Here is a 53055-nt window from a genome sequence, read left to right as displayed (position 1 = left end):
TAAGGACGAAGTATGTTACAATTTTCTCTTCTATCATCTTAATCCTCCCTATGGGTTTTCCATGGGGAGCTTTTTTTTACCATAATTTCTTATAACTTGCAACTCGGGTTAGGTTTTAATGATATTATCAACAAGGAAACCAAGGCAGAAGTAGAAAATATGGTGCTCAGGGCTGTAGCCAGCAGGATACTTGATAAGCCTTTATTTATCAGAATCCCCATCTCCAGAGAGCTCAGTTATCTACCAGCTTTAAGTAAAAACTTTGTTTTGCGCATACCATCGGATGTAAGCATGAAACAGCTTGGAGAAATAATGACAGTGGTAAGAAAAGGAGGGCTTAGAACTGCCCTTGACGACTACAGAACCACGGGATACGAGCTAAAGGAAATAAGGATTGGCTCTTTTGACTATGTGTTTTTTAATGAAGACTTTTATACGAATGCTAAAAGGTCAGATATTGAAAGAATAATAGCTAGCTTCAAACTATTTAAGACCAAGGTGGGTTTTAAAAACATAGACTCAGAAAAGAAACTTAAGCTTGCACAAAGTATAGATGTTGACCTTGCCACTGGTTATCTATTTGGTAGCGAGTCGCTTCCTGCAGGAAGGATAGAATGATTTTTCTGATACTCTTGCTGTTTTTGAGCTCCTGTGCCTCTGTGGTGATACTGAAGGACCCACTGACTTCTCAGGAGCATACAGACCTCGGATACATATACGAAAGGCAGGGAAAGTTAGAGTTAGCGGAGGAAGAATACAGGAAAGCCATAAGAAAGGATAGGAAGAACTGGCTTGCCTATTACAACCTTGGAAACATATATGCCCGAAGAGAGGACTGGAACAGGGCAGAGGAGTTCTATAAAAAGGCTCTTGAGCTAAGCAGAGACCCAGACCTTCTGAACAACCTCGCCTATGTTCTCAACAGAAAGGGAGAGAATTGTCAGGCTCTCAGGCTTGTAAAAGAGGCTATGGAAAAGGGGCAGAGGCAAGAATACTTTCAGACCATGAAGGGCATAGAAGAGGAGATTAGTAGAAAGAGGGTAGACTGTCTATCTTTTGAAGGGGAAAGGGAACTTTGGTAGCTGGGGCATGCCCTGCATGCCTTTTAGTTTTTTTATGAGTTTTTTCATTTCCTCGTATTCTTTAAGCACTCTGTTCACATCGGAAAGCGTTGTTCCACTGCCCCTTGCTATCCTCTGCTTTCTGCTCATGTTGATTATCTTCGGGTTTCTCCTTTCCTGCTTTGTCATCGAAAGTATTATGGCTTCTGTCTTTTTAAACTTTTTTTCTTCTATCTTGAGTCCCTTGAGCTGTGCACCTATGCCCGGGAGCATGCCAAGGAGTTTATCAAGAGGTCCCATGTTCTTTATAAACCTGAGCTGTTTGAGCATGTCCTCAAGGTCAAACTCGCCCTTAAGAACCTTGAAGGCAAGCGCCTGAGCCTCATCTTCTGGAATAACCTTCTGAACCTTTTCCGCAAGGGTCTGTATGTCACCAAGACCCAGTATCCTCTGAGCAATCCTGTCAGGGTAGAAGGGCTCTATGTCTTCAATCCTTTCTCCCACACCCATGAACTTTACGCCAACGCCAAGGGCTTCTTTCACGGAAAGGGCAACACCGCCCCTCGCATCCCCGTCCATCTTCGTTAAAACAACCCCAGTGAGCCCCACAACTTCATGGAAGGTCCTTGCAGCAGTAAGGGCAGACTGCCCCTGCATGGCATCGGCAACATATATGACCTCAGAGGGCCCGACCGCTTCCCTTATCTCCTTTAGCTCCTGCATGAGCTCTTCATCTATATGAAGTCTTCCAGCGGTATCCAGAAGCAGATAGTCCACGCCCTCCTTCTTGGCCCTCTCCAGTGCCCTTCTGGCTATCTCCACTGCGGTCAGTCCTTCCTCAAAGCCATAGTAGGGCACACCTATTTTTTCTGCAAGCCTCTGAAGCTGTAGCATGGCAGCTGGTCTTCTCACGTCCGTAGAGCTTACAGCTACCTTGAAGCCCTGCTCTTTCAGATGGTGGGCTATTTTTCCTATGCTCGTGGTTTTACCAGTTCCCTGAAGTCCTACAAAAAGCACCACACCCTTTCTAAGGTCCTGTTTTTCACCCCCGAGAGTCTGAACAAGCTCCTCGTATATGGTAAGCATGAAGCTATCCTGTGGTGATGGGCTTTTTGTAAGGTCTTCGCTCAGCGTCCTTTCTCTGACCCTTTTCAGAAAATTCTTCACCACATCATAGTCCACATCTGCCTCTATGAGGGCAGCCCTTACATCTCTGAGCACATCGTTTACCTGCTTTTCGGTGAGTTTTCTCGTGTCCCTTACCCTTCCCAGAGCCTTGCTGAACTTTTCAGTGAGCAGTTCCAACATAAGGTTTAGTATAATACACAGTATGCCCACTTTCAAGATAGCGGTATTAGAGGGAGACGGAATAGGTCCTGAGATAATATCCTCAACCCTCAGGGTTCTCAGAAGGCTTGGAGAGCTTGCAGGTCTGGACTTTATCTTTGAAAAGGCTCTGATAGGCGGTTCTGCCATAGACCAGAAGGGAACGCCGCTTCCACAGGAGACGGTGGAGCTGTGCCTGAGCTCTGATGCGGTGCTTCTGGGTGCAGTGGGTGGTCCAAAGTGGGATAACCTGCCAACGGAGAAAAGACCCGAGAAGGGGCTTCTTGGCATAAGAAAAGCCCTTGACCTGTATGCAAACCTCAGACCTGCAAAAGTATATGAATCGCTCATTTCCTCCTCACCACTCAAAGAAGAGGTAGCAAGAGGGACGGATTTTATAGTGGTGAGAGAGCTCACAGGGGATGTCTATTACGGGGAGCCAAGGGGGGTCTTTGTGCAGGATGGAAAGAGGATAGGTATAAACACCATGAAATACACGGAGGATGAGATAAGGCGGGTTGTCCGCAAGGCTTTTGAAATAGCCCGCCAGAGAAGAAAAAAGCTCACAAGCGTGGACAAGTCCAACGTGCTGGAGGTGAGCGGTCTGTGGAAGGCAGTGGTGGAAGAAGAAGCCAGGAACTATCCAGACGTGGAGCTTGAGCACCTGTATGTGGACAACTGTGCCATGCAGATAGTGAGAAGACCCTCTTCCTTTGATGTGATAGTCACGGGCAACATCTTTGGCGACATACTCTCTGACGAAGCGGCGGTTATAACGGGAAGCCTTGGCATGCTACCCTCCGCAAGTCTTGGGGACAGGTATGCCCTCTACGAGCCTGTTCATGGCTCCGCACCGGACATAGCAGGCAAGGGTATTGCAAATCCTGTAGCCACCATACTTTCTGCCGGCATGATGCTCAGATACTCCTTTGGATTGAAAAGAGAGGCAGAGCTGTTGGAAAGGGCGGTAGAGCTTGTGCTTGAGAGGGGCTACAGAACTCCAGACATATACTCAGATGGCTATGTAAAGGTAGGCACCGATGGCATGACAGATGCCATAATAAAGGCTATGGAGGAGCTATGGGAAGGTTTGCGTTAGCTCTTATAATGCTTCTTTCTGTAAGCATATGGGCTCAGGATGCTCTGCAGGGCATAAGGGACTTTTTCCAGAGAGAGGGTTATGTGGTCAAAGTAGAGGGAAATAGAGCGCTTGTAGACCTTGGCAGAGACAGGGTGAGGTCAGGTGAAGAGTTTACAGTCTTCAGAGAGGGCAAGGAGATAGTCCATCCTGTCACCAAACAGGTAATAGGAAGGGAAAGGGAAAGGGTTGGAAGGCTTAGAATTGAAGAGGTTCAGGAAGCCTTTTCCTACGCAAGAATACTTGAGGGTTCTGCAAGAGAGGGGGACAGGATAAGGCTATGGGCGGAGGATGTGTGTTTTGATGGTTCGGAAGACTGGTTTTTTAAGCTCCGCTCAGTGCTTCCGGAGCTCAAGAGGGAAAAGACCTGCACCTACACCATAAAGGAGCTGAAGGAGGGCATAGGTGTGGAATACAGGGGTGCGCCAGTGGCCTTTTTCCAGGTTCAGCAGGCTGCGCCCGTGGGGATTGAGAGGGCAGGGCTGGAAGACATAAACCTGCTGGCCAGACCTAAGCTCCTGAGACCACTGCCTTCACTTCCACTTTCGGCAGACCTCTGCGACCTTACGGGAACTGGCAAAGAGTTTCTCGCGGTGCTCTTTTCTGGCAGGGTGGAAGTTTATGAACTTCTGAAGAACGACCTGGTAAAGAGGTTTGAATACAGCCTGCCGGCAGGCGTTCCGGTGGGCCTTCAGTGCGGAAAAATTACAGGTGAGGGCACAGACCTGGTGCTGGTAAATATGGTTACAGGCGACTCTGCAAACTCTATCATATTGAGGGCTGTTGGAGATAGCTTTGTCCCTGTGAGAAGAAACATACCATACATTATGGGTGTCCTTGACAGGAGAAGACCGAGAGAAACCTTTGTGGGTCAGAGGTTCAACTTCAGAGACAGGTTCGGACAGACGGTAAGGCTTTCCCTTGAAGGGGAAAACCTGAGGGAGACTGGAGCCTTCCTCGCCCCCAGAGGCTTCAGAATAGACAGCGCCTTTTATTTTGGTGACTACCTGGTATTTACAGACACCGCTGGAAGGGTGAGGGTCTTCAGAGGGGATTCAGAGGTCTTCTCCACAGAAGAGGGCTTTGGAGGTTCCTACACTCTTGTGGAGATTCCCTTTGAGCAGGGTAAGCTCAACTTTATCTTCAACCCTAAAGGAGCTTCTGTAAGATTTCTTAACTTCAACATGGCCCTTGTGGTGAAAAACCATACAGGCGTGGTGCAGAGGTTTTTAGACATAGTAAAATACAGCAGGGGTGAGCTTTTCATACTGGGCGAAAGGCGAAAGGACCTTGTCTTTATAAGACCTGTGAGAGGTGGAAACTTTGAAGAGTCAGTGCAGGCGGTGCTTACCACAAAGGACGGAAGAATACTGGTTCTCACGGGAAGGACAGGCACCCTCACCATACAGAACAGGGGAGAGGTTTACGAGCTGGAGTTAAGGGCTCTGTAGTTTTCTCTGCAAAAGCACTCTGAAGCGGTCTCCCATACTCACAAGCATGGTTTTAAGACGGGAGAGCCTTTCCAGGTCCTCGGGCTTTTCAGAGAGGCTCAGCTCTTCAAATTCACGCAAAAAGGCAGGACTTTCAAGAAGAAAATCTCTGAGTCTTTTGAGGAAGACCTTTTCCAGTCCAGAATCTTTCCCATATTCCTCCAGAAGGGAAAAGTTAACCTGGGCGGTTATGTCAACGGGCTTTTCGCTTTTCAACACATCCCTCTGGACACTGTGGGAGCTGTAGCCCAGGACCGTCCCCTCCGGAAACCTGTGGAGCTCCTCCGAGGTGTAGCCGTAGTCTATAACAAGGTGATACCCCCTTATGAGGTTTGAAGCCAGTTTCTTCAGAAACTCCACGCAGTCCACGCACACCTCCAGCACCTGAGATAGCCCCTCATAATCCATCCTCTTCAAAACCTCTTTTACCCGTGAGTCTTCAAGCTCAAGCCAGACCTCTTCTCCATCCCTTATAAAAAGTTCTCTTCTTTCCTTTACCACGTGCACCGGCAGACAGTCAAAAAACTCGTTAGAAAAGACCACACCCTCTAAGGGGAAAAGCTCCCGGCACCAGAAAACCTTGCCCTCAAAACCTTCAAGCCTTATTTTCTGGAGCTCGACCAGTGTGGGACTAAAGTCGTAGATGTAGTAGCTGGCTCTCTCAAAGAGCTCTGGTTCTCTTTGTTTAAGATAATAGAGAATGTCGTAAGCAAGGGCACCGCTACCACCACCAAGCTCAAGGAGAATGGGCTTTTCAAAGTCCCCTATAAGTTCAGAGATAAACTCCCCGAGGGCATACCCGAAGGCTCTGTCCAGCTCCGGTGCGGTAAAGAAGTCTTTCCTGAAGTCCCCCTGATAATATTCTCTTACTCTCTGGAACATCCAGTCTCTGAAAGATATCAACCCGGCGGCCAGGACATGCTCCTCCCTGCTATAAAGTGAAGATGAAGGTGAAAAACGCTCTGCCCTGCGTCCCTCCCCACATTAAAGATCAGTCTGTAACCACCATTAAGGTTTTCGTCCGGAGCATGACCAAGCTCCTCTCCCAGTTTCCTTGCCACATAGAACATATGTCCCACAAGAGATTCATCCTCGGGCTCAAGGCTCTGAACACCAAAAATGTGCTTCTTTGGAACTATAAGTATGTGCGTGGGTGCAACCGGGTTTATGTCGTGAAAGGCATAGACCAACTCATCCTCATAGACGCCCTTAGAGGGTATTTCCTTTCTCACTATCTTGCAGAAAATACAATCCTGCATGACCTGCCTCCTGCCTTCAGATTATAAATCAAGTTTAAACCTTTCTCTAAGAGTCTCAAGCACTTTCCCAAACAATTCTTCTTCCTGTTGTGTGCCGTCAAGCATCACAATTCTCTCTTTCTCCTGATGGGCTATGAGTATGTAGGCATCCCTTACCCTTCTGAGGAATTTTCCGTCCTCAAACCTTGTCTTCTTGTCAGATAATCTCTGGAGAGCAACCTCAAGGGGCACGTTGAGAAGAAAGGTTATGTCGGGCTTTCGCCCCCTTACAGCTATGTGGTTCAGAATGTTTACCGTCCCCAGGTTTATCTCCCTTCCATATCCCTGATAGGCGGTGGTGGAGTCTATAAAGCGGTCAATTATTACGATTTTCCCTTCCCTCAGGTCAGGAAATATTCTTTCCCACACAAGGCTTGACCTTGCCGCCTCAAAAAGTAAAAGCTCTGTGGTGGGGTCCATATGAAAATCCAGCAAAAGCCTCCTTATTTCTTCCGCAAGAGGGGTAGAGCCGGGGTCTCTGTATAGAGAAACCTTATAGCCCAGGCTTCTGAAGTGTTCATACAGCCTCTTAGCCTGCGTGCTCTTACCAGAGCCGTCTATGCCTTCAAAGGTTATGAGCATAGCTCTCTCCTTATCCTTCCTGAGAGGTTTGTCATTAGCTCGTAGGGTATTGTTCCTGCTAGCCTTGCCAGGTCCGTAAAGCTCTGATTCTCACCAACTATCTCCACCCAGTCCCCCACCTGTGCCTCTGTATCTGTGAGGTCTACCATGGTCATGTCCATGGTTATGTTTCCGAGAATTTTTACAGGCTTTCCCCTGAAAAAGAGGCTTGCCTTATTGGAAAGGCTCTTCATAAGTCCATCTGCGTAGCCGAAAGCAACAACACCCACCCTCGTGGGCTTCTGGGTTATAAAGGTCCTTGAATAGGATACGGGAAAACCCGCAGGAAGGTCTTTTACAGATATTATCCTCGCTCTGAGCTCAAGGGTGTGCTTTAGCTGCACCGGATAGTTCTGCATGGGCTTTTCTCCATAAAGGGCTAGCCCAACGCGTATATGAGTGGTAAAGGGAACACGGTAAACAACTCCCGCAGAGCTCTCCATATGCACATACCGGAGATTTCCATACTTCTTTACCACCTGAGCAAATCTCTCAATCTGGAGCCTTGAGAATTCTTCATCAAGGGGGCTTGAAAGGTGGCTCAGCACTCCTTCAACTCTACCGTCCCGGACAACCTCCTCAAGAAAACCAAGCCTTCCCATACCCGTGTCGTATTTTACCTGTATGGGCACATCTATGCCCTCAAGGGCTCTTAGGTGTTCCCTGTGGGACACCACAGGTGTTAAAGAGTAGTCCAGAAATGCCTTCTCCTCACCCTTCAGAACCCCGCCAAGCACGAGGATTTTTTTTCTGATGCCTGCCCTTCTTAGTTCTACACCCTCCTCAACACAGGCAACGGCAAGGGCTGAGACCCTCTCTAGCTTCTCAAGAACTGAACTCACCTGCAGTGCACCTATGCCGTAGGCATTGGCTTTCACAACCGCTATAAGAGGCTTATGGGAGAACTCAGACAGACTTTTGACATTTTCTGCAAGTTTTTTGCTGCTTATCTTCAGTTCTGCCCTCGGCATGCGGTTATTCTATTATCTCACAGCGTGCTATAATTTTTCTCATGGAACAGCCCTTCTACAATCCCTTTTTCTCTCTACTTAACTTTCTCTGGTTTTTCCTGCTTTTGGCCTTCCTTTTCATACCCTTCTGGAGGAGGTTTCTCCTTTCAAAGGCGAGGGAGGCTCTTATGAGGCAGCTTGAAGAGAAGAGGGGTAGCAGAGTTATAACCCTGATACACAGACAGGAAAGCCTGGGCTTTTTTGGCATTCCCATATTCAGATACATAAACATTGAAGACTCGGAGCAGGTCCTCAGGGCCATAAGGATGACTCCACCGGAAATGCCCATTGACCTTATAGTTCACACCCCTGGAGGTCTTGCCCTTGCGGCCACTCAGATTGCCAACGCCCTCGTAAGACACAGAGGTCCGGTAAGGGTTATAGTCCCCCACTACGCCATGTCAGGTGGGACCCTGCTGGCTCTTGCCTCAGATGAAATAATCATGGACCCAAACGCCGTGCTTGGACCTGTTGACCCTCAAATAGGTCAGATGCCTGCTGCGTCTATCCTTAAGGTCCTTCAGCAGAAGGAGCTAAAGGACATAGAAGACCAGACTCTTATAATGGCGGATATAGCTCAGAAGGCAATAGACCAGATGAAGTCATATCTGTTGTGGCTTCTTACTCAGAACGGCATGGAAGGAGAAAAGGCAAAGCGTATAGCTGAGGAGCTTGCCACGGGTAAATACACCCATGACTATCCTCTTACCGCCGAGTATCTGAAAAGCCTCGGTCTTAACGTGAGCACAGAAGTGCCAGAGGAAGTTTATGCCCTCATGGAGCTCTTTCCACAGCCCATGGGTTCTCAGGTGCCCTCTGTGCAGTATATACCCGTCCCATACAGGACAGGTCAGGGAGGAAGGCATTGAAAGTAAGGGTTGGAATAGTTGGCTGCGGTGTAGTGGGCACTGGAGTGGTAGAGCTTCTTCTGAAGAATTTAGAAACCATAAAGAAAAAGACAGGGATAGAACTTGAGCTTTCAAAGGTGGCAGACAGAGACTGGGAAAGACCAAGAGACTTTCATGTGCCAGAGAGGCTAAGGACAACTGATTACAGAGAAGTTCTTGAAAGCTCCCAGATAGTGGTGGAGCTTGTGGGTGGAAAGGGCTTTGCAAAGGAGCTTATAAAAGAATCTCTCATGGCGGGAAGGCATGTGGTTACTGCCAACAAGCACTTGCTGGCAGAAGAGGGAATTGAGCTTTTCAGACTTGCGGAGGAAAGAGGACTGCACATAGGCTTTGAAGCCTCTGTGGGTGGTGGCATACCCATAATAAAGGCGGTAAGGGAGTCCCTTGTAGGAAACAACATAAGGGCAATATACGGCATACTGAACGGAACCACCAACTACATCCTTACAAGAATGCTTCAGGAAGACGTGGACTTTGAAACAGCTCTGAAAGAAGCTCAGGAAAAGGGATACGCAGAGGCAAACCCTTCTCTTGACATAGACGGCTGGGACAGCGCCCACAAGATAGCCATACTCTCCTACATGGCCTTCGGTAGCTTTTTCCCCTTCTCAGAGGTATATGTGGAAGGTATCAGGCATGTGGACCTTCTGGACGTGGAGCTGGGCAGAGAGCTGGGATATACCCTGAAGCTCCTGGCCATAGCCAAAAGAAGGGAAGAAGGTCTTGAGGTAAGGGTTCACCCCACCTTCCTCCCAGAAGAGGAGCCCCTAGCAAAGGTCTCAGATGTTTTTAACGCCATAATGGTGGAAGGGGACTTTGTGGGCAAAACCATGTTTTATGGCAGGGGTGCAGGCTCGCATCCTACCGCGTCCGCGGTTGTTTCAGACATAGTGGACATTGCCTGCAGGCTTTCCCCGGGAATTAAATGCAGCTTCAGCATTGACTGGGAAAGGAGAAGCCTTCCGCTCACTGAAGATTTCTACAGCAGGTATTATCTCAGGTTTGATGTGCCAGATAGGCCCGGGGTTCTTGCAGGCATAGCAAGAGTGCTTGCAGACAACCATATAAGTATAGCCAGCGTCCTCCAGAAGGAAAAGGTCTGCAAACTGGCGGGAAGGGAAGGAGAGCACATAGTGCCTCTTGTAATACTGACGCACAAAGCCTACGAAAAGTCCATGCGCAGAGCCCTAAAGCAGGTGCAGGAACTTCCCGTGGTTATGGGCAAGCCAGTGCTCATAAGGGTTGAAGAGGAAGCAGAATGAGGCTCCTTGCACCATCCATACTCTCTGCAGATTTCTGGAGGCTTGGTGAGCAGGTAATGGCATGCGTGGAGGGTGGTGCGGACATAATACACTTTGATGTGATGGACGGGCACTTTGTGCCAAACATAACCTTTGGACCTGTGCTTTTAGAAAGCATAAAAAGGCACTGTCCTCTTCCTCTGGACGCTCATCTCATGATAGAAAATCCGGAGAGATACATACCCGACTTTGTAAAGGCTGGTGCTGACATGGTGAGTGTTCACGTGGAAAATACACCCCATATCCACAGAACCCTTGAGCTGATAAAGAGCCTTGGAGCAAAGGCGGGGGTGGTTATAAACCCGGGAACGCCCCTCTCTGCCCTGGAGGAGGTCCTTTATTACGTGGACTTTGTGCTTCTCATGTCCGTTAACCCAGGATTTGGAGGACAGAAGTTCATTCAGAGGTCCATACAGAGGCTAAGGAGGCTCAGAGCAATGGCGGAGGAAATAAATCCCTCTGTCCTCATTGAAATAGATGGAGGCATAAAGGAAGATAATATACTGGAGGTTGCACAAGCTGGTGCAGACATTCTAGTTGTTGGTTCTGGCATATTTCATACGGAAGACGTAAGGGTTCAGACGAGGAAATTAAAAGAGCTGCTCATCTCTTCAGAGGCACTGTAAACCTCTGCAGGTCAAAGACATTAAAGGTAAGAAAAACTTCCTTCAGATACTTTTGCCTTGTTCCGTCGTATATGTCTCTCAGGAGAAGGCCAAAGCTCCAGCATGCACCCCTGTATTCCATGCCTGCCTGCCTCTGAAGGTCTTTGTTTATCCTGTTATCCCTTATCAGCCCGAGTGTAATGTTTGCCTTTCTGTAAAGTGCAGAAGCAGACAGACTATACTGGTCGTTGACCCTGGTGCCATCATAATTTTTTTCAAGGGTTCTACCCAGAGTTATGCTCTTACCTTCACCGCTGAGGGTAAGGGAGCCTATAGTTTTTAGGAGACGTCCATGAACCGGGTCATAGACGCTGTCTGAAGAAAGCCTGAGCCAGTCTAAAGGATAAAGCCACAGGATTGCTCTTACAGGAAGAAGATTTTCCCTGACCTCCTGCCCTGCATATGTAAACCTGCCAAGGTGGTTATATCCTCCTTCAAGGAAGAGTGTGTAGAGAATCCTTTCCGCATAATAGCCATGACTCCTCAGAGTGTAGGACAGGAGGCTCTCCCTGTCTATGCTGTCCAGTCTGTCAAACCTTGGATTATTAAAGCTTTTAGGCCTGTAGGAATAGGAAAATTCAAGGATGTTCTTGAATTGGAAACCTCTCAAGTTAAAGTTGAAAAAGTAGGGTAGCCTTTCTCTGTAGCGTAGGGAGCCAACCACGCTCTTGTCTTTAAAATCCTCCCCCCTTACATCCAGGTAGAAGAGGTTTTCCAGAGTGAGAGTTGAAAGCAGGTTAAGACCCAGAAGCTCCTTGGGTATGGAAAGCTCCGGAAAGAGAAGAAGCCTGTGAGCCCTCATACCCTCCTCCCTGTAAAAGTTTGTGTAGGAGGCGCTCAGGTTGAAGTATATGTGAGGAAGTAATTGGCTTTCTTTAAGATAAAAGCCCATCTCCGGCAACCTCTGAAGAGTTTGTCTGTTGCTGGGTGAGGTAGTATCGTAAAACCTTTTCAAATCAAAGGTAAAGAGAAAGCTCTCCCACTCCCTTCTGTAGCTGATATAGGAAGTAAGGTAGGGAACCGTCCTCTCCCTTGTTGTAAAGTAAACATCTTGCATAAAGTAGGGGTCAGACAGGAGGTCAACTCCCGCCTTCAGGTTTCCCAGGTCAACTTCTCCCCTTATCCTGTATCGATTCTCTCTAAAGGTAGATAGGTCTCTGCCCTGCCACCATTTACCGGGAGGTGTTGGTTCTCTGTAGAAGGAAAGATTTGTATTAAGGTCAAGCTCTTTTCTGAGAGACTGGCGGTATTCAAGGGAAAGTCCCTTTGCCTGTCTGTTTCTGAAATCAAATGTCAGGGTCATATCTTTATTCTTTGATATAGCCCAGTATATAGGCTGCTGATATATGAAGGTGTTGTATGTATTTGAGCCTATGGTGGGGGGCAGAAGCCCTGACCTTCTATCTCCCACAGGAAACAAACTTACGGGAAGGTAGGCAATGGGAATTCTGAAAAGCCTGAGACTGTTGTTCTTGCTGAAAACATAGCGTGGTGATATGCTGGCCCTTGAAAAGCATAGGTTCATCTCTCTTCTGTCAGGAGGACATGTGGTTATTGAACCCTCTTCTACAGAATACAGCTCACCTTCCTTGTCCACCCTCTTTGCTGTGAAATTGAACTTTTCAAACCTGCCCTCTGCATCAAGAAAGTATCCCACATCTCTCTCAAGGTCAAGAAGCGCCTCCTTCCCTCTAACTTCAAGCCTCCCATCTGCAGACTTTATGTAGACATTATCCCTGGCGTAAACCACCCTCTTCTGAGGGTCGTAAGTCATGAAATCTGCCCTTATGTAGTATTCTCTGTAGTAAGCCTCCACATCCCCCGTTGCCCTGAAAGTTCCATCTGGCAATCTTTCAAGACTTTGAGAGAGAACTTCAAGAGAAAAGGAGTAGGAAAAGAAAAGGAAGAAGAGAAGGAAAAGGAGCATATAGATATTTTATTTTACTCTTTGAGCGCTTCCTCCGGAGACTTCGCCCTCTGCAGTATCTTTACCACAACCCATCTCTTGGTCTTTGAAAGAGGCCTCGTTTCCCTTATTACCACAAGGTCCCCTGTCCTGCACTGGTTATTGGGGTCATGGGCATGGTATTTCTTGCTTTTTATTATGTGCTTTTTGTAAAGAGGGTGAGCTTCTTTTCTGTCCACTTTGACTACCACAGTTTTATCCATCTTGTCGCTTACCACATAACCCACAAGCTCTTTTCTCTTCAGATGCCATGGCTTTTCCATCATGCTTCACCTCTCAGCTGTTTTTCCCTTATGAGGGTGAGGACCCTTGCAAGGTCCCTTCTGGTATTCCTTATCTGCATGGGGTTGGGAAGCCCCTCTATCTTTTTTTTGAACCTCAGTCTGAGAAGCTCTTTTCTGAGCTCCTCTTCTTTTTTCAGGAGGTCCTGAAGGCTTAGTTTCCTGAGCTCTTCCACCTTCATCACTTTATACCTCCAGCCCTTACAAGTCTTGTCTTTATAGGAAGCTTTGCATCCACAAGTCTGTGAGCTTCCTCCGCAACCTCTTCCGGAACTCCAGAAAATTCATACAGTATCCTCCCCGGTCTTACAACGGCCACAAAACCTTCAGGGTCACCCTTTCCACCACCCATACGAACCTCATTGGGTTTTTTGGTGTAGGGTTTGTCCGGGAATACCTGTATCCATACCTTTGCACCCTTTCTTAGAGCCCTCACGAGAGCTATCCTTCCAGCCTCTATCTGCCTCTGGGTGAGCCAGCAGGACTCAAGGGCCTGTATTCCATACTCACCAAAAGAGACCCTGTTGCCTCTCAGGGCCTTTCCTTTCAGCGTTCCTCTCTGTGTTTTTCTAAACTTTGTCTTCTTTGGAGCAAGAAAAGACATGTTTAAACCTCCTTCTCAGCCTTTTTCAGGTCCTCTTCTATCTTCTTTACTATTTCCTCTTTACCGCCCTTAAGCACATCTCCCTTGTATATCCACACCTTTATTCCAAGCACGCCATACTTTGTCTGAGCTACCGCATATCCGTAATCTATGTCTGCTCTGAGGGTCTGAAGGGGCATCCTTCCCACAAGGAACCATTCAGCCCTCGCCAGCTCAGCACCCCCAATACGACCTTTAACCTGTACCTTGACACCCTTTGCCCCAGCCTTGAAGGCGTTGTCTATTGCCCTCTTCATAGCCCTTCTGTGAGACACCCTTCTTTCTATCTGAAGTGCAATCTCTTCCGCCACAAGCTGGGCATCTAGCTCTGGCACCCGGACTTCATCCACCGTTATAACCACATCCTTACCCCTTGTTATATACTCTATGTCTTTTTTGAGCTGTTCTACCTCTGCCCCTTTCCTTCCTATTATGATACCTGGCCTTGAGGCGAGGACTCTCACCTTTACCTTGTCTGCCATCCTTTCCACAACCACCTTGGATATGCCGGCAGAGGCATATCTCTTCTTTATGTATTCCTTTATCCTTATGTCCTCATGTAGCAGCTGTGTGTAATCCCTTTTGCCTGCAAACCATTTGGAGTTCCAGTCCCTTATAACTCCCACTCTGAAGCCTATGGGATGAGTTTTTTGACCCATTATTCTTCCTCCTTTTCCTGAAGCACAAGGGTTATGTGAGAGGTTCTCTTTCTGAGCATGGTTGCCCTTCCATGAGCCCTTGGCATCCACTTTTTATACATGGGGCCCTCATCGGCAACCGCCTTTTGAATGTAAAGCTTTTCAAGGTCCATACCCTTCTGCTCAGCATTGGCCAGAGCACTCTTGAGAATTCCTTCCACTATCCTTGCAGACTTTTTTGGTATGAACCTGAGCTGATACAGAGCTTCTCCTGCCTTCATACCCTGAATGATTCTGAGCACCTGCCTCGCCTTTGTGGGTGAAACCCTGGCATACCTCAAAACTGCCCTTGCTTCCATCTTTTCACCTCACTTCTTCTTTGTAGCCTTTGCAGACTTTTCTGGATGGCCCTTAAAAGTTCTTGTGGGTGCAAACTCACCCAGCTTATGTCCCACCATATCAGAGGTTATGTAAACGGGCACAAAGGTCTTCCCATTGTGAACTGCTATGGTGTGTCCCACAAACTCAGGTATTATGGTGGTATCCCTGCTGTAGGTCTTTATAACTTTCCTGTCACCCGTCTGGTTCATCTTCCTTATTCTTGCCCAGAGCTTTGGGTCAACCCATGCCTTTTTGTTAACAAGCCTTCTGTATTCATTCCAGACCTGCTGATACTTTTCGAGGGCCTTCTGGTAAAGCTCGGGAGTGTGCTGAACAGCTCTCACCTTTTTGTATATCCTCTGGGTCTTCTTGTGGAGCTTGAGAAAGCTCTCAAGGTCCTCAATGAGCCTGTTCCTCTTGTTCCATGCACCCTTAAAACCCATTATTTCACACCTCCTCTGAGAGGCTTGCCCTTTCTTAAGACCAGTATGAAGTTGTCAGAATACTTCTTACCTCTTCTTGTCTTGTAGCCCTTTGTCTTCCAGCCCCAAGGTGATTCGGGGTGTTTACCCTTCGTTTTTCCTTCACCACCACCATGAGGATGGTCCACCGGGTTGGTGGCAGTTCCCCTCACTTTTGGCCTCCAGCCCAGCCATCTGTATCTTCCAGCCTTTCCGTATTTTACGAGCTCATGCTCCGCAAGACCTACCACACCAACGGTGGCCATGCATCTCTGATGAACAAGCCTTATCTCGCCAGAGGGCATTCTGAGCTGCACATAGTCCCCCACCTTACCCAGTATCTGGGCAGACATGCCGGCAGACCTTGCTATCTGACCACCCTTTCCGGGATGGAGCTCCACATTGTGAACAACCGTTCCCACAGGCATATACTTGAGAGGGAGTGCGTTGCCCACCTTTATCTCTGGAAGCTCCTTTCCGGCTTCCGCATCCTCGTAAGATATGGACAGGACGCTGTCGCCTACCCTGAGACCCTCAGGCCAGAGAATGTATCTCTTTTCACCGTCCGCATACTGGAGCAAGGCTATGCGTGCAGACCTGTTGGGATCGTATTCTATGGCAACCACCTTTGCAGGAACAAGGCTTTTATCCCTCTTGAAGTCGATGAGCCTGTATCTCCTCTTGTTGCCACCTCCCCTGCCCCTTGAAGTTATCTTGCCCTGCTGACGGGACCTTCCCTTAGCCCTGTGCCAGTGGACTATAAGGGACTTTTCCGGCTCTGATTTTGTGACCTCAGAAAAGTCGTAAAGAACCGCATGTCTCTGTCCATTGGTAACAGGTTTTAACTTCCTTACACCCATTTTTACACTCCTGTCAGGTCTATTTCCTTATCAGGCGGTATGGTAACTATGGCCTTCTTATAAGCCCTTGTATAACCATACCTCCTGAACTTTCCTATGACTCTTTTCTTCCTTGGCTTTACTATTATGGTGTTTACCTTAACAACTTTTACCCCAAAGAGCTTTTCTATGGCATGCCTTATTTCGTGCTTTGTGGCATCCATAGCCACTTCAAAGGTGTATTTTTTGTGGTCTTCCATGAGTCTGTTGCTTTTCTCCGTTATTATGGGTCTTATGATGACTTCCTCTGGCCTTTTCATGATGCCAACCTCTCATAAATCTTTTCCAGGGACTGAGCGGTAAGCAAAAGCTTGTCCGCCCAGAGCATGTCGTAAACATTCAGACCCTCAACGGGCAGAACCCTCACATAGGGCAGGTTTCTGAAGGATTTGTAAGCAACTTCCTCCTTCTGTGGCAGCACCACCAGCACCTTTTCTCCATCTATGCCGAGCTTTTTCAGAAGCTCTACCGCCTTTTTAGTCCTTGGCACATCTCCGAGGTCAAGGCTATCCACCACCAGCAGGTTGTTCTCCTTTGCCTTCAGACTGAGAGCCATTTTGAGCCCCAGTCTTCTCACCTTTTTGGGAAGAGCGTAGTAGTAATCTCTGGGCTTTGGTCCGTGGGCCACACCACCACCAACGAATATGTTTGCACCCCTGTCTCCGTGCCTCGCATTACCTGTGCCCTTCTGGGGAAGAAGTTTCCTCCCGCTGTAGGCCACTTCACCCCTTGTCTTCGTGCTGTGTGTTCCCTGTCTTCTGCTGGCAAGTTGCCACTTTACCACTTCCCACAGCACATGCCTGTTAACTTCCACACCAAAGACTTCAGGCTTTAGCTCCATCTGAAGCACCTTCATGAGACCTCTCCTTTCACAAGGCTTTCCGTCATACCCTTTATCCTGTTAAGCTTGAGCCTCTGAGACCTTCTGTTTGCTATGGTGCTTTTCTCCACAAAGACCACTCCTCCATTGGGTCCGGGCACCGAACCCTTTACCACAAGAGCGTTGTGCTCAGGCAGAACATCAAGCACCAGCAGGGACTGCACCCTTATGGGCTCGTTGCCCCAGTGTCCAGCCATCCTCTTACTCTTCCACACCCTACCAGGGTCTGACCTGTTTCCTATGGAACCAACTGCCCTGTGATATCTGTGTCCATGGGATTTGGGAAAACCGCCAAAGTCCCATCTTTTCATGGTGCCGGCAAAGCCTCTTCCTTTGCTCCTGCCAACCACATCCACAAGGTCCCCAGGTTGAAATACTTCCTCCACTCTTAACTCCTGACCCACCTGGTATTCTCCAACAGATTCAACCCTGAATTCTTTCAGTCTTCTCAGGATTTTGCCAGCCTTTTTGAGGTGTCCCAGCTCTGGCTTTGTAAGATGCTTTTCACCATCCTCAAAGGCACCCACCTGAAGGGCGCTGTATCCATCCTTCTCTTGAGTCTTTATGGCAGTGATGTAGTTGGGCTTTATCTCTATGACCGTGGCAGGCACGGCTGTGCCATCCTTGAGAAAAACTCTTGTCATTCCCGCCTTTTTACCTATAAGACCTATCGCCATGGCTATCTCCCTATTATTAGCTCCACATCAACCCCTGCCGGAAGGGTTAAATCTCTCAGAGACTCAATTGTCTGAGAGGTTGCCCTGGTTATGTCCAGTATCCTTCTGTGCTCTCTCATTTCAAAGTGCTCTCTTGACTGGTCAAACTTGTGAGGAGACCTGAGCACCACCCACCTTCTTTTTCTCACCGGAAGAGGTATGGGACCCTTCACCACACCACCTGTCCTCTTGACAGTATCTATTATCTGTTTCACATACTGGTCAAGAAGCCTGTGGTCATAGGACCTGAGTTTTATCCTTATAAGTTCCTGCTCCATAGCTTTCCCTCACTCAATAATCTTAGTGACCACACCAGCACCCACAGTCCTTCCACCCTCTCTTATGGCAAACCTGAGCTGCTCCTCCATAGCCACAGGCTTGACTAGCTCCACCTCTATCTCCACATTGTCACCCGGCATCACCATCTCCTGACCCTCAGGAAGTTTTACCACCGTCCCAGTCACATCAGCCGTCCTGAAGTAAAACTGTGGCCTGTAGTTGAGGAAAAAGGGTGTATGCCTTCCACCTTCCTCCTTGCTAAGCACGTATACCTGCGCCCTGAACTTCCTGTGAGGCTTGACTGTCCCAGGCTTCGCCAACACCTGCCCCCTCTCCACATCGTCCTTGCCCACTCCCCTCAGCAGCACTCCCACGTTGTCCCCCGGTAGCGCCTCATCAAGTATCTTCCTGAACATCTCTATGGATGTGGCCACTGTCTTGAGTGGCTCCTCTCTCAGCCCCACTATCTCCACTTCCTCTCCCGGCTTTAATACCCCTCTCTCCACTCTCCCAGTCACCACTGTTCCACGCCCTGATATGGTAAACACGTCCTCTATGGGCATGAGGAAGGGTTTGTCCGCTTCCCTCTGTGGCGTGGGTATATACTGGTCCAGTGCATTCATAAGTTCTACTATGGCGTTGCACCACTGGTCTGGTTTGCCCGCGTCAAGCTCCTGAAGTGCTCCAAGAGCTGAACCACGAATCACTGGCACTTCATCCCCAGGAAATTCATACTTGGAAAGAAGTTCCCTTACTTCAAGTTCTACAAGGTCAAGTAGCTCTGGGTCGTCTACCATGTCGCACTTGTTCATAAAGACTACTATGTATGGCACGTTCACCTGACGGGCTAGCAATACGTGTTCTCTTGTCTGGGGCATGGGTCCGTCTGCTGCTGATACCACCAGTATTGCCCCGTCCATCTGTGCTGCTCCTGTTATCATGTTCTTTATGTAGTCTGCGTGTCCAGGACAGTCCACGTGGGCATAGTGCCTCTTGGGTGTCTCGTATTCTACGTGTGTGATGTTTATGGTTATTCCCCTTTCCTTCTCTTCTGGTGCCTTGTCTATCTCCTCATACCTCATGCACTTTGCCTTTCCTCCTGGCATGACCCCTGCTGCAAGCACACAGGTTATGGCTGAGGTGAGTGTAGACTTTCCGTGGTCCACGTGCCCTATGGTGCCCACGTTCACATGCTCCTTTTCCCTTACAAACTTCTCCTTTGCCATCGCCTTACCTCCTTATTTTGCTGCTAAGGTTCTTTCCCCAACTATCTGCTCTGCTATGCTCTGGGGAACCTCATCGTAATGAGAAAATTTCATTATAAAGGTTCCTCTTCCCTGTGTCAAGCTCCTGAGTGTGGTGGCATAACCAAACATCTCCGCAAGGGGCACGTATGCCCTTATGGCGGTTATTATGCCCTTGTTTTCCATACCCATGATTTTGCCGCGTCTTGAGTTGAGGTCTCCTATCACATCACCCACATAATCCTCAGGTGTTTCCACTTCCACTTCCATTATGGGCTCAAGAAGAACAAGCCCCGCCTTCCTTGAAGCTTCTTTGAAGGCGAGAGAGCCAGCAATCTTGAAGGCCATCTCTGAAGAGTCCACCTCGTGGTAGGAACCATCAAAGAGTTTGACCTTTACGTCCACCACTGGATAACCAGCAAGCACACCGTTCTGCATGGCCTCTTTTACGCCTTCTTCTACCGCAGGAATAAACTCCTTGGGTATTATTCCACCCACTATGGCGTTTTCAAAGATAAAGCCCTGACCCCTTTCAAGGGGTTCTATTTCTATGACTGCATGTCCATACTGACCCCTACCACCCGTCTGACGTATGAACTTACCCTCCGCCACCGCCTTACCCTTTATGGTCTCCTTGTAGGCAACCTGAGGCTTGCCTACGTTTACCTCAATACCGTATTCTCTCTTCATTCTGTCCACTATTATCTCAAGGTGAAGCTCTCCCATACCATGTATGAGGGTCTGGCCAGTTTCCGGGTCTGCGCTTGCCTTGAAGGTGGGGTCTTCCTTCATAAACTTGTTTAGCACCTGAGACAGTTTTTCCTGGTCTTTCTTTGTTTTGGGCTCTATTGCCATAGATATAACAGGCTCTGGGAACTCTAACTTTTCAAGAAGTATGGGATGCTTTTCATCGCAGAGGGTGTCTCCAGTTGCCGCGTCCATTCCCACAGCAGCCACTATTTCACCAGCGGAGACTTCCTGCACATCTTCCCTTGAGTTGGCGTGCATGAGAAGAAGCCTTCCCACCCTTTCCTTCTTGTCCTTGGTGGCGTTGTAAACATAAGAACCTGCTGTGACCTTTCCAGAGAATACCCTGAAGTAGGTGAGCTGACCTGCGTATGGGTCGCTCATTACCTTGAAGGCATAGGCACAGAAAGGCTCTTCATCAAGAGGTTTTCTTTCCTCTTCCTCTGAGGTTTTTGGGTTTATTCCGCGCACAGGTGGAACATCAAGGGGAGAGGGCAGGTAATCCAGAACTGCGTCCAGAAGGGGCTGAACACCCTTGTTCTTGAAGGCTGAACCGCAGAGGACTGGAACGAGCTCCTTGTTTATGGTTGCCTTCCTGAGGACCCTCTTGAGGTCCTGTGTGGGTATTTCCTCTCCCTCAAGGTATCTCATCATGAGCTCATCGTCCTTTTCCACGATAGCCTCCACCATCTTTGCACGCCATTCCTGAGCCCTGTCAGCATACTCTGAAGGAATATCCACCACCTCATACTTTGCACCCAGGGTCTCCTCAAGCCAGATTATGGCCTTCATGTCCATGAGGTCCACCACGCCCTTAAACTGGTCCTCGGCACCTATGGGTATCTGGACTGCCACCGGCTTTATGCTGAGCTTTTTCTCTATCTCGTTGAAAACCCTGTAGAAGTCTGCACCCAGTCTGTCCAGCTTGTTTATAAAGGCGATTCTGGGAACACCAAACCTGTCTGCCCACCTCCAGTTTGCCTCCGACTGGGGCTGGACACCTTCCACCGCTGAGAAGATGAAGATTATGCCATCCAGCACCTTCATGGAACGGACCACTTCCACCGAGAAGTCTACGTGCCCTGGCGTGTCTATGATGTTTATCTGATGGTCCTTCCAGTAGCAGGCGGTGGTTGCGGCGGTTATGGTTATGCCCCTTTCCCTCTCCTGAGGCATCCAGTCCATTGTGGCAGCACCCTCGTGCACCTCACCTATCTTGTAAGTTTTGCCCGTGTAATAGAGTATCCTTTCCGTAGTTGTGGTTTTACCTGCGTCTATGTGAGCCACTATTCCTATGTTCCTGAGCCTTTCTATGGGAACAAGCCTTGCCATGGGAACCTCCTTACCATCTGAAATGTGCAAAGACCTTGTTGGCCTCTGCCATCTTGTGGGTGTCTTCCTTTTTCTTTATGGCGCCACCCTTTTCCTGAAGAGCATCAAGAAGCTCAGCTTTTAGCCTTTCCACCATTGTGTAGCTTCCCCTGTGTTTTGACCTCTCCCTTGCAGACTGAACGAGCCACTTGAGGGCAAGGCTTACCTGTCTGCGGGGTGGAACCTCCACGGGAACCTGGTAGGTGGCACCACCTACCCTTCTGGGACGCACTTCAAACTCTGGTTTTAACTTTTCCACCACCTTGTGAAGTAGCTCAACAGGATGCATGTTGACCTCTTTTGCTGCAGATTCAAGGGCGTTGTAGACTATCCACTCCGCCACAGACTTTTTGCCGCTTTCCATTACCTTGTTAATCAGCTTGTGGACTACAACATCCCCGTATTTGGGGTCTGGCGCTATCTCTCTTGCAGGAACTGGACCTTTCCTTGGCATTACTTCTTACCTCCCTTTGCCTGAGCCTGTTGACCGGGTTTTGGCCTCTTGGCTCCATACTTTGACCTTGATTGTCTCCTGTTTGCCACTCCGGCAGTATCCAGGGCACCTCTCACCACCTTGTATCTTACTCCGGGCAGGTCCTTTACCCTTCCACCCCTCACAAGAACAAGAGAGTGCTCCTGAAGGTTGTGTCCCTCACCCGGTATGTAGGCAGTAACCTCAATGCCGTTTGATAGTCTGACCCTGGTAACCTTTCTCAGGGCTGAGTTGGGCTTTTTGGGGGTTACCGTGTAAACCCTCACGCAGACTCCTCTCTTCTGAGGGTTGCCCTGAAGTGCGGGGGCCTTGCTCTTCTTTTTTCTCGCTTCCCTACCTTGCTTCACAAGCTGGTTTATGGTAGGCATACCTGAAACCTCCTAAGCCAATTATTATAGCACATCTTTCAAAACTTTTGCCTTCTCTTCTTCAAGCACCTCTACCTCTGCATATTCCCACAGACCTGTTCCTGCAGGTATGAGGTTTCCTATTATCACGTTTTCCTTTATACCTCTCAGGTCGTCCACCTTCCCTTCGCAGGCAGCATCTGTGAGGACCTTTGTGGTTTCCTGGAAGGAGGCTGAAGATATCCAGCTTCTGGAAGTAAGGGCTGCCTTTGATATGCCCACGAGGATGGGCTCCGCCTTTGGTATCTTGCCTCCTTCCTCCCTTATTCTCTCTATCTCTTGCTGAAGCTCTTCCACTTCCACTTCCTCGTTCATTAGAAATCTGCTGTCGCCCGGGTCCACTATGCGTCTGCGTCTGAGCATCTGGCGTATGATTATCTCAAAGTGCTTGTCGTTTATGTCCACTCCCTGAAGCCTGTAAACCATCTGAACCTCTTTCAGGAGAAACCTCTGAAGCTCCTCCACGCCCTTTATCCTGAGTATTTCCTCTGGGACAGGTGTTCCATCGGTAAGTGGGTCTCCGGCGTTTACAAGGTCTCCATTCTTCACGAGAAGATGTTTACCCTTGGGCACAAAGTATTCCTTCTGAAGACCAGTTTCCCTGTTATAAACCACAACCCTGTAACCCCTTCCCTTTATCCGGACCTGTCCTTCTATCTCTGCCTCTATGCGGTCTGTTATCTTCGTTCCCTTCTGCACATACTGTCCGTGGCTCACAAGGATGTATTCGTCCTTCTTTATGTCATACTTTCTTGTCTCGCCGGTTCTGGGGTTAAAGACTATAACCTCGTCTGCATCCTCAAAGATTCTCACAATGCCGTCAATCTCCGTCAGGATAGCGGGGTTTTTGGGCCTTCTTGCCTCAAAGAGCTCCTCAACTCTGGGAAGACCTCCCACTATGTCTCGCACCTTTGCCATTTCCTTTGGAATGCGTGCCAGCACATCTCCTGGCTGAACCATGTAGTCTTTAACCACATAATACTTGTGCTGTATCTCTGTTCCCTCAGACTCACTGCAGGTTGGACATACCACCCATTCAAAACTTACCCTCTCTGCAGGCACGTTGAGTATGGAGTTGACTGGAAGGTCGTAGGAAACCTCTCTTCCATCCTCTGTGTGGACCACTATCTTTGGCGTGTGGAGCATAGCATCTTTGGGTCTCGTGAAGGAGACTATGGTGGAGGTTTTGCCGGTAAGGGGGTCTCTCTCTTCCTTTACTGTTATGTCAAGGGCTATGTCCTTGAACTCAACCCTTCCAGGTTCCTCTGCGATTATGAAGGTGTTGAAGGGGTCCCACTCTGCAAGGAGGGTATTTTCTGAGACTTCTTTTCCTTCTTCCGCAAGTATGCTGGCTCCGTATGGCACCGCGTGACGCTCCACCATCCTTCCCTCGGAGTCCAGTATACCTATTGCACCATCCTTGGATATGTTTATCCTCTTTCCTTCTCTGTTGGTTATGAGCCTTATGTTGTAATATCTGACCACTCCTGCCTTCTCGTTGAAGAGTTCACCCTTCACCCTCTCAGCTACGGCGGCACCACCTATGTGGAAGGTTCTCATGGTAAGCTGTGTTCCTGGCTCTCCTATGGACTGGGCTGCTATTATTCCCACCGCCTCACCCACGTCCACCAGCTTCCTCTGGGAAAGGTCCCATCCGTAGCACATGGCACATATGCCATGCTGGGACTCACAGGTGAGGGAAGACCTGACCATAACCCTTTCTATTCCTGCATGCACTATCCTGTCCGCAAGCTCCTCGTCCACAATTTGGTTCCTCTGGGCTATCGCCTCACCCGTGTAAGGGTCAAACACATCCTCTGCAAGGGTCCTACCTATTATCCTGTCCTTGAGGGATACCTTTTCTTCACCCCCCTCCACTATGGGCTCCATAACTATGCCCCTGTATGTTCCACAGTCTTTCTCCACTATGGTTATGTCCTGTGCCACATCCACAAGCCTTCTTGTAAGGTATCCTGCAAAGGCGGTCTTGAGTGCAGTATCTGCAAGGCCCTTTCTGGCTCCGTAGGTGGAGATGAAGTATTCAAGCACGGAAAGGCCCTCTCTGAAGTTGGATACAATTGGTGTCTCTATGAACTCTCCCGTATGCTTTGCCATGAGGCCCCTCATGGCAGCAAGCTGTCTTATCTGGTCCCTGTTTCCACGGGCTCCAGAGTTTGCCATCATGTATATGGGGTTGAATATGCCCGTGTATACCTTTTCCCCCTCTCTTCTCGTGCTTTTTTCTATCTCCTCAAACATAGCCTTTGAGACCCTGTCCGTTATCTCAGACCAGAGGTCAATTATCCTGTTATAGCGCTCCTTTGCAGTTATTATGCCGTTCCTGTGAAGCTCTGCGATTTCGTCTGTCTGTTCAAAAGCCTGAGAGAGAACCTCCTTCTTTACACCCGGAATCTGAAGGTCTTCAACACCTATGGATACCGCAGCCCTCGTGGCAATGTTATAGCCGAGCTCTTTCAGATCATCGAGGAACCTGGCGGTTCTTTCAGTACCGTATCTGTTGTATATGCTTGCTATGAGCTTGGAGACCTTTTTCTTGTCCATGGGCTCGTTTACAAAGGGATGTCCTTCTGGTAGTATGCTGTTGAAGAGAACCCTACCAGGGGTTGTCTCGACAAGCTTTCCATCCTCAAGCCTGAGTTTTATGCGGGCGTGCATGTCCACTCTCTTGTTTTCAAGAGCAAGAAGCACCTCCTCTCTGCTGAAGAAAAGCTTGCCCTCACCCTTCACTCCAGATATCTCCTGAGTCATGTAGTAAACGCCCAGTATCATATCCTGAGAGGGCATGGTTATGGGCTTGCCATGTGCTGGGGAGAGTATGTTCTGGGTGGAGAGCATAAGAATGTAGGCTTCAAGCTGTGCTGTAATCCCCAGAGGAACATGCACCGCCATCTGGTCCCCATCAAAGTCCGCATTAAAGGGAGGACACACTAGAGGATGAAGTTGTATGGCTTTTCCATCCACAAGGACTGGCTCAAAGGCCTGTATGGACATTCTGTGAAGGGTTGGTGCACGGTTAAGGAGAACTGGATGCTGTTTTACCACTTCCTCCAGGCACTCCCAGACCTCTGGCGTCTTCTGGTCCACAAGCTTCTTGGCGTTCTTTATGGAAGTTGCGTAGCCCTTTTCCTCAAGCCTTCTGTAAACAAAGGGCTTGAAGAGCTCAAGGGCCATTATTCTGGGGAGACCGCACTGGTGCATCTTGAGCTCTGGACCTACCACTATGACGCTTCTTCCCGAGTAGTCAACCCTTTTACCAAGCAGGTTCTGCCTGAAGCGCCCCTGCTTACCCCTCAGGTAATCTGATAGGGACTTGAGAGCCCTTCCGTTCTGGGTAACGACCCTTCCACGCTTTCCGTTGTCAATGAGGGCGGAGACCACCTCCTGAAGCATCCTCTTTTCGTTCCTTATGATTATCTCGGGTGCATCAAGCTCTATGAGCCTCCTTAACCTGTTGTTGCGGTTTATGATTCTTCTGTAGAGGTCATTGAGGTCCGATGTGGCAAAACGCCCGCCATCAAGGGCAACCAGTGGTCTGAGCTCTGGTGGAAGAACAGGGAGCACCTCAAGTATCATCCACTCTGGCCTGCTACCGCTCTTTATAAAGTCCTCCACAAGCTTGAGGACCCTCAGTATCTTTTTTACCTTTGATTCTGAAACCTCTTTCAGGACCGCGCTCCTTATGTCACCCTTTATCTTCTCAAATACAGGGAGGTCCTTTTTCTTTTGACGGAGTTTTTCATAATAGGACTGAATAGCCTCTCTTCCCGTCATGAAGCCCTCTGCAGGCTCCTGAGAAAGGCTACCGCTTTCAGGGTCAAGGTAAAGCTTTTCGCATATGATATTATGCAGAACCTCATTGAGCGCCATACCCTCGGGAGCCTTGATGTCTGCACCATACAGGCTCAGGTCTTCCGCCAGCACCCTGACCATACGCTCGTAAAGCTTTCTGTACCTGTTAAAGAGCTCCTCTGAAAGGTCCTCATAACCCAGACTGTAGGGCCTTATCTCCTCCCTGAGCTTCTTTGCATAGGTTTCAAGGTCAAGGGAAGAAAGAATTTTCTTTATTATTTCAGCACCCATACCCCCTTCATACTTGTGCTCCAGGCTTGTTGCAAACTCGGCGTTGTAAGTATCCTCATCCACCACATGGAGCCGGACAAACCTCGTGTTGCCCATATCATCCTTTAGGGGAAGGGTATCTTCCTGCTGGGCAAAGGCCCTTTCTTCTTCCTCGTTCATGGGATACTCTATAACCAGATAGGACTCAAAGTAGATAACCCTTTCCACATCCCTTACAGAAAGACCCATTAGGGTGGCTATTTTTGAGGGTGTGCTTTTGAGAAACCATATGTGGGCTACAGGTGCAGCAAGGTCTATGTGTCCGAATCTCTTCCTCCTTACGTAGGATTTTGTAACCTCAACACCGCATCTGTCGCATATAGTGCCCTCAAAACGCTTGCCCCTGTATTTTCCACACAGGCACTCGTAATCCTTTATTGGACCGAATATCTTGGCACAGAATAGTCCATCCTTTTCAGGCTTGTGGGTTCTGTAGTTTATGGTTTCTGGCTTTTTCACCTCCCCATAGCTCCAGCTCCTTATCTCCTCAGGAGAGGCGAGCATGAGCTTTATTCTTTCAAAGGGGAGAAGTCCTTTCCTCATGGTTGTTCCTCCTCAACTTCTATCTGGTCACAGGGCATTACTGCCCCGTTCTCACACCTCACATCCAGCCCGAGGGCTTTCAGCTCACGCACAAGCACTCTGAAGGACTCCGGCACTCCTGGCTGGTATATGTATCTGCCCTTTACTATGGACTCGTAGACCTTTGTCCTTCCCTCTATATCGTCGGATTTGACGGTAAGCATCTCCTGGAGGGTATGTGCTGCACCGTGTGCCTCAAGAGCCCACACCTCCATCTCTCCAAGTCTCTGACCACCAAACTGGGCTCTACCACCGAGAGGCTGCTGGGTCACCAGCGAGTAGGGTCCCGTGCTTCTTGCATGTATCTTGTCGTCCACCATATGAATGAGCTTGAGCATGTGCATGTATCCAACGGTGACCCTCATGTCAAAAGGCTCTCCAGTCCTTCCATCGTAGAGCACTGTCTTGCCATCTTCAGGAAGACCTGCCATCCTGAGGAGCTCCCTTATGTGCTCCTCGCTTGCACCCTCAAAGGCGGAGGTTGCCATGGGCACGCCCCTTTCTGCATAGAGGTTAATAACCTCCTCAAAGCTCTCTTCCTCCAGACCTTGCAGAAATTCTTCCACATACTTCTGGTTTTCACCCTTCACATCACCCACTGCGTAAATCTCCTTGAGAAAGTCTATGAGCTCCTGTTTCTCTGCACCCTCTTCAACAAGCTCTCTGAGCCTTTTGCCCAGCTCTCTGGAGGCCCAGCCAAGATGAGTTTCCAGTATCTGTCCCACGTTCATACGGGAGGGAACACCAAGGGGATTTAGCACCACGTCAACCGGGGTTCCATCCTCAAGAAAGGGCATGTCCTCCACAGGAAGAACCACAGATATGACGCCCTTGTTCCCATGCCTTCCTGCCATCTTATCGCCAACTTTTATCTTCCTCTTCTGGGCTATGTATACCTTTACGAGGGTATTTACGCCTGGTGGTAGCTCACTTCTTTTGCCTATGGACTCCATCTTGTCCTCGTATAGTTTTGAAACCATATCCACCTGGAAGCGGGTTCTTTCCCTCAGGTCGTTTATCCTTCTGCACAGTTCCTCATCTTCAAAGAGGTTTTCCGGCTTGGTTATGATGTAGTTGAGCAGCGCTTCAAACACCTGTTCGTCCACCACAGTGCCCGGTCTGTATACCTTCTTCTTGACAGTTATCTCCTTATCAAGCTTTTTGCCCAGCACGAGGTCCTTTACTATTCGGTTTCTCCCCTCAACTATGAGCCTCTTTTTCTTCTCAAGCTCCCTTTCAAGCTCTTCCCTTTCAGCTCTCTCCACGTGCTCTGCAAGGTAGTTTCTTCTCTCTCCGGTCTTTCTTACAAAGACCTTCACATCAACCACCACACCTTCCACACCCGGAGGACATCTCAGCGAGGAGTCTTTCACATCCCTTGATTTCTCACCAAATATGGCCTGAAGGAGCTTCTCCTCTGGCGTTAGCTGAGCTTCTCCTTTTGGAGTTACCTTTCCAACCAGTATATCACCGGGCTTTACGTAGGTCCCCAGCTTTACTATTCCGAATTCGTCCAGGTGAGATAGCAACCTCTCAGGAATCCCCGGTATTTGACGGGTTATCTCCTCGTTTCCAATCTTTGTCTCCCTTGCTTCCACTTCCAGCTCCTCTATGTGTATGGAGGTGTAAACATCTTCTTTCACAAGCCTTTCTGATATGACTATGGCGTCTTCAAAGTTGTATCCCCTCCATGGCATAAAGGCAACAAGCACATCTTTGCCCAGAGCAAGCTCTCCCCTGAAAGTGGACTGACCATCCGCAAGGAGGTCTCCCTTCTGGACCTTCTGTCCCTTTACCACAAGAGGTCTCTGATTGACGCAAGTGTTCTGGTTTGTCCTTTCAAACTTCTTGAGCTCATAAAGGTCTATACCTATGTCAGTAGGGTCGGCAAAGTTTATCTCCTCAGGGTTTACCCTTATGATTATCCTTCTAGAGTCCACTTCCTCCACATGGCCGCCCCTCCTGGCCACAACCACTGCACCGCTGTCAAAGGCCACCTTCTTTTCCATACCGGTGCCTATAAGAGGAGAAGAGGTAAACATGAGAGGGACGGCCTGTCTCTGCATGTTGGAGCCCATGAGGGCTCTGTTGGCATCGTCGTGCTCAAGGAAGGGTATCAGAGAGGCGGACACGGATATGACCTGCCTTGGTGAGACATCCATGTAGTGAACCTGCTCAGGCTTTACTATCTGTATGTCATTTCTGTAGCGCACATAAACTCTATCGCTGAGGATTCTACCTTCGCTGTCTGTGGGTGTGTGCTGGGCTATGACAAAGTTTTCCTCCTCGTAGGCGGCCAGGTGTTCCACCTTATCGGTTACTATTCCCTTTTCCACCTTCCTGTAGGGAGTCACGATAAAGCCGTATTCGTTTGTCTGGGCATAAACGGTAAGGGAAGTCACCAGTCCTATGTTCTGACCCTCTGGAGTTTCAATGGGGCAAATCCTTCCGTAGTGGGATGGATGAACGTCTCTTATCTCAAACTTTGCACTCTCCCTTGTAAGTCCACCCGGTCCGAGGGCGGAGAGCCTCCTCTTGTGCGTAAGTGCTGAGAGGGGGTTTGTGTTGTCAAGATACTGAGAGAGCATACCACCCTTGAGAAACTCATAGAGAGAGCTTGTGAGATACCTGGGGTTGAGAAGGTCCTGAGGCTTGAGATTTGGGTCTTCTGGGTTTGCAACGGTGCACCTGTCCCTGAAGAACTTTTCCATGCGGGCTATGCCTATTCTTGCCTGATTTTCCAGCAGCTCGCCCACAGCCCTTATCCTTCTGTTTCCAAGGTAGGCTATGTCATCCTTTTTCTCCCTTCCGTATCTGAGGTTTATTAGATACTTTATGGTGTTCACAAGGTCAAGGGCATTCAGAAACCTTGCCTGTCCTTCTGTGTAATCCTTTACCTTTACACTGTCCTTTTGTTTGAAAATCTCGGAGAGTATTTCCTCAGTGAGCGGTGTGCCGGCCCTGAAATCGCCCACGTCTTCTGCAAGAGCAAGATGAGGAAGTTCTGAGAGCCTTTCAAGGTCTGCAGGCCTTAGCTCTTTGGGAACTCTGTAAACCTTTGCATTGAGCTTTACCCTTCCCACCTTTGAAAGGTCATACCTGGTGAGGTCTCTAAAATACAGGTCAAAGTGGGACCTTGCCCTGCTTATGAGGTGTTCAAGCTCCATCACCATGGGCTCCACAGCCCTGAGCTTTTTGTATATGTCCACAAGGGCGTAGTCTCTTAGGGTAAACCTTGCAGGTATCTTGAGGGGGCTTCTCTTGTCCTGGTCTTTGGGTGCAGTTTCTGCCACGAGGGTCTCTATAAGTATCTTTCCGTATGGGCTTTTGACAGCGCTTTCCCTAGGGACTGCCGAAATAAGGTCTATTTTTATTCTCTCATCCTTAAGAAGTCTTTCAAGCTGAGAGAGTTCCTCAATAAACCTCTCCTCAAGTATGTCCTCTTCCACGCCTCTATCTTCCACCTTTGCCCTGTAGCGCAGAATGGCAAAAAGGTAGAAGCCTTCAAGGTCTTCAAGCCTGAACTCCTCACCTGTATCTCTGTCAAATATTACACCATTCTGCACAAAGAAAGCCCTTGCATCCGGATAGAAGGGCTTCAGGATGTCATAGGCGGTTTCAAGACCAAGAGCCCTGAGAACAAAGGTTCCACCAACCTTCCTTCTGTCTATCCTTGAAGAGAGTATGTCGGTGGTGCTGGAAAGCTCAAACTCAACCCTTGGTCCCTTGTCGGGTATGATGCTTGCCCTGTATATCATCCGGATTATGGTTGTCTCCTTCTGACGCTCTTCTTTTTCCTCAAAGAAAACGCCAGGGGAGCGTATGAGCTGGCTTACCACGATTCTCTCACTGCCGTTTATAATAAATGAGCCCGTCTGCGTCATCATGGGCACTTCGCCGAAGTATACCTTCCTGGGCTCACCCACCCTCTCACCCTTCTTCGTCTTTGTCCTGAGTCTTACCATCACCCTGAGAGGTATGGAATAGGTAAAGCCCTTTACCTTACACTCTTCCTCCGTATACTTCTCCTTGTGCACCAGCAGAGTCCCACACTTTGGACAGTTAACCCCATAACCTCCCAGAAAGCTCTGGTCTGTGTAGGCCTTGTAGCCACACCTGTTGCACTCCCAGTCTCCCACCTCGTAGCCCAGATACTCAAGATTTATCTTCTCATCAGGGTCCTTAAAAGGGAAAGAGGTAGAAAACACATACTCAAGACCTTTCTGCTCCCTGCTGGTGGGAGGAGTGTAAAACTGGAGGAAGGTTTCAAAGGATTCCTTTGGAAGGAAAAGCAGGTTTGGCGGACTGACAAGCTCTTCCCTTCTACCAAAGAACTTTCTTGGTAAGGGCATATTTTTTCTCATCTTTCAACCCTCTAAGATAGGATAAACTTATAATTATACACCGGTATTCTAAAGCTGTCAACACAAAAACAAAATACCCCCTGCATACACAGGGGGTGAGCCTTATAAAACCCTCTCATAAGGATGAGTTCACTTTATCTCTACTTCAGCACCGGCCTCCTTCAGCTTTGCCGCAATCTTCTCCGCCTCCTCCTTCGGAACTCCCTCTTTGACAGGTTTGGGAGCGCCTTCCACAAGGTCCTTTGCCTCTTTGAGGCCGAGCCCCGTGAGCTCCCTGACCACCTTAATGACGTTTATCTTGTTGGCTCCAGGGGACTTCAGGATTACGTCAAACTCTGTTTTCTCCTCAGCCGCTGGTGCTCCAGCTGCAGGTGCTCCGGCTGCTGCCACAGGTGCTGCAGCCACCATTGCTGCAGACACGCCAAACTTCTCCTCAAGCTTTTTGACGAGCTCTGAAACCTCAAGCAGGGTCATGTTGCCTATGGCTTCAACGATCTCGTCAATGGTAAGTGTTGCCATGTCTATACCTCCTTATTAAGATTTCTTTTCTTCTAAAGCCTTAATGGTAAGCACAAGCTTCTGAGGTGCAGACTTGAGAGCCATGAGGAGGGCGTATATGGGTCCCTGAATGGCTCCCATGAGCTTTGAGACCAGCACCTCCTTGGGCGGAAGCTCTGCAAGTGCTTGCACATCTGCAGGTTTTAAAAACTTCCCCTGCATGTAAGCCCCCTTTATTTTAGAGAGGGGCTTTTCCTTGTCTATCTCCTTCACAAAATCATAGAGCATTTTGGCAACTCTGACCGGGTCACCATAGGCGAAGGCAAGGGCGGTAGGTCCCGTAAGAACCTCTCTGTGGTCCGCCATAACAGTGTTCATGAAGGCTCTGTAGAAAAGGGTGTTTTTACCCACAAGCACTTCTCCTTCAGCCTCCTTTACATCCGCCCTGAGCCTTGTGATAGCTTGAGCATCAATTCCCGTAAAGTCAAAAAAGATTACAAGGCTTGACCTGTCTATCCTCTCGCTATAGGAGTTAATAACTTGTTCCTTCTGTTCCCAACTCTTTCTCATGTTAGCCTCCTGTATTTCTTATCATGCTACGAGCTCCTGAAGCCTTTTCAGCGTTGTGGACACATCCAGCTTCACAGAAGGGCTCATGGTAAGAGCGAGAGCCATGCCCTTCACATACTGACCCTTCGCACCAGGGGGCTTTGCCTTCACCACCGCATCTATGGCGGTGTAAATGTTCTGAATGAGCTTCTGTTCTTCAAAGGATATCTTCCCCACGGGCATATGAAGATTTCCTGTTTTATCTACTCTGAATTCGACTCTTCCCTTCTTGGCCTCTTCTATTGCCTGTCTTATGTTGGTGGTGACTGTTCCAGTTTTGGGGTTGGGCATAAGACCCTTGGGACCGAGTATCTTACCCAGCCTTGCCACCTTTGGCATTATTTCAGGAGTGGCTATAACCACATCGTAGTCCACCCATTCTTCTTTGGCTATTTTGTTTATGAGGTCTTCACCACCCACATAGTCTGCACCAGCATCCTTTGCCACTTTCTGATACTCACCTTCTGCAAGCACAAGCACCTTCAGCTCTCTACCTAGCCCGTTGGGCAGAACAACAGAGCCTCTCACCATCTGGTCCGCATACTTGGGGTCAACCCCGAGCCTCATGGCAAGCTCCACCGTCTGGTCAAACTTCGGACCACACTCTGCGTGCAGTTTCTTGAGAACTTCCACAGCCCCTTCTACCGTGTAGAAGGAGTCCTTCTCATAAAGCTGTAGACATTTCTGGTATCTTTTTCCCTTTTTCATGGCTTTACTCCTTCCATCCTTCTACTTCTATGCCCATGCTTCTTGCTGTTCCAACGACCTGCCTCATGGCAGCCCTGAGGTCCTTCGTATTCATATCTTTAAGTTTAAGCTTTGCTATTTCCTCCACTTGCTGAAGGTTTACCCTACCCACCTTTTGCTTTTTGGGGTCTGAAGAACCTTTCTGGAGCTTTGCTGCTTTCTTGAGGAGGTAAGAAACCGGAGGAGTTTTGAGTATAAAGCTAAAGCTTCTATCCTGATAAATGGTTATCACCACGGGCACAACAGTTCCCGGCTCAAAGTCCTTGCTTGCAGCGTTGAACTGCTTTACAAACTCCATTATGTTCACACCATGCTGACCCAGGGCAGGACCCACAGGGGGTGCAGGCGTTGCCTGCTGGGCGGGCAGCATCAGTTCAACCTTTGCAGATACCTTTTTCATCCTCTTTCCTCCTTTTTCCTTTCCATATAAAGAGTAAGGAGCATGTTCATCAGAGTATCAAGCCTCTGGTTTATGTGCCTCAATTCTGCCCTCGTTTCCTCCTGATACTTTTCCTGTCTGTCTTCTACTCTGTTGAGACGTTCTGTGAATTCATCCCTGAGTGATTTTATATGCCCCAGCAATTCTTGTTTATCTTTCTCCTGCCTTTCTTCAATCCTTCTTATGTATGCCAGCAGTTCTTGCTTGTCTTTTTCATGCTTCTCCAGAAATTCCTGCTTGTCCCTTTCCTGCCTTTCCTCAATCCTTCTTATGTGCCCCAAAAGTTCCTGCTTATCCTTTTCCTGTTTTTCCTCAATCCTCCTTATGTATCCCAACAGTTCTTGTTTGTCTTTTTCCTGCTTGTCCAGAATAGCGGCTGTCCTTTCGTCCACTATGTTATAGATGAGCTCAAGAGTCACCTTCTTTATTGCACCACCTATCCATTCCTTCATAGCTTTTCCACCTGAGAATAATCTAATTCAACGGGCGTAAGCCTTCCAAATATGCTCACCAGAACAACCACCTTTTCTTTTTCTGGATGAACTTCTTCCACAGTGCCCGTGAAGTTCATGAAAGGACCTTCTATAACCCTCACCTGGTCACCCTTTTCAAAGAGCACTCGCACAGGTTTAACACCCTTCTTCACAAAGGCGATTATCCTTTCCACTTCCTTCTCGTCAAGGGGTGCAACCCTTCCCCCCACAAGAACGGGCTTGTAAACATGAGGCGTTTTCTCTATGGCCCTCATAAGGGCATCGTTCATAACAGCCTTGATAAGGAGATAGCCCGGGAACATCTTTGATTCAAGGATTACCTTTGCCTCGGTTTTATTCTCCTTGCAGGTTATCTTCTGACCGGGCTTTGATATGGGTGGTGCCTCCACGCATATGTCTCCTTCAACGCTCTCCACAACCCTCACTTCACCATTCTCTATTCTGAAAGTGGTAACTCCCTTTTTACCAAGCACACTTATATCTCTGTTGTTGCCAAGTAGAGACAGCCTGTATTTTTCCTTGCCCATAGTCTTTATGACCACCTTTTCCTCTGCAGGCACTATAACATCCTCTACCTGCTGGAGAAGTCCCTCAAGCTCAAGCACCTTCAGCAGGTTTTCCCTTGCCGTGGCCTCCTTGCCTGCCTCTACCTGCAACGCATACCATTTAAACTCATCCATCCTTAGCCCCTCAAAGAAAGCAAGAAGTGTATAAGCCTGGTAAACACAAGGTCAAAGACCCACAGGCTTATACCAAAAGCCAAAGAAAATATTATAACACTTATTGTGGCTTTCAGCACAAGATTCCTTGTGGGCCATGAAACCTTGTCAAGTTCCCTCTTTACACTTCTTATGAACTCTTTAAGTCTCTCCATGATTCTTTCCTGCGGGGCGCGGAGGACTCGAACCCCCAACCGCGGGATTTGGAGTCCCGCGCTCTGCCAGTTGAGCTAGCGCCCCTATTTTACCTCTCTGTGCAGTGTGTGCTTTTTGCACCACTTGCAGTATTTTTTAAGCTCCATCCTCTGGGGATGCTTCTGCTTGTTTTTTGTGGTGGAGTAGTTCCTCCTTTTGCACTCTGTGCAGGCAAGAACTATGATTTCTCTTACTGCAGCCATCTTTTACACCTCACTCAATAATCTTAGTGACCACACCAGCACCCACAGTCCTTCCACCCTCTCTTATGGCAAACCTGAGCTGCTCCTCCATAGCCACAGGCTTGACTAGCTCCACCTCTATCTCCACATTGTCACCCGGCATCACCATCTCCTGACCCTCAGGAAGTTTTACCACCGTCCCAGTCACATCAGCCGTCCTGAAGTAAAACTGTGGCCTGTAGTTGAGGAAAAAGGGTGTATGCCTTCCACCTTCCTCCTTGCTAAGCACGTATACCTGCGCCCTGAACTTCCTGTGAGGCTTGACTGTCCCAGGCTTCGCCAACACCTGCCCCCTCTCCACATCGTCCTTGCCCACTCCCCTCAGCAGCACTCCCACGTTGTCCCCCGGTAGCGCCTCATCAAGTATCTTCCTGAACATCTCTATGGATGTGGCCACTGTCTTGAGTGGCTCCTCTCTCAGCCCCACTATCTCCACTTCCTCTCCCGGCTTTAATACCCCTCTCTCCACTCTCCCAGTCACCACTGTTCCACGCCCTGATATGGTAAACACGTCCTCTATGGGCATGAGGAAGGGTTTGTCCGCTTCCCTCTGTGGCGTGGGTATATACTGGTCCAGTGCATTCATAAGTTCTACTATGGCGTTGCACCACTGGTCTGGTTTGCCCGCGTCAAGCTCCTGAAGTGCTCCAAGAGCTGAACCACGAATCACTGGCACTTCATCCCCAGGAAATTCATACTTGGAAAGAAGTTCCCTTACTTCAAGTTCTACAAGGTCAAGTAGCTCTGGGTCGTCTACCATGTCGCACTTGTTCATAAAGACTACTATGTATGGCACGTTCACCTGACGGGCTAGCAATACGTGTTCTCTTGTCTGGGGCATGGGTCCGTCTGCTGCTGATACCACCAGTATTGCCCCGTCCATCTGTGCTGCTCCTGTTATCATGTTCTTTATGTAGTCTGCGTGTCCAGGACAGTCCACGTGGGCATAGTGCCTCTTGGGTGTCTCGTATTCTACGTGTGTGATGTTTATGGTTATTCCCCTTTCCTTCTCTTCTGGTGCCTTGTCTATCTCCTCATACCTCATGCACTTTGCCTTTCCTCCTGGCATGACCCCTGCTGCAAGCACACAGGTTATGGCTGAGGTGAGTGTAGACTTTCCGTGGTCCACGTGCCCTATGGTGCCCACGTTCACATGCTCCTTTTCCCTTACAAACTTCTCCTTTGCCATCCTTTTACCTCCTTATTAAGCCCAGGACCGGACTTGAACCGGCGACCTCACCCTTACCAAGGGTGTGCTCTGCCTACTGAGCTACCTGGGCGAGTTTAATAAAAAGCGGGCGATGGGACTCGAACCCACGGCCTGCTGCTTGGAAGGCAGCTGCTCTACCACTGAGCTACGCCCGCTGGTGGAGGGGGCAGGATTCGAACCTGCGTAGGGCGGAGCCCGGGGGATTTACAGTCCCCTGCCTTTGGCCGCTCGGCCACCCCTCCTGACCTCAGAGCTGGCGGTGGGGGTCGAACCCACGCCCGCGGGATTACAAATCCCGCGCTCTGCCACTGAGCTACGCCAGCTTAAGGGCAATATTATATCATACTACCTTCGGGACTTTCAGTCAAGAGAAGTGTATAGGCACGGGCGGACTTGAACCGCCGACCTCCTCCTTGTAAGGGAGGCGCTCTGCCAGCTGAGCTACGCGCCTTGGAGGTAAATAGTATAGCACAATCCTGGCAACAAGACTATAATATAACCAATGGACCGGATGCAGGCAATCACCATAGTAGTTAGCATCCTTGGAGGGCACGCGGTGATTCCGGGGATGGTAGCAGCACTGCTAAACGAGTGTATTGACAAAGAATAAGCCATGGTCACCACAGAAAGACTTTATTATTCACTCAAGGATTACCTGAAGGAAAAATATGGTAGAAGAGTTCAGAAGATAACCGTTGCTCTTCCCTTTACCTGTCCAAATATAGATGGCACCAAGGCGAGGGGTGGCTGCACCTACTGTTTTTCAGGCACCCGACCTGCACATCTTGAGCCTTATATACCCCTGCGCCAGCAGATAGAAGAGGGCATAAGGAGGGCAAAAAACAGATACGGAGAAAAAATCCTGTTTTTTATCTACTATCAGTCTTATTCCAACACTTACGGAGAGTATGAATACCTCAAATCCATATACGATACGGCTCTTGAGTTTGAAGAAGTAGTAGGGATAGATGTGGGCACAAGACCTGACTGTGCTCCCGAATGGGTGCTTGACCTTCTGGAGAGCTATTCAAACAGGGGGCTTGAGGTATGGGTGGAGTACGGGCTTCAGAGCGCCAACTTCAGGACCCTCAGGTTCATAAACAGAGCACATGGAGTTTCAGACTTTGTGGACGCAGTGCTCAGAACAAAAAGAAGAAACCTGAAAGTATGCGCTCACATAATCCTCGGGCTTCCCGGGGAAGACAGGGAGGATATGTTGGAGACAGGCAAGCTCCTTGCCAGCCTTCCCATAGACGGCGTGAAGATACACCCTCTGCACGTAATAAAGAACACCAGAATGGCGGAGCAGTATATGAGAGGCGAGTTTGAAGTCCTGAGCCTGCAGGAATACGCAGAGCGTGCCGCAGACATAATAGAGATACTTCCCCCTTCTGTGGTCATTCACAGGCTCACCGGTGAGGTAGAACCAGACAGGCTTATAGCACCGGACTACTGCACCTACGCAAAAAAGCAGGAAGTTATAAAGGCTATTGAGGAAGAGCTGAGGAGGCGAGAGAGCCATCAGGGGTGTAAAATAGCCTTTAACCGATGAAAAAGCATCACTGGGCTCTGATTTCTCTTACGGTTAATCTGCTGCAGGCATTTCTGAAGCTGGTAGCAGGGCTCTTCACAGGGAGTCTTTCCCTCATTGGAGAAGCTGTGCATTCTCTGTCTGACTCCTTCGCATCAGTGGTAGCCTTTGTTACCATAAAGCTCTCCGATAAAAAAACCAGTAAGTTCCCCTATGGTCTTTACAGACTTGAAAACATAGGCTCCATAGTGATAGCCTTCTTTCTGCTCCTGACAGCCTACGAGATGATAAGGAGGGCTATAGGGAAGGAGGTGGTTGTAAGGGAGGAGTATTTAGGATTTGGTCTTGGCGTGGTAGTCTTTTCTCTTTTCAGCTCACTGGCTCTATCGGTGCTGGAAAGAAGGGCAGGTAAAAGGCTCAACTCACCAACGCTTATAGCAGACTCCTATCATACCCTTACAGATGCCTTCGGTTCTTCTCTGGTGCTCATGAGCTTCCTTGGAGTTTACATGGGCTATCAACTGGACAGATACTTTGCCCTTGGTGTTGCCCTGCTTATCAGCTACACCGCCTTTAACATACTCTGGAGGGAGGTCTCTGTGCTTTTAGATGTTTCCGTGGATGAAAGGACCCTTGATAGAATAAGGCATGTTCTTCTCTCTTTTCCTGAGGTTAAGGAAATAAAGGGGCTCTTTGTGAGAAGTTCTGGTGGGAGGCTCTTTGCGGACCTTGTGCTTGTGCTGGAGGGTAGAGATTTTATAAGGATGCATCAGCTTGTTGACCACATAGAGGAAAGGCTCAAGGAGGAAATAAAGGAGTTAGATATGGTGTTTATTCACTACGAACCCACAGATGGTGAAGACCTGAGGATTGGTGTGCTTGTAGACGAGGGGGGCAGTATAAGTCAGAAGTTTGAAAAAGCTAAGGAGCTTCTCATTTTTGGTGGCTCTCCCGAAAGGATACGGGAACTGCCGGAGGATGAAAAAGTTCTCTCAGAGCTTATAAGGAGTAAAGGTCTGCTCGTGGTGGTATGCGGACATCATCCTGAGTCATCAACTGCAAAGGGCATACTTAGTCAGGGGGGCGTTTTTGTGTGGGAAACGGATGAGAAGAACCCATACAAAGCCCTGAAGGAGGTGGTTTATAATCTTTGTAATGTCCAGAATCCTGATAAAGAAGGCAAGGCTTATAGACCCCTCTCAGAAACTGGACAGCATTAAAGATATACTTATAGAAAAGGGAAGGATAAGGGCAATAGGGGATGACCTCTTTGAGCTTGAGGCTCAGGTTATAGAGGCAAAAGGGCTCATCGCATGCCCCGCTTTTGTGGACCTTCATGTGCATCTGAGAGACCCTGGTCAGGAATACAAGGAAGATTTAGAGAGCGGGATGAGATGTGCGGTAGCAGGTGGATTCACCACTCTGGTATGCATGCCCAACACGAAACCACCCATAGACTCACCTGAGGTCGTGGAATATGTAAGGAGAAAGTCTGAGGACATAGGGCTCTGTAGAGTTCTGCCTGCGGGTGCCATAACAAAGGGCAGAAGGGGACAGGAACTTGTGGACTTTTATGCCCTGAAAAGGGCTGGCTGTGTTGCCTTTACCGACGATGGTGCACCCCTCATGGACTCAGCCCTGATGGAAAGGGCTCTAAAGCTCACCGCACAGCTCGGGTCTTTTGTGATGAACCACTGTGAGGATGACAGGCTTGCATACGGACACATTAACGATGGATACGTTAGCTCCGTGCTGGGTCTATATTCAAGACCTGCGAGCGCAGAAGATGTGCTTGTGGCAAGGGACTGCATCCTTGCCTATCATACAGGGGGACATGTGCACATCCAGCATCTGAGTAGCAGGCTGGGTGTTGAAATAATAAGGCTATTTAAGGAAAAGGGAGTGAGGGTTACATGTGAAGTAAACCCCTATCATCTTATGTTTACGGAGGAGGAGCTCCTCAGGTCTTCTTCATACGCAAAGGTAAACCCACCTCTGAGAAGGGAAGAAGACAGAAGTGCTCTGATTGAAGGTCTGAAGGATGGCACAGTAGATTGTATAGCAACAGACCATGCACCCCATGCGGTATGGGAAAAAGGACAGTTAGAAAGTGCCATGCCTGGCATTATAGGGCTTCAGACCGCATTGCCTATGATGCTTGAGCTTGTAAGACAGGAAATCATCAACCTTTCAAAGCTGGTAGAGCTAATGTCCTGCAGACCTGCAAGAATACTTGGTCTTGAGGATTGCGGAAGTCTGAAGGAAGGCTCAAGGGCAAACCTGGTGCTTTTTGACCCAGAGATAGAATGGGTGCTAAACGATGAGACAAACCTCTCAAAGTCCAGAAACACGCCCATCTGGGGCAAAACACTCAGAGGGAAAGTGATATACACAATTTTTGAGGGCAGGATAGTTCATCAGGATGTTTAAAAGGGTTATGATAATCGGTGTTGGCTTTATGGGAGGCTCTTTTGCTCTTGCCTGCAGAGAGGCAACAGGCTGTGAGGTCTTTGGAGTGGACATAAAGCCGGAGGCGATAGAAAAGGGCAAAGAGCTGAGAGTGTTAGATAATGGCTCTACAGAGCTGGAAGCCATAAAAACCTATGAGCCAGAACTGGTGGTGCTGGCGACCCCTGTTAGGACATTCCTGCCCATAGCCGAAAGGCTGAAGGACCTCATAACCCCAGACTGTATAGTTTCTGACCTTGGCTCGGTGAAAGGTTCTCTGGTCTACAGGCTTGAGGAGATTCTGGGCAACAGGTTTGTGGGAGGGCATCCCATAGCGGGCACTGAAAAGGCAGGAGTGGAAAATGCACTCAGAGACCTCTTTAGAGGAAAAAGGCTTATACTCACGCCTACAGAAAGGACAGACCTTGAAGCCAAGGAAAAGATAAGGAATTTATGGACAGATATAGGCTCGGTGGTGGAGGAGATGGACCCACAGCTTCACGACTTTGTCTTTGGTGCAGTGTCGCACCTTCCCCATGCGGTGGCCTTTGCCCTCATGAACACCATAGAGAGGCTCAGCACGGAAATAGACCTTTTCAAATACCCCGGGGGCGGCTTCAAAGATTTTACCCGCATAGCGGCTTCAGACCCAATAATGTGGAGAGACATATTTATGGAAAATTCGCAGGAGGTTATGAAGGCTATAGAAGCTTTCACTTCCTCACTTCAAGAGCTGAGGAAACTCATTGAGAAGGGGAAGGAAATGGAGCTCACACAATACCTTCAGAGGGCAAGCATAAGAAGGAGGTCTTTAGAAGAAGCTTAACAGAAGTTTAACAGTCTGTCTGTAGAATTAAGACTGTGCTCACGAGAAGAAGTTTTCTTGAAAGTTGTTTTGCAAGTGTCCTACTCTTTCACATAAACAACCTCAGCTTTGCACAGGATGCAGAGGAAGTATTTCCCCAGGGAATTGCCAGCGGAGACCCCACACAGACGGGAGCTATACTCTGGACACGGGTAAACCCCGCCGTCCACAAGAAGATGAATAGAGACCTTATACTGCAGATATCGGAAGAGCCAGACTTCAAAAGAGCCTTTACTGGCAGGATTCCTGCGGGCTCTATAAATGTCGGCGACGACTTTACGGTGCGTATAGACCTTGATGGTAAGCTCCAGCCCGGAAAGACCTATTACTACAGGTTTATTTACGCAGATGTGCCCTCCATGGTGGGCAGGTTCAGAACCCTTCCAGAAAGGGCTGAGGAGTTCTCCCTTGCTTTCGTGGTATGCCAGAATTATGCGGATGGATACTACACTGCCTACAGGCATCTGGCACAGGAAGACGTGCACTTTGTGGTTCACCTTGGGGACTTTATCTACGAAAAAATATACGGACCGGCAAGGGTGCCCGGAAGAGACCTTCGCATGCCCTCGGGTGAAGACATATGCGTAAACCTTGAGGACTACAGGTATCTATACAGGACCTACCTTTCCGACCCAGACTTCAGGCTCGCCCGTGCCATGCACCCCTTTATAGCCACCTGGGATGACCACGAGTTTCTCAACGACCACTACTTTGACTATCATAGGGGCACATGGGGGTATTTTACAAAGCACCCCTTCGGTGGTGACAGGGAAAAGATACTGCGCCTGAGGCAGGAAGCCCTCAAGGCATGGCTTGAATACGTGCCAGCGAGGGTAAAGACTGACTTTGGAAACAGAGACCCCCTCTCATGGATTACCATATACAGGGACTTTGACCTCGGAGGTCTGGGGCATCTTATTGTGACAGACCTGCGAAGCTACAAAGATAGGCCCCCATGCGAGGGAAGGTTTGGAGTAGAAGGTTGCAGAGAACAGTTCAGGACCTCCATGCTGGGTGCGGACCAGAAAAGGTGGTTCTTCTCAAAACTGGCAGAAGGCAGTTATCGCTGGAAGGTATGGGCAAGCAGTGTTCAGCTTTCAAGGTCCATGACAGATGGAAGGTTTGGCTCGCTGGATGCGTGGGACGGATACGCCGGCGAGCGTCAGCAAGTGCTGGACTTTCTGAAAGAGAAGGGCATGCAGAACCTCATCGCCATAACGGGCGACAGGCACGCAAGCCTTGTGGCAGAAATTCCAGACAGCTACGAAAAACCCGAAAGGGTCTTAGGTGCAGAGTTTATGACGCCGGCGGTTTCCTCCATCAACGCTAACGAAGGAGGCTGGTGGAGAAGGAGCTGGAGCTACCCCTCCCTTGAGGACTTCCAGAGGGCTGAAATGGCTCAAAACCAGTGGATAAAGCACATCAACTCCATAAACTGCTGGGGCTACAGCGTGCTGACGCTTGGCAGAGAAAAGGCAGAATGCACCATATACTCGGTAAACAAATACAGAAGGGACGCAGATAAGAAGATAGACGCAAGATTTTTCTATAGTGGGGGATTACTTGAAAGAGCCTGAGCCTTCCTGCTCCCACACAAGTATCTCACACCTCTCTCTGTCTTTGCCCAGTGCCTTGTGCCGGCCTTTACCTCAAGGAGGTCTCCGGCCTTTAGATGGTAGACTCCCTCCTCCGTGCCGATGGTTATCTCTCCCTCCAGCACATAACGGACTTCATCCTCAGGGTGCGTATGCCAGTCGTAGAAGGTGCCCGGCGGGTCATACCAGACATAAAAACCTTCATAGCCCATGTTTCTGAGCCTTTCCTCTGCGGTTTTTATGTCCATGGTTGAAGATTTTAACCCAGAAGTTGCTCTATGTGTTTTTTCAGGATGTGATTGTTCTTTCTGTCTGCAAGCTCTTTCATACATTCAAGAGCTCCCTGTGCACCTATGGCATGAAGGGCGTTGAATATGGTCACAAGCTCATAGGTATCTTCGCTGTCTCTGGCAAGCTGGCACAGATGTTCAACCGCCTTCTCTACGCGTCTCCTGCCTATGAGCTCTATTACAAACATCCTTGTCTGTGTGATGGGGTTTTTCAGCCCAAGAATTAGCTTGTCGTCAAAATCCATGCTGTGAAAGCTCTCAAGGTCTGCACCACAGTTTGGGCACTTAAGGTCCTTCTCTGTGACCTCATGCCAGCAATAGGGACAGAACCACTTCACACCTATTAAAATATCCTTATCATGCTTGATATGGAGCTTATAAGAAAAAACCCAGAGCTCGTCAGAGAAAGGCTTGCATTAAGAGATAAAGAGCTTGCGGGTCTTGTGGACAGAGTCCTCGAGCTTGATGCACAGAGGAGAAGCATTCTCAGGGAGCTTGAGGATCTGAGGGCTACAAGGAACGCAAAGAGCAAAGAAATAGGTATGCTGAAAAAACAGGGGCAGGATACTTCACCACTTGAGGAAGAGGTAAAGAGGCTAAGAGAGAATATAGAGAAGAGGGAAGAGGAGCTCTCTGCAGTTGAGAGCCAGCTAAAAGACCTTATGCTTCGCATTCCAAACCTGCCTCACGAGAGCGTGCCCTATGGGGAAGATGAGAGTCAGAATGTGGAGGTCCGAAGATGGGGAAAGCCCAGAGAATTTTCCTTTGAGCCAAAGCCTCACTGGGAGATAGGTGAGAGGCTGGGAATCCTTGATTTTGAAAGGGCAAGCAAACTCTCTGGCAGTCGTTTTGTGGTCCTCAAGGGCTGGGGTGCAAAGTTAGAGAGAGCTCTCATAAACTTCATGCTTGACCTCCATTCAAGGAAGGGATACAGGGAGGTATTGCCCCCTCACCTTGTAAGACCAGAGATTCTACTTGGAACAGGTCAGCTTCCCAAGTTTGAAGAAGAGCTCTACAGGTGCGAAAGGGATGACCTTTACCTGATACCCACTGCCGAGGTGCCCCTTACAAACCTTTTCAGGGAAGAGATTCTTTCTGAAGAGGACCTACCCATATACATGGTCTCTTACACGCCATGCTACAGAAGAGAGGCTGGTGCCTACGGAAAAGACATAAGGGGAATCATAAGGCAACATCAGTTCAACAAGGTGGAGCTGGTGAAAATCGTAAAACCGGAGCATTCTTACGAAGAGCTGGAAAGACTCACCTCTGATGCGGAGGATGTTCTGCAAGCACTGGGACTCCCTTACAGAGTGGTCCTTCTGTGCACAGGAGACATGGGCTTTGCCTCAGCAAAAACCTACGATATAGAGGTATGGCTGCCCTCTCAGGGACGATACAGGGAAATATCTTCCTGCTCAAACTGTGAGGACTTTCAGGCGAGGAGGATGAACACACGCTACAGGGATATCAGTGGCAGGCTTCACTTTGTTCACACACTCAACGGCTCTGGGCTTGCGGTGGGGAGGACGCTGGTGGCAATCTTAGAAAACTACCAGCAGGAAGATGGGTCCGTGGTGGTGCCAGAAGCACTCAGAGATTACCTGAAGGCTGATGTTATAAGGCTATAATATAACACCATGCGAAACTACGCAGAAACGCTAAACCTTCCAAAAACAGACTTCCCCATGAAGGCAAACCTGCCAGAGAGAGAGCCTCAGATACTTCAGAAGTGGCAGGGGCTATACAGAAAGCTCAGGGAAAGAAACAGGGTAAAGCCCCTCTTTGTCCTTCACGACGGACCGCCCTATGCCAATGGACACATACACATAGGACACGCCCTCAACAAGGTATTGAAGGATGTTATCGTAAAATACAGGCTCCTTACGGGGTATGATGTGGACTTTGTGCCCGGATGGGATTGCCATGGGCTTCCAATAGAGCAGCAGGTGGAAAAGGAGCTAAAGGCTAAAAAGCTCACAAAGGAGGATATTGGAAAGGTTCAGTTCAGAAGGCTCTGCAGGGAGTATGCAAAGAGGTTTATAGAAGTTCAAAAGGAGGAGTTTATCCGCCTTGGCGTGCTCGCAGACTGGGAGAACCCCTACATAACCATGGACCCAACCTATCAGGCTCAGGAAGTTAGAGAGCTGGGAAGGGTCTTCCAGAGGGGCTTTGTAGTGAGGAGCAAAAAGCCTGTCTACTGGTGCATATACGACAAAACCGCAGAGGCAGAGGCTGAGGTAGAATACTACGAGAAGGAAGACCCCAGCATATATGTGAAGTTTCCCCTAAAAGACCAGCCAGACACATACCTTTTAATCTGGACCACCACCCCGTGGACACTGCCGGCAAACCTTGGAGTTATGGTGGGCGAGGAATACGACTATGTGTTCTTCAGTGTTGGAGAGGAAACCTATGTGCTTGCAAAGGCTCTGCTTGAAAGCCTCAAAAGCCTAACGGGCGTTGAGGGGGAGGTCATAAGGGAGGTAAAGGGCTCAGAGATAGTGGGTCTTGAGTATATTGCCCCCTACGGGGAAAGAGTGAACAGAACATACCCCTCCGAGTTTGTGGAGCTCTCCACTGGAACGGGTCTTGTCCACATGGCACCGGGACATGGTAGGGAAGACTACATGGTGGGTCTCAGATACGGACTTGAGCCCTTTGCACCCCTTGACGATGAAGGAAGGTTTACTGAGGAGGCTCCAGAGTTTATAAGGGGCATGAGGGTCTTTGAAGCAAACCCCCTCATAGTGGAGGACCTGCGCTCCAGAGGGCTTTTGCTGCACGAGGGCAGGATAAGGCACTCCTATCCCCACTGCTGGAGGTGCAAAAACCCCGTCATCTTCAGGGCAACGCCCCAGTGGTTTATAAGCATGACAGGATTGAGGGAAAAGAGCCTTGAAGAGATAGAGAAGGTTCAGTGGATACCCTCTTATGGCAGAAACAGGATAGCGTCAATGGTGGAAAATAGACCCGACTGGTGCATATCCCGTCAGAGGTTCTGGGGAGTGCCCATAACGGTTTTCTACTGCAAAAACTGCGGTCATGTGGTGGCAGAAAAAGAGGTCTTTGAAAGAGTCTCCAGCCTGATAGAGGGCTCCCCAGAGGGTGCAGACCTCTGGTTTGAAAAATCCCCGCATGAGCTTCTGCCAGAGGGATACACCTGTCCAGCCTGCGGCTCTAAAGAGTTCATAAAAGAGGAAGACATACTGGATGTGTGGTTTGACTCTGGCTCTTCCCATGCCCATGTGCTCAGAAAAAGGGGAATAGACAGGGCAGACCTCTACCTTGAGGGCTCAGACCAGCACAGGGGGTGGTTTCAGGCATCGCTTTTGGAGTCCGTTGCCAGCTACGGACATGCACCCTACAGGGCGGTTCTGACCCACGGCTTTGTGGTGGACGAAAAGGGCAGAAAGATGTCCAAGTCGCTGGGTAATGTGGTCTCCCCTCAGGAGGTCATATCCCAGTATGGTGCAGATATCCTCAGGCTCTGGGTAGTTTCCGAAGACTACACTGAAGATGTCAGACTTGGAAAGGGTATAATTCAGAGGCTTGTGGAAGACTACAAAAAGATAAGAAACACTATAAGGTTTCTTCTGGGAAACCTCTACGATTTTGAATTGTCAAGGTCTATATCCTTTGATGAGCTCCACCACTTTGACCGCTGGATGCTCTCTTACCTGCAGAAGGTTCTTGAGGAAGTCCACAAGCACTACGAAAATTATGCCTTTCACAGGGTCTATCACCTCATAAGAAACTTCTGCTCTGTAGAGCTTTCCAGCCTCTACCTTGATGTGCTCAAAGACAGGCTTTATGTTTACGTACCCCAGAGCCCGGAAAGAAGGTCTGCCCAGACGGTGCTATACGCTCTGGCTGAAGCCCTGATAACTTCGGTGGCACCCTTCCTGAGCTTCACCGCAGAGGAGGTATGGGAGCATCTTAGAGGCATAAACCCGGAGCTTCCAGAAAGCGTCTTTATGCACCAGATACCCCAGCCAAGGAAAGAGCTGACCGATGAAAAACTCCTGAAAGACTACGAGTATCTCATAAAACTGAGGGAGGATGTGATGAAGACTATAGAGGTAGCCCGAAGGGAAAAGGCGGTGAACCATCCTTACGAGGCTCAGCTCTTTCTCTGGGGAGATGGGCTGGAAGTGGCAAGAGAGTATGAAGACTATCTCAAATACTTTTTCACAGTCAGCAGGGTTCACTTCTCCGAAGGTGGTCAGTATGTGCTGGAGGGCGAGTCCGTAAAAGGCGTAAAGGTGGGCGTGTCCCCTGCAGAAGGGAGGAAGTGCCCGAGGTGCTGGCTTTACTATCCTGAGGAGGAGTTTGAGGGAGAAGTATGCAGAAGATGTGCAGGGGTGCTTCAGGAGGTATAAATTTAGTATGTTTGGAGGTCTAATTATGATGAAGCAAAGCATACCTCTCATAGAGCTTTTAAAGGAAGAAGAGGGTCCAATCCTAATCGCAAGCCATGAAAATCCCGATGCGGATACTCTTGGCAGTGCTCTTGCTCTTTACATGTTTCTCAGGAAAAAGGGCAAAAGGGTTGTGGTAGGATGCAAGGATAGGGTGCCCCACTTCCTTGACTTTCTACCGGGTGCTGAGGAGGTGGTCAGGTTGCCGGTTAATGAGGTATTCAGTCTTGCTATAGTGGTGGATGCCAGCGGTTTCTACAGGGTTAACGCAGAAGTGAAGACTTTCAAAAGGGTAAGGATAGACCATCACGTGGGTGGAGAGTTCTATGGAGAGTATGATTACATAGACCCCGACGCACCATCCACCACAGCACTTATATACAGGTTAATCTGTGAATGGGACAGGTCTGCCATAGACAGAGATATGGCGGAAAACCTCTATGCCGGACTTGCAACAGATACTGGCTTTTTTAAATATTCCAACACAGACGCAGAAACCTTCCAGCTGGCTAAGGAGCTGGTGGAGCTGGGGGCTCAGCCCCACTGGACCTTTGTGAACTTTGCAGAAAGAGAAAGCTTAAACAAAATGAAACTTATATCAAAGGTGCTTGAAACTATGTCTCTTCACGAAGATGGGCTCGTGGCAGGCATAACCATCTTTGACAGGTTTTTCAGAGAAACGGGCTGTGAATACCCGGACAGTGAAGGGCTTGTAAACTATCCTAGGTCTCTGGAAGGGGTTGAAGTAGCCTACGCTATTATAGAAAAACCAGAGGAGGGCGTGTGGAAGGTGTCTCTCAGGTCAAAGGGTAGGGCAGATGTAGCAAAGATTGCGGAAGCCCTGGGCGGTGGAGGGCACAAATACGCCTCTGGATGCAAGATTCAGGCAGGTGGTTATCAGGAAGCTCTTGAGAAACTCCTGAAGGCTGTGAGAGAAGGCCTTGAGAGAGACGGTCTAATAAAACACGCTGTAAGCCAGACCGCCTAAGTGTTCCCTGAGAGCCTTGTAGCTGTCATTGAGAACACTCATGCGAGGGATGAAGCTGTAAAGATTATAAGTTTTATCTTGCTTGAAATCTGTAGGGTAGGGCACAACCTCCAGACCTGACCTTTTAAAAGTTTCAACAGCCCTCGGCATGTGATATGCGGATGTTATGAGGGCAACTCTTTCAAAACCTCTCCTCTTGCATATTTCCTTCACATACCTCGCATTTTCAAAGGTATCCCTGCTTCTGACTTCTGTGATTATGCTGTTTTTGTCCACTCCCAGCTCCTCAAGAACCTGTCTCATGACCTCCGCCTCAGGGAGCTTTCCTATGCTTGCACCACCTGAGAGTATGAGAGGGAGCCCATATTTTTTGTGAAGTATAAAGCCAGTTAGAAGCCTTTTCATGGAGTCCTCCTTGAGAATCCCCGTGTTATAGGCTCCGCCACCAAGAACTACCAGTGCATCAACCCTCAGACTCTCCGGAACAGGGTAGGCTTTCTCCAGAGGTCTGTAAAGCATATCTTTTACAGGCTCTACCGATAGCAAATACAGACTCAGAGCACCGAAGATTGCTATGAAATTCACAGATTTCCTCTTTGAAATCATGGCTATAAGAAAGAACATGAGAATAAATATGGCAGGTGGAAGAAGAAGAAAGCTCAGGAGCTTTTTCAGAAAAAAGCTCATCTCCCTGTCCGGACACCTATGAGCACATTTTCCACGCCAGCACCTTTACCCACATCCATGAGGGCAACCACAAACTTGTGTGGCACATCCTCATCAGCCTCCACCACAAGGGTCTTTGGCTTCTTTTCCTGAATATCCCTTTCTATATCTTTCAGGCTCATATCCCTCCCACCTACCTGATACCTGCCATCCCTGAGCACCTGAACCCTGAAAACCTCAAGGCTCAGCTTTTCACCCTCCTTTGCAAAGGGAAGCTTTACTGCAAGAAAGGTCACGGGCGACTGAAAGGCAATGACTGCAAGAAATAGAAAGACCGCAAGAAGCGTGTCCACAAGAGGGACAACATCTATGTATGCCCTTTCGTCGTAGCTCAGCCTTCTTCTTCTCATCTGAGTATCCTCAAAACCTCAAAGACTTCAGACTCAATCCTGTTAAGGATGCTGTTGCCCCATATCCTGAAGAGCCAGTAGGCAATCAATGCGGGTATGGCAACCGCAAGCCCTGTCGCCGCAGCCACAAGAGCCTCACTTATACCCTTTGAAAGCAAAACCATTGCCTGCTCGGGGTTTGCCGTGGCAAAGGCTGAAAAAACCTTTATGAGTCCAGTAATGGTCCCAAACAGACCTATCAGGGGGGCAACGCTTGCCACGGTGGACAGCAGAGGAAGATTCTTCTCCAGCTTTGGCACGAGCAGTGAGAGCTCAAGGTCAAGGCTTTTTATCATATCCTCCCTGCCAGCCTTGCCTTCTCTGTAATTCTGCAGCATTTCTTTGAGCATGCCTGCGGTATGGGAGCTGTCAGTGGAAAGCAGTTTTATGGCCCCCTCTATGTCCCCACTTGCGATAAGAGGCTTCAGGTCCCTTACAGTCCTGCTTATGTAGTTGGAGGCACGGAGATGAAATATGCGTTCCACTATCACAGCCCAGGAAAGCACTGAAAGAAATAGCAAAGGATACATGGCAAGTCCGCCTTTCTGCAATAGCTCAAAAAGTCCTTCCATATCACCTCACCTCACACTTTGGTAGACCCTGCCTCAGCCTGTTGTATAAGTTAACATCCTCGGGACTTGACCTGCTAAGGTCAAACCTCTCCAGCATACAGCTGGCATCTCTTCTTGCACCAAGCTCCAGAAGCACACGGGCACCCTCAAGCACTGCCTGATTGTAGTAGGGTTCCCCCCTATAGTTGAGAGATACTTCCACAAAGTTCTCAAGGGCTTTTTTCTTATCACCCTTTTTCAGGTTGTCAAAGCCCAGAAGAAGAATCGCTTCCCCTCTTAGGCTTCTATCTGGGCTTTTTACAACATAGTCCAGTAAAGCTGTATCCCCACTCTGCCTGTAAAGGTCTATGAGATACCTTTCAAACTCCTGACTTCTGTATCCCCCCTTTATGATATCACGGGAGAGGGAGAGGGCAGAGGAAGTATCTCTCAGAGCTAGGTAAAGACCCACAGCCCTCACCCTGTCGGGGTTTTCCCCTTCAGCAAGAAGGTCCGCAAGGCTCTTAGTATCACCCGCTGATGTGTAGAGCTTTATAAGCTCTTCCCTTGCCTGCCTTCTGTCTTCTTCAAGCTCTGCCTCCCTGTAAACTTTGTAATACAGGACAAGTTTTTTGGGAATCTCCTCTTCCAGTTGGGCAAGCTTAAGGATGGCCTTGAACTTCAGAGGCGTGTTAAGTAGTCTGAGAAGTTCCTGCTCAGCCCCCTTTCTATCTCCCCTCTTTGCCTGAAGCACTGCGTACTGATAGATTATTTCGGGTGGTGGGTTTTTCTCCCTTTCCATGTAGCCTTTTATAAGCCTCTCCATCTCCTCATCCCTTATATCCTTGCCAGAAAACTCAAGAAGGGAGAGGGTTGCCTGTTTTGCCTCCTCCCTGTCAGGAAACCTGCGCAAAACCTCATAGTAGCTTTCCTTTGCTTTTTCTCTGTTTCCCATATTGTAGTGAGCATCTCCCACCCTCAGCATAGCTCTCGCTTTGAGGGGGCTTTTTTCTGAAACTCTGTCAAAGAAGGATATGGCTCTCTGATAGTTACCCTCAAGAAAATAGGACATGCCCAGAAGGTAAACTTCCTCGTCGGACCTGTCTGTGAGAAAGCTCCTTGCCAGCCCCGTATCTCCCAACATCAGGGCGGAGCGGGCTTTGAGTAATTTTGACCTCTGGTCATTCCTTCCCTGGAGCAAACTAATGACCTCTCTGTATCTCTTAAGGTTGTAAAGGGCTATGGACCTGTAGTAAGGGTCTTGGAAGAACCCCAGAGCTCCTAGCCAGTCTCCTCTCCTGAACCTTTCCCATCCGCTGAACTCTCTGGCAAGCTCTGGATATAGCCCCGCCGCCTCAGAAAGCAAAGAGTTCATGTCCCCACCAGTCCAGTAGAGAGCCTCAAGAAGCCACATGTAATCTTCCCTGTCCTTACCTCTCTTGTTTTCTAAAAGACTTATAACCCTTTTGTAGTCTCCCACCCTGACTGCAGAGTATACCGCATACCTGAGATTTCCAGCCTCAAGAAAGCTCTTGAACGCAAGGGAGTAATCCCCTGCGTTGTAAGCTATGATGCCAGCGTTTTCTAAAAAGCGGGGATTTTTTGTCATAGCATATGTGAGCCTTGAAAGATAAAAGTCCTTCTCCGATATGAAGGCATAGAGCTCACCCGCAAGTCTTGGGCTGAGGCTTTCCAGCACTCCTGCATACCTGAAAGCCTGCTCTCCCTTCCCTTCCCTGTATTCAATCAGTGCAAGGTAATAAAGAGCTATGTCTCTGTATGGCTTTCCTGGGGTAGAATAGGAGGAGAGTATGCCTTTTGCCTCAGGCAGGCTTCCTGCAAAGTATTTTATGATAGCAGCCCTCAGCAATGTGCTGTCCCTGTATAGAGGGTTTTCCTTACCTTCCACAAAATCTGATACATACTGACAGTATTGGCTAAAGACCGCACTTTTACAATCTGGTTTTTCTGCCTTGCCTTCTTTTATATTCCTTACCACTTGCCAGAGCCCGTCCCTATTTTCAGGAACAGAGCCTTTCAGGACAAAGTGAAGGGCATAGTAAGCCTCACAGGCAGGTTTCTGATACATGTGGGAAAACTGACAGGAATTACTGAAAAGCTCAAGGGCTCTGCCTTTCTGGTCTTTTGAGTAGGCTATTATTCCAAGCACATACTCTGCCATAGGTTTGAAGGGTGAGTTGGGAATCACAATAACCTTCCCGAGCTCCTCCTCAGCCTGAGAGCTTCTGCCCTTCAGGTAGTAGTCAACACCAAGCCTGTAAGACAGGGCGTCCTTTGGCTCTCCGCAGCTTATACTGCTTGCTCTCTCCACCGGCTTGACCTGAGCGAATTCCATAACCCTTGGAGTTTCAAGCAGGGTAGGAGTCAGGTCGAGCTCTCTTGCGATAGGCATGGGAAGCTTCTCCGGAGGCATTAGCCTGGGCTTTTCCTCAAAAACCTTTCCGGTAAGCTCCACGCTTACGTCAAACTCCTTACTTATCTGCTGGGCAAAGGCAATAGCCAGAAGTAGTAATAGGCTAAAGAGCCTTATAGGCTTCCACATAAAGTTCCCCCAGATGACAGGTTATGTTAAGCCTCATTATAACATTCCTGTCCTTTTCCATGTGAACAAGAGAATAGCTGGCATTATCGCATCCAAAAGACCAGAACTTAGAAAGGTCCACCTTAAGAAGACCGCAATACATACACCTTATGGGAACGGTATGTGAGACAACAGCCACATTCTGACCCCAGTGCCTTTCCTTCAAGTATTCCATAAAGCTATTCA

Annotated in this window: 54 protein-coding genes and 6 tRNA genes (1 of these 60 cut by a window edge); 15 read left to right on the top strand and 45 right to left on the bottom strand. The window is 48.9% G+C overall.

Going from position 1 to position 53055, the window contains the following annotated elements; all coding sequences use genetic code 11:
- Nucleotides 1–291: 291 nt before the first annotated feature.
- Both ACKRDP_RS01545 and ACKRDP_RS01540 read left to right on the top strand, forming a co-directional pair.
- Nucleotides 292–618 carry a hypothetical protein gene (locus ACKRDP_RS01545; RefSeq protein WP_409152987.1) on the top strand — a complete coding sequence of 109 codons (327 nt, stop codon included), beginning with the start codon at nt 292–294 and terminating at the stop codon, nt 616–618.
- Nucleotides 615–1082: a tetratricopeptide repeat protein gene (locus ACKRDP_RS01540; RefSeq protein ID WP_409152986.1), complete on the top strand. Its 468-nt coding sequence runs from the start codon at nt 615–617 to the stop codon at nt 1080–1082. Before ACKRDP_RS01545 ends, ACKRDP_RS01540 begins: the two co-directional genes overlap by 4 nt.
- Here the strand turns inward: ACKRDP_RS01540 and ffh are convergent.
- On the bottom strand, nt 1050–2369 hold the full coding sequence (ffh, locus tag ACKRDP_RS01535; RefSeq protein ID WP_409152985.1) for a signal recognition particle protein: 1320 nt from the start codon (nt 2367–2369) through the stop codon (nt 1050–1052). The two genes, ACKRDP_RS01540 and ffh, sit on opposite strands and share 33 nt — an antisense overlap.
- A 22-nt stretch (nt 2370–2391) precedes the next feature.
- On the opposite strand from ffh, the gene leuB reads away from it, so the two are divergent.
- Both leuB and ACKRDP_RS01525 read left to right on the top strand, forming a co-directional pair.
- Nucleotides 2392–3486, top strand: coding sequence for a 3-isopropylmalate dehydrogenase (gene leuB, locus ACKRDP_RS01530; protein WP_409152984.1), 1095 nt, complete (start codon nt 2392–2394; stop codon nt 3484–3486).
- Nucleotides 3468–4976 carry a hypothetical protein gene (locus ACKRDP_RS01525; RefSeq protein ID WP_409152983.1) on the top strand — a complete coding sequence of 503 codons (1509 nt, stop codon included), beginning with the start codon at nt 3468–3470 and terminating at the stop codon, nt 4974–4976. The genes leuB and ACKRDP_RS01525 overlap by 19 nt, the downstream gene beginning before the upstream one ends.
- Here the strand turns inward: ACKRDP_RS01525 and ACKRDP_RS01520 are convergent.
- The 4 genes from ACKRDP_RS01520 to alr are packed head-to-tail and all read right to left on the bottom strand — an operon-like array spanning nt 4962 to nt 7905.
- The gene (locus ACKRDP_RS01520) at nt 4962–5897 is read right to left on the bottom strand and encodes an SAM-dependent methyltransferase (protein WP_409152982.1); all 936 of its coding nucleotides are present in this window, start codon (nt 5895–5897) and stop codon (nt 4962–4964) included. The genes ACKRDP_RS01525 and ACKRDP_RS01520 overlap by 15 nt on opposite strands.
- 17 nt (nt 5898–5914) lie before the next feature.
- Complete coding sequence (locus tag ACKRDP_RS01515) at nt 5915–6274, bottom strand: histidine triad nucleotide-binding protein (protein WP_409152981.1); 360 nt, start codon at nt 6272–6274, stop codon at nt 5915–5917.
- Between the two features lie 21 nt (nt 6275–6295).
- The gene (gene tmk / locus ACKRDP_RS01510; protein ID WP_409152980.1) at nt 6296–6895 is read right to left on the bottom strand and encodes a dTMP kinase; all 600 of its coding nucleotides are present in this window, start codon (nt 6893–6895) and stop codon (nt 6296–6298) included.
- Nucleotides 6886–7905 carry an alanine racemase gene (gene alr, locus ACKRDP_RS01505; RefSeq protein ID WP_409152979.1) on the bottom strand — a complete coding sequence of 340 codons (1020 nt, stop codon included), beginning with the start codon at nt 7903–7905 and terminating at the stop codon, nt 6886–6888. The genes tmk and alr overlap by 10 nt, the downstream gene beginning before the upstream one ends.
- A gap of 41 nt (nt 7906–7946) precedes the next feature.
- Between alr and ACKRDP_RS01500 the strand changes: the two genes are divergently transcribed.
- From ACKRDP_RS01500 to rpe, 3 genes are read left to right on the top strand one after another with little or no spacing between them, the layout of a single operon-like run.
- Nucleotides 7947–8813, top strand: a complete 867-nt coding sequence (locus ACKRDP_RS01500) for an SDH family Clp fold serine proteinase (protein WP_409152978.1) — start codon at nt 7947–7949, stop codon at nt 8811–8813.
- Entirely contained in the window at nt 8810–10114 is a 1305-nt protein-coding gene (locus ACKRDP_RS01495; RefSeq protein ID WP_409152977.1) for a homoserine dehydrogenase, read from the top strand. Before ACKRDP_RS01500 ends, ACKRDP_RS01495 begins: the two co-directional genes overlap by 4 nt.
- Nucleotides 10111–10779, top strand: a complete 669-nt coding sequence (gene rpe, locus ACKRDP_RS01490) for a ribulose-phosphate 3-epimerase (RefSeq protein ID WP_409152976.1) — start codon at nt 10111–10113, stop codon at nt 10777–10779. Before ACKRDP_RS01495 ends, rpe begins: the two co-directional genes overlap by 4 nt.
- Here the strand turns inward: rpe and ACKRDP_RS01485 are convergent.
- From ACKRDP_RS01485 to ACKRDP_RS01325, 33 genes are all read right to left on the bottom strand, one after another.
- The gene (locus ACKRDP_RS01485; protein ID WP_409152975.1) at nt 10757–12745 is read right to left on the bottom strand and encodes an LPS-assembly protein LptD; all 1989 of its coding nucleotides are present in this window, start codon (nt 12743–12745) and stop codon (nt 10757–10759) included. The genes rpe and ACKRDP_RS01485 overlap by 23 nt on opposite strands.
- 14 nt (nt 12746–12759) lie before the next feature.
- On the bottom strand, nt 12760–13050 hold the full coding sequence (gene rpsQ, locus ACKRDP_RS01480; RefSeq protein WP_489685574.1) for a 30S ribosomal protein S17: 291 nt from the start codon (nt 13048–13050) through the stop codon (nt 12760–12762).
- Nucleotides 13047–13247: a 50S ribosomal protein L29 gene (gene rpmC, locus ACKRDP_RS01475; protein ID WP_409152991.1), complete on the bottom strand. Its 201-nt coding sequence runs from the start codon at nt 13245–13247 to the stop codon at nt 13047–13049. The genes rpsQ and rpmC overlap by 4 nt, the downstream gene beginning before the upstream one ends.
- Complete coding sequence (gene rplP, locus ACKRDP_RS01470) at nt 13247–13669, bottom strand: 50S ribosomal protein L16 (RefSeq protein WP_409152974.1); 423 nt, start codon at nt 13667–13669, stop codon at nt 13247–13249. Before rplP ends, rpmC begins: the two co-directional genes overlap by 1 nt.
- A gap of 2 nt (nt 13670–13671) precedes the next feature.
- Nucleotides 13672–14367, bottom strand: coding sequence for a 30S ribosomal protein S3 (gene rpsC, locus ACKRDP_RS01465; RefSeq protein ID WP_409152973.1), 696 nt, complete (start codon nt 14365–14367; stop codon nt 13672–13674).
- Nucleotides 14367–14705, bottom strand: a complete 339-nt coding sequence (gene rplV, locus ACKRDP_RS01460) for a 50S ribosomal protein L22 (RefSeq protein ID WP_409152972.1) — start codon at nt 14703–14705, stop codon at nt 14367–14369. The genes rpsC and rplV overlap by 1 nt, the downstream gene beginning before the upstream one ends.
- Before the next feature lie 9 nt (nt 14706–14714).
- Nucleotides 14715–15071, bottom strand: coding sequence for a 30S ribosomal protein S19 (rpsS, locus tag ACKRDP_RS01455; RefSeq protein ID WP_409152990.1), 357 nt, complete (start codon nt 15069–15071; stop codon nt 14715–14717).
- Between the two features lie 98 nt (nt 15072–15169).
- Nucleotides 15170–16048 (bottom strand): 50S ribosomal protein L2, encoded by an 879-nt coding sequence (rplB, locus tag ACKRDP_RS01450; protein WP_409152971.1) that lies wholly within the window; start codon nt 16046–16048, stop codon nt 15170–15172.
- Nucleotides 16049–16050: 2 nt separating this feature from the next.
- The gene (gene rplW, locus ACKRDP_RS01445) at nt 16051–16347 is read right to left on the bottom strand and encodes a 50S ribosomal protein L23 (protein ID WP_409152970.1); all 297 of its coding nucleotides are present in this window, start codon (nt 16345–16347) and stop codon (nt 16051–16053) included.
- Nucleotides 16344–16943 (bottom strand): 50S ribosomal protein L4, encoded by a 600-nt coding sequence (rplD, locus tag ACKRDP_RS01440; protein WP_409152969.1) that lies wholly within the window; start codon nt 16941–16943, stop codon nt 16344–16346. The genes rplW and rplD overlap by 4 nt, the downstream gene beginning before the upstream one ends.
- Nucleotides 16940–17644: a 50S ribosomal protein L3 gene (gene rplC / locus ACKRDP_RS01435; protein ID WP_409152968.1), complete on the bottom strand. Its 705-nt coding sequence runs from the start codon at nt 17642–17644 to the stop codon at nt 16940–16942. Before rplC ends, rplD begins: the two co-directional genes overlap by 4 nt.
- A gap of 2 nt (nt 17645–17646) precedes the next feature.
- Nucleotides 17647–17961, bottom strand: coding sequence for a 30S ribosomal protein S10 (gene rpsJ, locus ACKRDP_RS01430; protein WP_409152967.1), 315 nt, complete (start codon nt 17959–17961; stop codon nt 17647–17649).
- Between the two features lie 9 nt (nt 17962–17970).
- Entirely contained in the window at nt 17971–19188 is a 1218-nt protein-coding gene (gene tuf / locus ACKRDP_RS01425) for an elongation factor Tu (RefSeq protein WP_409152953.1), read from the bottom strand.
- Between the two features lie 12 nt (nt 19189–19200).
- Nucleotides 19201–21285: an elongation factor G gene (fusA, locus tag ACKRDP_RS01420; protein ID WP_409152966.1), complete on the bottom strand. Its 2085-nt coding sequence runs from the start codon at nt 21283–21285 to the stop codon at nt 19201–19203.
- Between the two features lie 10 nt (nt 21286–21295).
- Nucleotides 21296–21778 carry a 30S ribosomal protein S7 gene (gene rpsG / locus ACKRDP_RS01415; RefSeq protein WP_409152965.1) on the bottom strand — a complete coding sequence of 161 codons (483 nt, stop codon included), beginning with the start codon at nt 21776–21778 and terminating at the stop codon, nt 21296–21298.
- Nucleotides 21778–22185: a 30S ribosomal protein S12 gene (rpsL, locus tag ACKRDP_RS01410; protein ID WP_409152964.1), complete on the bottom strand. Its 408-nt coding sequence runs from the start codon at nt 22183–22185 to the stop codon at nt 21778–21780. Before rpsL ends, rpsG begins: the two co-directional genes overlap by 1 nt.
- Before the next feature lie 24 nt (nt 22186–22209).
- Entirely contained in the window at nt 22210–26907 is a 4698-nt protein-coding gene (gene rpoC / locus ACKRDP_RS01405) for a DNA-directed RNA polymerase subunit beta' (RefSeq protein ID WP_409152963.1), read from the bottom strand.
- A complete protein-coding gene (gene rpoB, locus ACKRDP_RS01400; protein WP_409152962.1) occupies nt 26904–31310 on the bottom strand; it encodes a DNA-directed RNA polymerase subunit beta in 4407 nt (1468 codons plus the stop codon). The genes rpoC and rpoB overlap by 4 nt, the downstream gene beginning before the upstream one ends.
- Before the next feature lie 129 nt (nt 31311–31439).
- Nucleotides 31440–31829, bottom strand: a complete 390-nt coding sequence (gene rplL, locus ACKRDP_RS01395) for a 50S ribosomal protein L7/L12 (protein ID WP_409152961.1) — start codon at nt 31827–31829, stop codon at nt 31440–31442.
- Nucleotides 31830–31844: 15 nt separating this feature from the next.
- Nucleotides 31845–32378: a 50S ribosomal protein L10 gene (gene rplJ / locus ACKRDP_RS01390; RefSeq protein WP_409152960.1), complete on the bottom strand. Its 534-nt coding sequence runs from the start codon at nt 32376–32378 to the stop codon at nt 31845–31847.
- Nucleotides 32379–32399: 21 nt separating this feature from the next.
- Entirely contained in the window at nt 32400–33125 is a 726-nt protein-coding gene (gene rplA / locus ACKRDP_RS01385) for a 50S ribosomal protein L1 (protein ID WP_409152959.1), read from the bottom strand.
- Between the two features lie 4 nt (nt 33126–33129).
- Complete coding sequence (gene rplK / locus ACKRDP_RS01380; RefSeq protein ID WP_409152958.1) at nt 33130–33564, bottom strand: 50S ribosomal protein L11; 435 nt, start codon at nt 33562–33564, stop codon at nt 33130–33132.
- Nucleotides 33561–34055, bottom strand: coding sequence for a hypothetical protein (locus ACKRDP_RS01375; RefSeq protein ID WP_409152957.1), 495 nt, complete (start codon nt 34053–34055; stop codon nt 33561–33563). Before ACKRDP_RS01375 ends, rplK begins: the two co-directional genes overlap by 4 nt.
- On the bottom strand, nt 34052–34777 hold the full coding sequence (nusG, locus tag ACKRDP_RS01370) for a transcription termination/antitermination protein NusG (protein ID WP_409152956.1): 726 nt from the start codon (nt 34775–34777) through the stop codon (nt 34052–34054). The genes ACKRDP_RS01375 and nusG overlap by 4 nt, the downstream gene beginning before the upstream one ends.
- 2 nt (nt 34778–34779) lie before the next feature.
- Complete coding sequence (gene secE / locus ACKRDP_RS01365; RefSeq protein WP_409152955.1) at nt 34780–34971, bottom strand: preprotein translocase subunit SecE; 192 nt, start codon at nt 34969–34971, stop codon at nt 34780–34782.
- A gap of 12 nt (nt 34972–34983) precedes the next feature.
- Nucleotides 34984–35056, bottom strand: a tRNA-Trp gene (locus ACKRDP_RS01360).
- Nucleotides 35056–35214 carry a 50S ribosomal protein L33 gene (gene rpmG, locus ACKRDP_RS01355; RefSeq protein ID WP_409152954.1) on the bottom strand — a complete coding sequence of 53 codons (159 nt, stop codon included), beginning with the start codon at nt 35212–35214 and terminating at the stop codon, nt 35056–35058. Before rpmG ends, ACKRDP_RS01360 begins: the two co-directional genes overlap by 1 nt.
- Before the next feature lie 10 nt (nt 35215–35224).
- Complete coding sequence (tuf, locus tag ACKRDP_RS01350; RefSeq protein WP_409152953.1) at nt 35225–36442, bottom strand: elongation factor Tu; 1218 nt, start codon at nt 36440–36442, stop codon at nt 35225–35227.
- Nucleotides 36443–36460: 18 nt separating this feature from the next.
- Nucleotides 36461–36533: transfer RNA gene (locus ACKRDP_RS01345), tRNA-Thr, on the bottom strand.
- Nucleotides 36534–36546: 13 nt separating this feature from the next.
- A tRNA-Gly gene (locus tag ACKRDP_RS01340) sits at nt 36547–36618 on the bottom strand.
- Nucleotides 36619–36705, bottom strand: a tRNA-Tyr gene (locus tag ACKRDP_RS01335).
- 9 nt (nt 36706–36714) lie between these two features.
- Nucleotides 36715–36786, bottom strand: a tRNA-Thr gene (locus ACKRDP_RS01330).
- A gap of 55 nt (nt 36787–36841) precedes the next feature.
- Nucleotides 36842–36914: transfer RNA gene (locus tag ACKRDP_RS01325), tRNA-Val, on the bottom strand.
- 162 nt (nt 36915–37076) lie between these two features.
- Here ACKRDP_RS01325 and mnmL point away from each other — a divergent pair.
- The 5 genes from mnmL to ACKRDP_RS01300 are packed head-to-tail and all read left to right on the top strand — an operon-like array spanning nt 37077 to nt 42884.
- The gene (gene mnmL / locus ACKRDP_RS01320) at nt 37077–38015 is read left to right on the top strand and encodes a tRNA modification radical SAM protein MnmL/YtqA (RefSeq protein WP_409152952.1); all 939 of its coding nucleotides are present in this window, start codon (nt 37077–37079) and stop codon (nt 38013–38015) included.
- Complete coding sequence (locus tag ACKRDP_RS01315) at nt 38012–39214, top strand: cation diffusion facilitator family transporter (RefSeq protein ID WP_409152951.1); 1203 nt, start codon at nt 38012–38014, stop codon at nt 39212–39214. The genes mnmL and ACKRDP_RS01315 overlap by 4 nt, the downstream gene beginning before the upstream one ends.
- Nucleotides 39150–40424: a dihydroorotase gene (locus ACKRDP_RS01310; RefSeq protein WP_409152950.1), complete on the top strand. Its 1275-nt coding sequence runs from the start codon at nt 39150–39152 to the stop codon at nt 40422–40424. The genes ACKRDP_RS01315 and ACKRDP_RS01310 overlap by 65 nt, the downstream gene beginning before the upstream one ends.
- Nucleotides 40417–41268 carry a prephenate dehydrogenase gene (locus tag ACKRDP_RS01305; protein ID WP_409152949.1) on the top strand — a complete coding sequence of 284 codons (852 nt, stop codon included), beginning with the start codon at nt 40417–40419 and terminating at the stop codon, nt 41266–41268. The genes ACKRDP_RS01310 and ACKRDP_RS01305 overlap by 8 nt, the downstream gene beginning before the upstream one ends.
- A gap of 35 nt (nt 41269–41303) precedes the next feature.
- Complete coding sequence (locus ACKRDP_RS01300) at nt 41304–42884, top strand: alkaline phosphatase D family protein (protein WP_409152948.1); 1581 nt, start codon at nt 41304–41306, stop codon at nt 42882–42884.
- On the opposite strand, the gene ACKRDP_RS01295 is transcribed toward ACKRDP_RS01300, so the two are convergent.
- Both ACKRDP_RS01295 and ACKRDP_RS01290 read right to left on the bottom strand, forming a co-directional pair.
- On the bottom strand, nt 42854–43150 hold the full coding sequence (locus tag ACKRDP_RS01295) for a cupin domain-containing protein (protein WP_409152947.1): 297 nt from the start codon (nt 43148–43150) through the stop codon (nt 42854–42856). The two genes, ACKRDP_RS01300 and ACKRDP_RS01295, sit on opposite strands and share 31 nt — an antisense overlap.
- An 11-nt stretch (nt 43151–43161) precedes the next feature.
- A complete protein-coding gene (locus ACKRDP_RS01290; RefSeq protein ID WP_409152946.1) occupies nt 43162–43530 on the bottom strand; it encodes a HEAT repeat domain-containing protein in 369 nt (122 codons plus the stop codon).
- A gap of 21 nt (nt 43531–43551) precedes the next feature.
- Between ACKRDP_RS01290 and serS the strand changes: the two genes are divergently transcribed.
- The 3 genes from serS to ACKRDP_RS01275 are packed head-to-tail and all read left to right on the top strand — an operon-like array spanning nt 43552 to nt 48601.
- On the top strand, nt 43552–44823 hold the full coding sequence (gene serS / locus ACKRDP_RS01285; RefSeq protein WP_409152945.1) for a serine--tRNA ligase: 1272 nt from the start codon (nt 43552–43554) through the stop codon (nt 44821–44823).
- 9 nt (nt 44824–44832) lie between these two features.
- On the top strand, nt 44833–47574 hold the full coding sequence (ileS, locus tag ACKRDP_RS01280) for an isoleucine--tRNA ligase (protein ID WP_409152944.1): 2742 nt from the start codon (nt 44833–44835) through the stop codon (nt 47572–47574).
- A 25-nt stretch (nt 47575–47599) separates the two neighbouring features.
- The gene (locus tag ACKRDP_RS01275) at nt 47600–48601 is read left to right on the top strand and encodes a DHH family phosphoesterase (RefSeq protein ID WP_409152943.1); all 1002 of its coding nucleotides are present in this window, start codon (nt 47600–47602) and stop codon (nt 48599–48601) included.
- On the opposite strand, the gene ACKRDP_RS01270 is transcribed toward ACKRDP_RS01275, so the two are convergent.
- The 5 genes in view from ACKRDP_RS01270 to pspA are tightly spaced (at most 1 nt apart) and all read right to left on the bottom strand, a layout consistent with a single transcriptional unit that may run on beyond the window.
- Entirely contained in the window at nt 48569–49288 is a 720-nt protein-coding gene (locus ACKRDP_RS01270) for a YdcF family protein (protein WP_409152942.1), read from the bottom strand. The genes ACKRDP_RS01275 and ACKRDP_RS01270 overlap by 33 nt on opposite strands.
- Nucleotides 49285–49677 carry an ExbD/TolR family protein gene (locus tag ACKRDP_RS01265; RefSeq protein ID WP_409152941.1) on the bottom strand — a complete coding sequence of 131 codons (393 nt, stop codon included), beginning with the start codon at nt 49675–49677 and terminating at the stop codon, nt 49285–49287. The genes ACKRDP_RS01270 and ACKRDP_RS01265 overlap by 4 nt, the downstream gene beginning before the upstream one ends.
- The gene (locus tag ACKRDP_RS01260; RefSeq protein WP_409152940.1) at nt 49674–50288 is read right to left on the bottom strand and encodes a MotA/TolQ/ExbB proton channel family protein; all 615 of its coding nucleotides are present in this window, start codon (nt 50286–50288) and stop codon (nt 49674–49676) included. Before ACKRDP_RS01260 ends, ACKRDP_RS01265 begins: the two co-directional genes overlap by 4 nt.
- Before the next feature lies 1 nt (nt 50289).
- The gene (locus ACKRDP_RS01255) at nt 50290–52830 is read right to left on the bottom strand and encodes a tetratricopeptide repeat protein (protein WP_409152939.1); all 2541 of its coding nucleotides are present in this window, start codon (nt 52828–52830) and stop codon (nt 50290–50292) included.
- On the bottom strand, nt 52805–53055 hold the final stretch of the coding sequence (gene pspA / locus ACKRDP_RS01250; protein ID WP_409152938.1) for a phosphoserine phosphatase PspA. 385 nt of this gene lie beyond the right edge of the window; only the last 251 of its 636 coding nucleotides appear in the window; its start codon lies off the right edge, out of view; its stop codon occupies nt 52805–52807. Before pspA ends, ACKRDP_RS01255 begins: the two co-directional genes overlap by 26 nt.

The organism is Pampinifervens navoyensis (genome assembly GCF_046159715.1).
Classification (GTDB): domain Bacteria; phylum Aquificota; class Aquificia; order Aquificales; family Aquificaceae; genus Pampinifervens.
This window is presented reverse-complemented; position numbering and strand designations above follow the sequence as displayed.

Excerpts from the sequence above, each read along its gene's own strand:
- rplV (WP_409152972.1), bottom strand. The coding sequence starts at position 14,705 with ATGGAAGCAAGGGCAGTTTTGAGGTATGCCAGGGTTTCACCCACAAAG.
- rplW (WP_409152970.1), bottom strand. The coding sequence starts at position 16,347 with ATGAAAAGGCCAGAGGAAGTCATCATAAGACCCATAATAACGGAGAAA.
- ACKRDP_RS01375 (WP_409152957.1), bottom strand. The coding sequence starts at position 34,055 with ATGAAGGAATGGATAGGTGGTGCAATAAAGAAGGTGACTCTTGAGCTC.
- rplC (WP_409152968.1), bottom strand. The coding sequence starts at position 17,644 with ATGGCGATAGGTCTTATAGGTAAAAAGGCGGGAATGACAAGAGTTTTT.
- ACKRDP_RS01295 (WP_409152947.1), bottom strand. The coding sequence starts at position 43,150 with ATGGACATAAAAACCGCAGAGGAAAGGCTCAGAAACATGGGCTATGAA.
- ACKRDP_RS01525 (WP_409152983.1), top strand. The coding sequence starts at position 3,468 with ATGGGAAGGTTTGCGTTAGCTCTTATAATGCTTCTTTCTGTAAGCATA.
- ACKRDP_RS01520 (WP_409152982.1), bottom strand. The coding sequence starts at position 5,897 with ATGTTCCAGAGAGTAAGAGAATATTATCAGGGGGACTTCAGGAAAGAC.
- nusG (WP_409152956.1), bottom strand. The coding sequence starts at position 34,777 with ATGGATGAGTTTAAATGGTATGCGTTGCAGGTAGAGGCAGGCAAGGAG.
- rplL (WP_409152961.1), bottom strand. The coding sequence starts at position 31,829 with ATGGCAACACTTACCATTGACGAGATCGTTGAAGCCATAGGCAACATG.
- fusA (WP_409152966.1), bottom strand. The coding sequence starts at position 21,285 with ATGGCAAGGCTTGTTCCCATAGAAAGGCTCAGGAACATAGGAATAGTG.
- serS (WP_409152945.1), top strand. The coding sequence starts at position 43,552 with ATGCTTGATATGGAGCTTATAAGAAAAAACCCAGAGCTCGTCAGAGAA.
- rplD (WP_409152969.1), bottom strand. The coding sequence starts at position 16,943 with ATGAAGGTGCTTCAGATGGAGCTAAAGCCTGAAGTCTTTGGTGTGGAA.
- tuf (WP_409152953.1), bottom strand. The coding sequence starts at position 36,442 with ATGGCAAAGGAGAAGTTTGTAAGGGAAAAGGAGCATGTGAACGTGGGC.
- ACKRDP_RS01515 (WP_409152981.1), bottom strand. The coding sequence starts at position 6,274 with ATGCAGGATTGTATTTTCTGCAAGATAGTGAGAAAGGAAATACCCTCT.
- ACKRDP_RS01315 (WP_409152951.1), top strand. The coding sequence starts at position 38,012 with ATGAAAAAGCATCACTGGGCTCTGATTTCTCTTACGGTTAATCTGCTG.
- ACKRDP_RS01255 (WP_409152939.1), bottom strand. The coding sequence starts at position 52,830 with ATGTGGAAGCCTATAAGGCTCTTTAGCCTATTACTACTTCTGGCTATT.
- ACKRDP_RS01305 (WP_409152949.1), top strand. The coding sequence starts at position 40,417 with ATGTTTAAAAGGGTTATGATAATCGGTGTTGGCTTTATGGGAGGCTCT.
- rplP (WP_409152974.1), bottom strand. The coding sequence starts at position 13,669 with ATGTCTTTTCTTGCTCCAAAGAAGACAAAGTTTAGAAAAACACAGAGA.
- rpsG (WP_409152965.1), bottom strand. The coding sequence starts at position 21,778 with ATGCCAAGGAAAGGTCCAGTTCCTGCAAGAGAGATAGCGCCAGACCCC.
- rpsL (WP_409152964.1), bottom strand. The coding sequence starts at position 22,185 with ATGCCTACCATAAACCAGCTTGTGAAGCAAGGTAGGGAAGCGAGAAAA.
- tuf (WP_409152953.1), bottom strand. The coding sequence starts at position 19,188 with ATGGCAAAGGAGAAGTTTGTAAGGGAAAAGGAGCATGTGAACGTGGGC.
- rplB (WP_409152971.1), bottom strand. The coding sequence starts at position 16,048 with ATGGGTGTAAGGAAGTTAAAACCTGTTACCAATGGACAGAGACATGCG.
- rplA (WP_409152959.1), bottom strand. The coding sequence starts at position 33,125 with ATGAAAAAGGGAAAAAGATACCAGAAATGTCTACAGCTTTATGAGAAG.
- ACKRDP_RS01270 (WP_409152942.1), bottom strand. The coding sequence starts at position 49,288 with ATGAGCTTTTTTCTGAAAAAGCTCCTGAGCTTTCTTCTTCTTCCACCT.
- rpmG (WP_409152954.1), bottom strand. The coding sequence starts at position 35,214 with ATGGCTGCAGTAAGAGAAATCATAGTTCTTGCCTGCACAGAGTGCAAA.
- secE (WP_409152955.1), bottom strand. The coding sequence starts at position 34,971 with ATGGAGAGACTTAAAGAGTTCATAAGAAGTGTAAAGAGGGAACTTGAC.
- alr (WP_409152979.1), bottom strand. The coding sequence starts at position 7,905 with ATGCCGAGGGCAGAACTGAAGATAAGCAGCAAAAAACTTGCAGAAAAT.
- rpmC (WP_409152991.1), bottom strand. The coding sequence starts at position 13,247 with ATGAAGGTGGAAGAGCTCAGGAAACTAAGCCTTCAGGACCTCCTGAAA.
- ffh (WP_409152985.1), bottom strand. The coding sequence starts at position 2,369 with ATGTTGGAACTGCTCACTGAAAAGTTCAGCAAGGCTCTGGGAAGGGTA.
- tmk (WP_409152980.1), bottom strand. The coding sequence starts at position 6,895 with ATGCTCATAACCTTTGAAGGCATAGACGGCTCTGGTAAGAGCACGCAG.
- rpsQ (WP_489685574.1), bottom strand. The coding sequence starts at position 13,050 with ATGATGGAAAAGCCATGGCATCTGAAGAGAAAAGAGCTTGTGGGTTAT.
- ACKRDP_RS01265 (WP_409152941.1), bottom strand. The coding sequence starts at position 49,677 with ATGAGAAGAAGAAGGCTGAGCTACGACGAAAGGGCATACATAGATGTT.
- ACKRDP_RS01485 (WP_409152975.1), bottom strand. The coding sequence starts at position 12,745 with ATGCTCCTTTTCCTTCTCTTCTTCCTTTTCTTTTCCTACTCCTTTTCT.
- leuB (WP_409152984.1), top strand. The coding sequence starts at position 2,392 with ATGCCCACTTTCAAGATAGCGGTATTAGAGGGAGACGGAATAGGTCCT.
- rplJ (WP_409152960.1), bottom strand. The coding sequence starts at position 32,378 with ATGAGAAAGAGTTGGGAACAGAAGGAACAAGTTATTAACTCCTATAGC.
- ileS (WP_409152944.1), top strand. The coding sequence starts at position 44,833 with ATGCGAAACTACGCAGAAACGCTAAACCTTCCAAAAACAGACTTCCCC.
- ACKRDP_RS01500 (WP_409152978.1), top strand. The coding sequence starts at position 7,947 with ATGGAACAGCCCTTCTACAATCCCTTTTTCTCTCTACTTAACTTTCTC.
- rpoB (WP_409152962.1), bottom strand. The coding sequence starts at position 31,310 with ATGAGAAAAAATATGCCCTTACCAAGAAAGTTCTTTGGTAGAAGGGAA.
- mnmL (WP_409152952.1), top strand. The coding sequence starts at position 37,077 with ATGGTCACCACAGAAAGACTTTATTATTCACTCAAGGATTACCTGAAG.
- rpsJ (WP_409152967.1), bottom strand. The coding sequence starts at position 17,961 with ATGGAGCAGGAACTTATAAGGATAAAACTCAGGTCCTATGACCACAGG.
- rpsC (WP_409152973.1), bottom strand. The coding sequence starts at position 14,367 with ATGGGTCAAAAAACTCATCCCATAGGCTTCAGAGTGGGAGTTATAAGG.
- rplK (WP_409152958.1), bottom strand. The coding sequence starts at position 33,564 with ATGAAAAAGGTATCTGCAAAGGTTGAACTGATGCTGCCCGCCCAGCAG.
- ACKRDP_RS01260 (WP_409152940.1), bottom strand. The coding sequence starts at position 50,288 with ATGGAAGGACTTTTTGAGCTATTGCAGAAAGGCGGACTTGCCATGTAT.
- ACKRDP_RS01275 (WP_409152943.1), top strand. The coding sequence starts at position 47,600 with ATGATGAAGCAAAGCATACCTCTCATAGAGCTTTTAAAGGAAGAAGAG.
- rpe (WP_409152976.1), top strand. The coding sequence starts at position 10,111 with ATGAGGCTCCTTGCACCATCCATACTCTCTGCAGATTTCTGGAGGCTT.
- ACKRDP_RS01540 (WP_409152986.1), top strand. The coding sequence starts at position 615 with ATGATTTTTCTGATACTCTTGCTGTTTTTGAGCTCCTGTGCCTCTGTG.
- ACKRDP_RS01545 (WP_409152987.1), top strand. The coding sequence starts at position 292 with ATGAAACAGCTTGGAGAAATAATGACAGTGGTAAGAAAAGGAGGGCTT.
- ACKRDP_RS01310 (WP_409152950.1), top strand. The coding sequence starts at position 39,150 with ATGTCCAGAATCCTGATAAAGAAGGCAAGGCTTATAGACCCCTCTCAG.
- rpoC (WP_409152963.1), bottom strand. The coding sequence starts at position 26,907 with ATGAGGAAAGGACTTCTCCCCTTTGAAAGAATAAAGCTCATGCTCGCC.